At 69.8% G+C, this 57,671-nt stretch carries 54 protein-coding genes and 1 pseudogene (1 of these 55 only partly in view); 43 read left to right on the top strand and 12 right to left on the bottom strand.

What is annotated here, in order from left to right:
- Both ACWCPI_RS30795 and ACWCPI_RS30790 read left to right on the top strand, forming a co-directional pair.
- On the top strand, positions 1-2,290 hold the 3' portion of the coding sequence (locus ACWCPI_RS30795; RefSeq protein ID WP_451041224.1) for an SNF2-related protein. 563 nt of this gene lie to the left of the window's left edge; the window shows 2,290 of its 2,853 coding nt (coding positions 564-2,853); its start codon lies off the left edge, out of view; it ends in the stop codon at positions 2,288-2,290.
- On the top strand, positions 2,287-3,573 hold the full coding sequence (locus ACWCPI_RS30790) for an SWIM zinc finger family protein (RefSeq protein WP_451041223.1): 1,287 nt from the start codon (positions 2,287-2,289) through the stop codon (positions 3,571-3,573). The genes ACWCPI_RS30795 and ACWCPI_RS30790 overlap by 4 nt, the downstream gene beginning before the upstream one ends.
- Before the next feature lie 66 nt (positions 3,574-3,639).
- Here the strand turns inward: ACWCPI_RS30790 and ACWCPI_RS30785 are convergent, their stop codons facing one another.
- A complete protein-coding gene (locus ACWCPI_RS30785) occupies positions 3,640-3,909 on the bottom strand; it encodes a hypothetical protein (RefSeq protein WP_451041222.1) in 270 nt (89 codons plus the stop codon).
- 411 nt (positions 3,910-4,320) lie between these two features.
- On the bottom strand, positions 4,321-5,487 hold the full coding sequence (gene xylA / locus ACWCPI_RS30780; protein ID WP_451041221.1) for a xylose isomerase: 1,167 nt from the start codon (positions 5,485-5,487) through the stop codon (positions 4,321-4,323).
- Between the two features lie 191 nt (positions 5,488-5,678).
- On the opposite strand from xylA, the gene xylB reads away from it, so the two are divergent.
- The 5 genes from xylB (at position 5,679) to exaC (ending at position 12,334) form a co-directional block, all read left to right on the top strand.
- A complete protein-coding gene (xylB, locus tag ACWCPI_RS30775; protein WP_451041220.1) occupies positions 5,679-7,124 on the top strand; it encodes a xylulokinase in 1,446 nt (481 codons plus the stop codon).
- 25 nt (positions 7,125-7,149) lie between these two features.
- Positions 7,150-8,355, top strand: coding sequence for an ROK family protein (locus ACWCPI_RS30770; protein ID WP_451041219.1), 1,206 nt, complete (start codon positions 7,150-7,152; stop codon positions 8,353-8,355).
- Between the two features lie 304 nt (positions 8,356-8,659).
- Positions 8,660-9,259, top strand: a complete 600-nt coding sequence (locus tag ACWCPI_RS30765; RefSeq protein ID WP_451041218.1) for an N-acetylmuramoyl-L-alanine amidase — start codon at positions 8,660-8,662, stop codon at positions 9,257-9,259.
- An 83-nt stretch (positions 9,260-9,342) separates the two neighbouring features.
- Positions 9,343-10,656, top strand: a complete 1,314-nt coding sequence (locus ACWCPI_RS30760) for a GAF domain-containing protein (protein ID WP_451041217.1) — start codon at positions 9,343-9,345, stop codon at positions 10,654-10,656.
- Positions 10,657-10,810: 154 nt separating this feature from the next.
- Complete coding sequence (gene exaC, locus ACWCPI_RS30755; RefSeq protein WP_451041216.1) at positions 10,811-12,334, top strand: acetaldehyde dehydrogenase ExaC; 1,524 nt, start codon at positions 10,811-10,813, stop codon at positions 12,332-12,334.
- Between the two features lie 162 nt (positions 12,335-12,496).
- Here the strand turns inward: exaC and ACWCPI_RS30750 are convergent, their stop codons facing one another.
- Complete coding sequence (locus ACWCPI_RS30750) at positions 12,497-13,891, bottom strand: tyrosine-type recombinase/integrase (protein WP_424874379.1); 1,395 nt, start codon at positions 13,889-13,891, stop codon at positions 12,497-12,499.
- The gene (locus ACWCPI_RS30745) at positions 13,882-14,079 is read right to left on the bottom strand and encodes a helix-turn-helix transcriptional regulator (protein ID WP_073946053.1); all 198 of its coding nucleotides are present in this window, start codon (positions 14,077-14,079) and stop codon (positions 13,882-13,884) included. Before ACWCPI_RS30745 ends, ACWCPI_RS30750 begins: the two co-directional genes overlap by 10 nt.
- A 1,551-nt stretch (positions 14,080-15,630) precedes the next feature.
- On the opposite strand from ACWCPI_RS30745, the gene cutA reads away from it, so the two are divergent.
- Positions 15,631-15,951, top strand: coding sequence for a divalent-cation tolerance protein CutA (gene cutA / locus ACWCPI_RS30740; protein WP_073948164.1), 321 nt, complete (start codon positions 15,631-15,633; stop codon positions 15,949-15,951).
- Positions 15,952-16,025: 74 nt separating this feature from the next.
- Here cutA and ACWCPI_RS30735 read toward each other — a convergent pair whose 3' ends face one another.
- Positions 16,026-17,267, bottom strand: coding sequence for a helix-turn-helix transcriptional regulator (locus ACWCPI_RS30735; protein ID WP_451041215.1), 1,242 nt, complete (start codon positions 17,265-17,267; stop codon positions 16,026-16,028).
- Positions 17,268-17,398: 131 nt separating this feature from the next.
- On the opposite strand from ACWCPI_RS30735, the gene ACWCPI_RS30730 reads away from it, so the two are divergent.
- Positions 17,399-17,905: an ATP-binding protein gene (locus ACWCPI_RS30730; RefSeq protein ID WP_451041214.1), complete on the top strand. Its 507-nt coding sequence runs from the start codon at positions 17,399-17,401 to the stop codon at positions 17,903-17,905.
- Between the two features lie 62 nt (positions 17,906-17,967).
- On the opposite strand, the gene ACWCPI_RS30725 is transcribed toward ACWCPI_RS30730, so the two are convergent.
- Together ACWCPI_RS30725 and ACWCPI_RS30720 are read right to left on the bottom strand one after the other, a co-directional pair.
- Complete coding sequence (locus ACWCPI_RS30725; RefSeq protein WP_073948162.1) at positions 17,968-18,468, bottom strand: SAM-dependent methyltransferase; 501 nt, start codon at positions 18,466-18,468, stop codon at positions 17,968-17,970.
- Positions 18,469-18,540: 72 nt separating this feature from the next.
- Positions 18,541-19,929, bottom strand: a complete 1,389-nt coding sequence (locus ACWCPI_RS30720) for a Tat pathway signal protein (RefSeq protein WP_451041298.1) — start codon at positions 19,927-19,929, stop codon at positions 18,541-18,543.
- 189 nt (positions 19,930-20,118) lie between these two features.
- Between ACWCPI_RS30720 and ACWCPI_RS30715 the strand changes: the two genes are divergently transcribed.
- The 20 genes from ACWCPI_RS30715 (at position 20,119) to ACWCPI_RS30620 (ending at position 36,874) form a co-directional block, all read left to right on the top strand.
- Complete coding sequence (locus ACWCPI_RS30715; RefSeq protein ID WP_234377044.1) at positions 20,119-20,610, top strand: DUF6415 family natural product biosynthesis protein; 492 nt, start codon at positions 20,119-20,121, stop codon at positions 20,608-20,610.
- A 232-nt stretch (positions 20,611-20,842) separates the two neighbouring features.
- Positions 20,843-22,738 (top strand): glycoside hydrolase family 15 protein, encoded by a 1,896-nt coding sequence (locus tag ACWCPI_RS30710; RefSeq protein WP_451041213.1) that lies wholly within the window; start codon positions 20,843-20,845, stop codon positions 22,736-22,738.
- Between the two features lie 26 nt (positions 22,739-22,764).
- A complete protein-coding gene (locus tag ACWCPI_RS30705) occupies positions 22,765-24,279 on the top strand; it encodes an ATP-binding protein (RefSeq protein WP_451041212.1) in 1,515 nt (504 codons plus the stop codon).
- Between the two features lie 69 nt (positions 24,280-24,348).
- Positions 24,349-24,864: a roadblock/LC7 domain-containing protein gene (locus ACWCPI_RS30700; protein ID WP_345141008.1), complete on the top strand. Its 516-nt coding sequence runs from the start codon at positions 24,349-24,351 to the stop codon at positions 24,862-24,864.
- Positions 24,861-25,265 (top strand): DUF742 domain-containing protein, encoded by a 405-nt coding sequence (locus ACWCPI_RS30695; protein ID WP_451041211.1) that lies wholly within the window; start codon positions 24,861-24,863, stop codon positions 25,263-25,265. Before ACWCPI_RS30700 ends, ACWCPI_RS30695 begins: the two co-directional genes overlap by 4 nt.
- 7 nt (positions 25,266-25,272) lie before the next feature.
- Positions 25,273-25,905, top strand: a complete 633-nt coding sequence (locus ACWCPI_RS30690; RefSeq protein ID WP_006143018.1) for a GTP-binding protein — start codon at positions 25,273-25,275, stop codon at positions 25,903-25,905.
- Positions 25,905-26,546 (top strand): GAF domain-containing protein, encoded by a 642-nt coding sequence (locus ACWCPI_RS30685; protein ID WP_451041210.1) that lies wholly within the window; start codon positions 25,905-25,907, stop codon positions 26,544-26,546. Before ACWCPI_RS30690 ends, ACWCPI_RS30685 begins: the two co-directional genes overlap by 1 nt.
- Positions 26,547-26,633: 87 nt before the next feature.
- Entirely contained in the window at positions 26,634-27,887 is a 1,254-nt protein-coding gene (locus ACWCPI_RS30680; RefSeq protein ID WP_451041209.1) for an acyl-CoA dehydrogenase family protein, read from the top strand.
- 128 nt (positions 27,888-28,015) lie between these two features.
- Positions 28,016-28,507: a LuxR C-terminal-related transcriptional regulator gene (locus tag ACWCPI_RS30675; RefSeq protein WP_451041208.1), complete on the top strand. Its 492-nt coding sequence runs from the start codon at positions 28,016-28,018 to the stop codon at positions 28,505-28,507.
- A gap of 74 nt (positions 28,508-28,581) precedes the next feature.
- Entirely contained in the window at positions 28,582-29,154 is a 573-nt protein-coding gene (locus tag ACWCPI_RS30670; protein ID WP_073948156.1) for a carbohydrate kinase family protein, read from the top strand.
- Entirely contained in the window at positions 29,151-29,726 is a 576-nt protein-coding gene (locus tag ACWCPI_RS30665; protein ID WP_451041207.1) for a DUF6624 domain-containing protein, read from the top strand. The genes ACWCPI_RS30670 and ACWCPI_RS30665 overlap by 4 nt, the downstream gene beginning before the upstream one ends.
- Positions 29,727-30,035: 309 nt before the next feature.
- Complete coding sequence (locus ACWCPI_RS30660) at positions 30,036-30,446, top strand: 6-pyruvoyl trahydropterin synthase family protein (RefSeq protein ID WP_176119290.1); 411 nt, start codon at positions 30,036-30,038, stop codon at positions 30,444-30,446.
- Positions 30,443-31,186, top strand: a complete 744-nt coding sequence (locus ACWCPI_RS30655) for a 7-carboxy-7-deazaguanine synthase QueE (RefSeq protein ID WP_367547398.1) — start codon at positions 30,443-30,445, stop codon at positions 31,184-31,186. The genes ACWCPI_RS30660 and ACWCPI_RS30655 overlap by 4 nt, the downstream gene beginning before the upstream one ends.
- 56 nt (positions 31,187-31,242) lie before the next feature.
- Positions 31,243-31,872, top strand: coding sequence for a GTP cyclohydrolase I (folE, locus tag ACWCPI_RS30650; protein WP_367547400.1), 630 nt, complete (start codon positions 31,243-31,245; stop codon positions 31,870-31,872).
- On the top strand, positions 31,869-32,696 hold the full coding sequence (locus ACWCPI_RS30645; RefSeq protein WP_176119287.1) for a hypothetical protein: 828 nt from the start codon (positions 31,869-31,871) through the stop codon (positions 32,694-32,696). Before folE ends, ACWCPI_RS30645 begins: the two co-directional genes overlap by 4 nt.
- Positions 32,693-33,772: a hypothetical protein gene (locus ACWCPI_RS30640; RefSeq protein ID WP_450214496.1), complete on the top strand. Its 1,080-nt coding sequence runs from the start codon at positions 32,693-32,695 to the stop codon at positions 33,770-33,772. Before ACWCPI_RS30645 ends, ACWCPI_RS30640 begins: the two co-directional genes overlap by 4 nt.
- Positions 33,769-34,461 (top strand): dTMP kinase, encoded by a 693-nt coding sequence (locus ACWCPI_RS30635; protein WP_451041206.1) that lies wholly within the window; start codon positions 33,769-33,771, stop codon positions 34,459-34,461. The genes ACWCPI_RS30640 and ACWCPI_RS30635 overlap by 4 nt, the downstream gene beginning before the upstream one ends.
- 36 nt (positions 34,462-34,497) lie before the next feature.
- A complete protein-coding gene (locus ACWCPI_RS30630; RefSeq protein WP_260824209.1) occupies positions 34,498-35,427 on the top strand; it encodes a DUF2797 domain-containing protein in 930 nt (309 codons plus the stop codon).
- A gap of 59 nt (positions 35,428-35,486) precedes the next feature.
- Complete coding sequence (locus tag ACWCPI_RS30625) at positions 35,487-36,332, top strand: class I SAM-dependent methyltransferase (protein WP_451041205.1); 846 nt, start codon at positions 35,487-35,489, stop codon at positions 36,330-36,332.
- A complete protein-coding gene (locus tag ACWCPI_RS30620; RefSeq protein ID WP_451041204.1) occupies positions 36,329-36,874 on the top strand; it encodes an NUDIX hydrolase in 546 nt (181 codons plus the stop codon). The genes ACWCPI_RS30625 and ACWCPI_RS30620 overlap by 4 nt, the downstream gene beginning before the upstream one ends.
- A gap of 20 nt (positions 36,875-36,894) precedes the next feature.
- Here ACWCPI_RS30620 and ACWCPI_RS30615 read toward each other — a convergent pair whose 3' ends face one another.
- Positions 36,895-37,425, bottom strand: coding sequence for an NUDIX domain-containing protein (locus ACWCPI_RS30615; RefSeq protein ID WP_352224300.1), 531 nt, complete (start codon positions 37,423-37,425; stop codon positions 36,895-36,897).
- Positions 37,426-37,567: 142 nt separating this feature from the next.
- Between ACWCPI_RS30615 and ACWCPI_RS30610 the strand changes: the two genes are divergently transcribed.
- From ACWCPI_RS30610 to ACWCPI_RS30565, 10 genes and pseudogenes are all read left to right on the top strand, one after another.
- Positions 37,568-38,776, top strand: a complete 1,209-nt coding sequence (locus ACWCPI_RS30610; RefSeq protein WP_451041203.1) for a hypothetical protein — start codon at positions 37,568-37,570, stop codon at positions 38,774-38,776.
- A 470-nt stretch (positions 38,777-39,246) separates the two neighbouring features.
- Entirely contained in the window at positions 39,247-39,714 is a 468-nt protein-coding gene (locus tag ACWCPI_RS30605; protein ID WP_451041202.1) for an NUDIX domain-containing protein, read from the top strand.
- On the top strand, positions 39,711-41,702 hold the full coding sequence (locus ACWCPI_RS30600; protein WP_382104161.1) for an ABC transporter ATP-binding protein: 1,992 nt from the start codon (positions 39,711-39,713) through the stop codon (positions 41,700-41,702). Before ACWCPI_RS30605 ends, ACWCPI_RS30600 begins: the two co-directional genes overlap by 4 nt.
- 23 nt (positions 41,703-41,725) lie before the next feature.
- Positions 41,726-43,021, top strand: a complete 1,296-nt coding sequence (gene fxlM / locus ACWCPI_RS30595) for a methyltransferase, FxLD system (protein ID WP_451041201.1) — start codon at positions 41,726-41,728, stop codon at positions 43,019-43,021.
- Positions 43,022-43,100: 79 nt separating this feature from the next.
- A complete protein-coding gene (locus ACWCPI_RS30590; protein ID WP_382104158.1) occupies positions 43,101-44,240 on the top strand; it encodes an NUDIX hydrolase in 1,140 nt (379 codons plus the stop codon).
- A 57-nt stretch (positions 44,241-44,297) separates the two neighbouring features.
- Positions 44,298-45,788 (top strand): NUDIX domain-containing protein, encoded by a 1,491-nt coding sequence (locus ACWCPI_RS30585; protein ID WP_382104155.1) that lies wholly within the window; start codon positions 44,298-44,300, stop codon positions 45,786-45,788.
- Positions 45,789-46,112: 324 nt separating this feature from the next.
- Positions 46,113-46,940 carry an NUDIX domain-containing protein gene (locus ACWCPI_RS30580; protein WP_382104168.1) on the top strand — a complete coding sequence of 276 codons (828 nt, stop codon included), beginning with the start codon at positions 46,113-46,115 and terminating at the stop codon, positions 46,938-46,940.
- A gap of 29 nt (positions 46,941-46,969) precedes the next feature.
- The gene (locus ACWCPI_RS30575) at positions 46,970-48,169 is read left to right on the top strand and encodes a bifunctional class I SAM-dependent methyltransferase/NUDIX hydrolase (protein WP_451041200.1); all 1,200 of its coding nucleotides are present in this window, start codon (positions 46,970-46,972) and stop codon (positions 48,167-48,169) included.
- Positions 48,170-48,244: 75 nt separating this feature from the next.
- On the top strand, positions 48,245-48,880 hold the full coding sequence (locus tag ACWCPI_RS30570; RefSeq protein ID WP_451041297.1) for a M15 family metallopeptidase: 636 nt from the start codon (positions 48,245-48,247) through the stop codon (positions 48,878-48,880).
- A gap of 39 nt (positions 48,881-48,919) precedes the next feature.
- A pseudogene (locus tag ACWCPI_RS30565) lies at positions 48,920-49,438 on the top strand (AAA family ATPase).
- Here ACWCPI_RS30565 and ACWCPI_RS30560 read toward each other — a convergent pair.
- Genes ACWCPI_RS30560 through ACWCPI_RS30545 form a run of 4 tightly spaced genes read right to left on the bottom strand, consistent with a single transcriptional unit; the run spans position 49,416 to position 53,084 of the window.
- Complete coding sequence (locus ACWCPI_RS30560) at positions 49,416-50,864, bottom strand: amidase family protein (RefSeq protein ID WP_382104153.1); 1,449 nt, start codon at positions 50,862-50,864, stop codon at positions 49,416-49,418. The pseudogene ACWCPI_RS30565 and the gene ACWCPI_RS30560 overlap by 23 nt on opposite strands.
- Positions 50,861-52,069: an MAB_1171c family putative transporter gene (locus ACWCPI_RS30555; RefSeq protein WP_451041199.1), complete on the bottom strand. Its 1,209-nt coding sequence runs from the start codon at positions 52,067-52,069 to the stop codon at positions 50,861-50,863. The genes ACWCPI_RS30560 and ACWCPI_RS30555 overlap by 4 nt, the downstream gene beginning before the upstream one ends.
- Entirely contained in the window at positions 52,066-52,578 is a 513-nt protein-coding gene (locus ACWCPI_RS30550; RefSeq protein ID WP_451041198.1) for a hypothetical protein, read from the bottom strand. The genes ACWCPI_RS30555 and ACWCPI_RS30550 overlap by 4 nt, the downstream gene beginning before the upstream one ends.
- Before the next feature lie 35 nt (positions 52,579-52,613).
- The gene (locus ACWCPI_RS30545; RefSeq protein ID WP_451041197.1) at positions 52,614-53,084 is read right to left on the bottom strand and encodes a helix-turn-helix domain-containing protein; all 471 of its coding nucleotides are present in this window, start codon (positions 53,082-53,084) and stop codon (positions 52,614-52,616) included.
- An 849-nt stretch (positions 53,085-53,933) separates the two neighbouring features.
- On the opposite strand from ACWCPI_RS30545, the gene ACWCPI_RS30540 reads away from it, so the two are divergent.
- From ACWCPI_RS30540 to ACWCPI_RS30525, 4 genes are all read left to right on the top strand, one after another.
- Positions 53,934-54,821, top strand: coding sequence for a helix-turn-helix domain-containing protein (locus ACWCPI_RS30540; RefSeq protein WP_451041196.1), 888 nt, complete (start codon positions 53,934-53,936; stop codon positions 54,819-54,821).
- 2 nt (positions 54,822-54,823) lie between these two features.
- Positions 54,824-55,537: a zinc finger domain-containing protein gene (locus tag ACWCPI_RS30535; RefSeq protein ID WP_451041195.1), complete on the top strand. Its 714-nt coding sequence runs from the start codon at positions 54,824-54,826 to the stop codon at positions 55,535-55,537.
- 158 nt (positions 55,538-55,695) lie between these two features.
- Positions 55,696-56,340 (top strand): WhiB family transcriptional regulator, encoded by a 645-nt coding sequence (locus tag ACWCPI_RS30530; RefSeq protein ID WP_382104145.1) that lies wholly within the window; start codon positions 55,696-55,698, stop codon positions 56,338-56,340.
- Positions 56,337-57,671 (top strand): hypothetical protein (locus tag ACWCPI_RS30525; RefSeq protein WP_451041194.1); only part of this gene is annotated, 1,335 nt, incomplete at its 3' end. The genes ACWCPI_RS30530 and ACWCPI_RS30525, both read left to right, overlap by 4 nt.

Raw genomic sequence — 57,671 nt, 5'->3', positions numbered from 1 at the left:
CGAGCTCGTGACGGGCGGGCCCGCCTATGCGGCCCGGGAGCCGCAGCATGTGCCGGAGCAGCGCGCCTGGGCGGCCGATGTCGCCGCGGGCCACGACGCGGGCGTACGGCTCTCGCTGCGGCTGGAGGTGCCGGGGCTCACCGGGGCGACGCGGGACGATGCGGCGCTGCGGTTCCGGGCGGTGCTGCAGGTGCACAGCGTGAGTGATCCGACGCGGGTCGCGGACGCGGGCGACGTATGGGCGGGATCCGCCGCCCTGGACCCGCGCGCGCGGATGGACGCGCTGCTGGCGCTCCGCCGGGCGGCGCGCGCGTGGGCTCCCCTGACGCCGTTGCTGTCGGCGGCTGTGCCGGACGCCGTGGAACTCGCCGACGAGGAGGTCACCGACCTGCTCGGGGAGGGCGCCCGCGCGCTCGCCGGGGCCGGCGTCGACGTGCACTGGCCCAAGGAGCTGGCCCGCAAGCTGACCGCCCGCGCGGTGATCGGCCCACCGGACGACGAGCCGGCTTCCGCCAGGATGACCTCGGACACACCTTCGTTCCTCTCGTCCGACGCGCTGCTGGCCTTCAACTGGTGCTTCGCGGTGGGCGACCAGCGGCTCACGCGCGAGGAACTGGACCGTCTCGCCGAGGCGAACCGCCCCGTGGTGCGGCTGCGCGACCAGTGGGTCCTGGTCGACCCTCACGAGGTGCGACGCGCCCGCACGCAGCAGGACCGCAAGGTCACGCCCATCGACGCCCTGAGTGCCGCCCTGACCGGGTCCACCGAGGTGGACGGCCGTCAGGTGGAGGTCCGGCCCACGGGGTGGCTGGCGGAGCTGCGTGAGCGGCTCGCGGATCCGGAGGGGCAGGAGCCGGTCGGCCAGCCCGCCGCCCTGGCGGCCACGCTGCGGGACTACCAGCGCCGGGGCCTTGGTTGGCTGTCCCGGATGACGTCCCTGGGCCTCGGGTGCTGCCTGGCCGACGACATGGGTCTCGGGAAGACCATCACGCTCATCGCGCTGCATCTGCACCGCCAGTGCGACGCCGCGTCCGCCGGACCGACGCTGGTGGTGTGTCCGACGTCCCTGATGGGCAACTGGCAGCGTGAGATCGAGAAGTTCGCGCCCGGCACAGGCGTGCGTCGCTTCCACGGGCCGCGACGCGACCTGGACGGTGTGGCGGACGGGGAGTTCGTGCTGACGACGTACGGCACCATGCGCCTGGACGCGCGCAGGCTCGGCGAGGTGCCGTGGGGCATGGTCGTGGCGGACGAGGCGCAGCACGTGAAGAACCCGTACTCGGCGACCGCACGGGAACTGCGCTCCATCGGCGCACGCGCGCGGGTGGCGCTCACCGGCACTCCGGTGGAGAACAACCTGTCGGAACTGTGGGCGATCCTGGACTGGACGACCCCTGGCCTGCTGGGGCGGCTCGGCACTTTCCGCACGCGCTACGCGCAGGCCGTCGAGGGCGGCCAGGACCCGGCCGCCGCCGAGCGGCTGGCCCGGCTCGTACGGCCGTTCCTGCTGCGTCGGCGCAAGTCCGACCCGGGAATCGCGCCCGAGTTGCCGCCGAAGACCGAGACCGATCGTGCCGTGTCACTGACCACGGAACAGGCCGGTCTGTACGAGGCCGTGGTCCGCGAGACTCTCGCGGAGATCGCCGGCGCCGACAGCATGGCGCGGCGCGGCCTGATCGTGAAGCTCCTGACGGGCCTGAAGCAGATCTGCAACCACCCGGCGCAGTTCCTCAAGGAGGAGCGGCCGAGGATCGCCGGACGTTCGGGAAAGCTGGAACTGCTGGACGAGTTGCTCGACACGATCGTCTCCGAGGGGGCGAGCGCGCTGGTCTTCACCCAGTACGTGCGCATGGGAAGCCTCATCGAGCGTCACCTTGCGGCGCGCGGCGTGCCCTCGCAGTTCCTGCACGGCGGAACGCCGGTGGCCGAGCGCGAGGCCCTGGTGCGGCGCTTCCAGGACGGCGAGGTGCCCGTCTTCCTGCTGTCGTTGAAGGCGGCGGGCACCGGCCTGAACCTCACCCGCGCCGAGCACGTCGTGCACTACGACCGGTGGTGGAACCCGGCCGTCGAGGCCCAGGCCACCGATCGCGCCTACCGCATCGGCCAGACCCGGCCCGTGCAGGTGCACCGGCTGATCGCGGAGGGAACCATCGAGGACCGTATCGCCGACATGCTGAGCCGCAAGCGGGAGCTGGCCGACGCGGTGCTCGGCGCCGGCGAGGCAGCGCTGACCGAGCTGACGGACGCGGAGCTGGCCGATCTGGTGGAACTGCGAGGAGGCGACCGATGACTCCACACGGCGGTGACATGGAGCGCACCTTCGAGGCACTGCCGCCCGCACACGGGCGGGGGTTCGCACAGACGTGGTGGGGGCAGGCCTGGCTGAAGGCGCTGGAGGAGACGGCTCTGGACTCGAAGCAGCTCAAGGCCGGCCGCAGGCTGGCACGCGCCGGAGCGGTGGGTGCGGTGTCGGTGCGGCCCGGGCGCATCACGGCCGTGGTGCAGGGCCGCGACCGTACGGCGCACCGGGCCGACGTGCTGCTGGAGGAGCTGTCCGCGGGGCAGTGGGACCGCTTCCTGGACATGACCGTCGAGCGGGCGGGGCATGTCGCGGCGCTGCTGGACCGTGAGATGCCACCGCACCTGGTGGAGGACGCGGCCACCACGGGTATCGAACTGCTCCCGGGCATGGGCGACCTGGAACCGGAGTGCGGCTGCGGCGCCTGGGACCACTGCGGGCACACGGCGGCCCTCTGCTATCAGCTGGCACGGCTCCTGGACCAGGACCCCTTCGTGCTGTTTCTGATGCGTGGCCGCGGTGAACGCGAACTCCTGGAGGACCTGCAGACCCGCAGCGCCGCACCCTCCGCCGGCCCGAGCACGCAGCCCGTGGCGTACGAGCCGGAGGGCGTGGACGCCGCGGAGGCGTATGCGATGGGTGACATCCTGCCGCCGCTGCCCGACCTGCCCGAGCTTTCCGCCGGGCCGGGGATGCCACCGTCCCTGGACACGGAGTCGCCGCCCGCACCCGGCGTCTACACGGCCGCGCTGGAGTTCCTGGCCGCCAGGACCGCCGTGGAGGCACACCGCCTCCTTGCCGAAGCGCTGCAGAGCGGTCCCGAACCACACGCTCCGCGCGAGGAGTTGACGCCGGCGCAGGATGCCGTTCGCCTCGCCGCCGGTTCGCCGCCCGCTGAGGTGACCGAGCGCCTGGCTGACGGCTCCGGGCGTGGCGCTCAGGGGCTGGCGACGGCCGTGCGTGCCTGGAAGCTCGGGGGCCTCGCCGCGCTCGCCGTACTCGACGAGGAGTGGACCGTCGAGGGCGAAACGCTCGCACGCGCGCGTGGCGCTCTGGAGTCGGCCTGGGACGAGGACGAACGACCGGTGCTGCGGGCCGAGCACAACCGGTGGACGGTCGTGGGTGTGCCGTGCCAGCTGCGCCTGGGACGCGACGGACGCTGGTGGCCGTATCGCGAGGAAGCCGGCCGCTGGGTGCCGGCGGCAGGCCCTGCGCAGGATCCGGCGACGGCTCTGGCGTCGGCGCGCTTCACGTCGGAGGAGGCACAGCGGTAGGACCTGCCTGACGGCGGGCAGGCGGTACGGGGCACGAGCGTGGCTGTCATGCGGGCCGGGGTGCGACTACGGCAGTTCGCCCTCCGGCGCGGGGAGCAGCGAGTCGAGCCCGCTCGGAAAGCCGCTGGGCAGCTCCGTGGGGAACCCTGACGGCAGGGAGGTCGGCAGGTCGCTCGGCAGACTGCTGGGGAGCTCGGTCGGGATGCTGAAGGACGGCCTCGGCGATCCGCTCGTGCCGCTCTCGGCGGGCGGCGCCTCGTCAGGGGAGCCGCCGCTTCCCGAGGCCATCAGGGCCGCGGCCGCGATGGCCCCCACCGCCCCGATCACGACAAGCACGACGAGCAGCGGATTCCACCGCCGCCCCGGCCCGCCGCCGTCCGGTGGCTCCGGCTGCCAAGCACCGTACGAGGGTGGGCCGCTGCCGCCCGGAGGGGGGCCGTAGGCCCCCTGTCCGCTGCCGAAGGCTCCGGGAGGCGGTCCGTAGCCGCCGCCCGGCGGTGGAGTGTCACCCGGCTGTCCTGGCGGCTGAGGCGGTACGGGAGGCGTGGCCATACCCCCAAGAGTCACGTCGTACCGGCCGGCATGTGAGCCCTTCCCGGGACCTGATACGGACCCGTGTCAGGGACCGCATGATTCCGGAACAACTCGCGCGGCGACCGGCCATGGACCCGTACCACGTGCGGCCGGTGTGTCGACGGGCGCCTCGCACGCGGCAGGCCGGCGGCAGCGGGGCACGCGCGCGTGGCCTCAGCCGCGGGCGCCCAGCAGGTGGTCCATCGCCAGCTGGTCGAGGCGCTCGAAGGCCATCCCGCGCGCGGCGGCCGCCTCGACATCGAACTCCTCGAAGGCGGTACGGTCCGCGAGCAGCGCCTTGAGGCCGTCCGCCGCGGTCGGCTGCGCCAGCTCGTCCAGGCGCGAGGCACGCAGGGCTTCCTGGACCTCCGGGTCGGCGCGGAAGGCGGCCGAACGCTCCTTGAGGATGAGGTAGTTGCGCATGCAGCCCGCGGCCGACGCCCACACACCGTCGAGGTCCTCGGTGCGCGGCGGCTTGAAGTCGAAGTGGCGGGGCCCGGTGTAACCGGCGCTCTCCAGGAGGTCGACCAGCCAGAAGGCGGAGCGCAGGTCGCCCGCGCCGAAGCGCAGGTCCTGGTCGTACTTGATGCCGGACTGGCCGTTGAGGTCGATGTGGAAGAGCTTGCCCGCCCACAGCGCCTGCGCGATGCCGTGCGGGAAGTTGAGCCCGGCCATCTGCTCATGGCCGACCTCGGGGTTGACGCCGTACAGCTCGGGGCGCTCCAGGCGCTCGATGAAGGCCAGGGCGTGGCCGACGGTGGGCAGCAGGATGTCGCCGCGCGGCTCGTTCGGCTTGGGCTCGATCGCGAACCTCAGGTCGTAGCCCTGGGTGGTGACGTACTCACCGAGGAGGTCGAAGGCCTCCTTCATGCGGTCGAGGGCCACGCGCACGTCCTTGGCGGCGCCGGACTCGGCGCCCTCGCGACCGCCCCAGGCGACGTACGTCCGGGCGCCCAGCTCGGCCGCCAGGTCGATGTTGCGGATCGTCTTGCGCAGGGCGTAGCGGCGTACGTCGCGGTCGTTGGCGGTGAACGCGCCGTCCTTGAAGACGGGGTGGGTGAAGAGGTTGGTCGTGGCCATCGGCACCTTCATGCCGGTCGCGTCGAGGGCCTCGCGGAAACGCTTGATGTGGGCCTCGCGCTCGCTGTCCGAGGACCCGAAGGGGATCAGGTCGTCGTCGTGGAAGGTGACGCCGTGGGCCCCGAGCTCGGCCAGGCGCCGCACCGTCTCGACCGGGTCGAGGGCACGGCGGGTGGCGTCGCCGAAGGGGTCCCGTCCCTGCCAACCGACGGTCCACAGGCCGAAGGTGAACCTGTCCTCGGGGGTGGGCTGGTAGCTCATGCCGCGACTCCTTGCTCGCTGACGACTGCTTCCACGACCATTTCGTCATGGCGCTTTACAAATTAGTATGCCGACGCGTCCCTGGGAAGGGACAAGATGTCCCGAAGGGGTGAGGTCCGGGTCGCGACACCCCGGGCACCCTCGAAAACAGCAGGTCAGATCCCGCCAAGCCGCGGAAAAGGGAGAGCGCGATGTCAGCAGCCGAGGGTCCGCTCGTCGTCGGCGTGGACACGTCCACCCAGTCCACCAAGGCCCTGGTCGTCGACGCGTCGACCGGACGGGTCGTCGCGAGCGGCCAGGCACCGCACACCGTGTCCTCGGGGGCCGGCCGCGAGAGCGACCCGCGTCAGTGGTGGGACGCCCTGTGCGAGGCGCTGCGCCAGTGCGGCGAGGCCGCGCACGAGGCCGCCGCGGTCTCGATCGGCGGGCAGCAGCACGGTCTGGTCACGCTGGACGAGCGGGGCGAGCCGGTGCGCCCGGCCCTGCTGTGGAACGACGTGCGCTCGGCACCGCAGGCGAGCCGACTGACGCAGGAGTTGGGCGGCGCGAAGTTCTGGGCCGAGCGCACGGGCTCCGTCCCCGCCGCGTCCTTCACGATCACGAAGTGGGCGTGGCTCGCCGAGAACGAACCGGAGGCCGTCCGGGCCACCAAGGCCGTACGCCTCCCCCACGACTACCTGACCGAACGCCTCACGGGGCTGGGCACCACCGACCGCGGGGACGCCTCCGGTACGGGCTGGTGGGCGTCGGGGACGGAGTCGTACGACACCGAGATCCTGGCGCATGTGGGGCTCGACCCGGCGCTGCTGCCCCGTGTGGTCCGGCCCGGCGAGGTCGCGGGAACCGTACGCGACGGCCACGACCTGCCGTTCTCCAGAGGCACCCTGGTGGCGCCCGGCACCGGCGACAACGCGGCCGCCGCACTGGGCCTCGGACTGCGCCCGGGAACCCCGGTGCTCTCGCTCGGCACCTCGGGCACGGTGTACGCCGTCTCCGAGCACCGCCCCGCCGACCCGACCGGCACGGTGGCGGGTTTCGCCGACGCGCACGGCGACTGGCTGCCGCTGGCCTGCACCCTGAACTGCACTCTCGCGGTCGACCGCCTGGCGACGCTGCTGGGCCTGGACCGCGAGGCCGTGGAGCCCGCCGTCGGCCTCACGCTCCTGCCCTATCTGGACGGCGAACGCACCCCCAACCTGCCGAACGCCTCCGGCCTTTTGCACGGCCTGCGGCACGACACGACCGCCGGCCAGCTCCTGCAGGCCGCCTACGACGGCGCCGTCCACGCGCTCCTCGGCGCACTGGACCTGGTCCTCGACGAGGACGCGGACCGCTCGGCCCCGCTGCTGCTGATCGGCGGCGGCGCCCGGGGCACGGCCTGGCAGCAGACCGTACGCCGGCTGTCGGGACGTCCGGTGCAGGTCCCCGAGGCCAGGGAGCTCGTCGCGCTGGGCGCCGCGGCCCAGGCGGCCGGCCTGCTGACCGGCGAGGACCCCGCGGCGGTCGCCCGGCGCTGGAACACCACCCGAGGACCGGTGCTGGACGCCGTCGAGCGGGACGAGGAGACGCTGGCCAGGATCAGCGGGGTACTCTCCGACGCGGCCCCGCTGCTGGAGCGGAGCCCCGAGGCGCACTAGGTACGGACGAGGACTGACTCCACGCATGACCGCACCCCTGCACGAGGCCCAGCCGGGCGCCGGGCGCGCGCTGCCCGACACCCAGCAGGGCATGCGCCGCCGCAACCTCGCCCGGGTGATGCACACCGTCAGCGCCGAGGGGCCGCTCTCCCGCGCCGCCGTCGCCTCCCGCATCGGCCTGACGCGTGCCGCGGTGTCCACGCTCGTCGACGAGCTGATCCGCTCGGGACTCCTTGAGGAGCTCGGTCCCGAGCGGCCCGGCCGGGTGGGCCGTCCCGGATCGGCGCTTGCCGTCAGCGGGCACGGTCCGGCCGGGATCGGCGCGGAGGTCGGCGTCGACCATCTCGCCGTCTGTGCGGTCGACCTGCGCGGCGACGTACGGTCCAGGGCGGTGCGGCACGGCGACAACCGGGGCCGCGCCCCGGAACCCGTGGTCGAGGAACTCACGGAGTTGGTGCGCCGGGTCGTCGCAGAGGCCGGGCACGAGGGGCTGTGGCCCGCAGGGCTCGCGGTCGCCGTGCCGGGCCTGGTGGCGCGGGACGCCCGTACCGTCGTACGCGCCCCCAACCTCGACTGGCGCGACACGGACCTCGGCGCACTGCTGGCCGTGGATCTTCCCCTGGCGGTGGGCAACGAGGCCAACTTCGGCGCGCTCGCCGAGCTCTGGCTGGGCGAGGGGACTCCGCGTGACTTCCTGCATGTCTCGGCCGAGATCGGCATCGGCGCGGCCGTCGTGGTGGACGGGGGGCTGCTGCGAGGAACGCGCGGTTTCGCGGGCGAGTTGGGCCATGTGCCCGTCCAGCCGGACGGCCCCGAATGCCCGTGCGGCGGGCGGGGGTGCCTGGAGCAGTACGCGGGTGAGGAAGCGGTCCTGCGGGCGGCCGGGCTGGAGCCGGGCGAGGACCGTGTCGGGCTGCTCGCCGAGCGGGCCGCCGAGGGCGACGAGCACGTACGGCGGGCCCTGCGCGACGCGGGAACGGCGCTCGGTGTCGCGCTGACCGGTGCGGTCAATCTGCTGGACCCCGAAAGTGTGGTGCTGGGCGGCGCGCTCGCGGGGCTGGCCCCCTGGCTGCTGCCTGCGCTGGAGGCCGAACTCGACCGGCGCACCGCGGGGCCCGCCTGCCCCGTCTCCGTGTCACGGTTGGGGCCCGAAGGGCCGTTGCTGGGGGCCGCGCACTCGGTGGTACGGGCGGTGCTCGACGATCCTGCGGCGGTGGCGGAACGGGCGTGAGCCCAGGACGAGTCCACTCGTGTGAGTGAGGACGTTGTCCACAATCACGTGGCTGTCCACGGAAGACCTGCGCTCCCCTCTGGCCCGACCCTCCTCCCCGTAACGTGATCCACGCAGGGCGCAGCCGTCGGGTCGCGGCGACGGCGGCGCTTCGGCGTACACCGGGGGTCTCACATGTCGCGTCGCCGAGCCGGCAGTTCTCGACGAAAGCTCCCCCACCTGTCCTGCGCGGAACAGGCTGCCGCGCCGGCACCCCCGACTCATGATCACCACGCCACGTCGCCCCGGAAAGGCCATGACCCCTATGGAACGCACGAGCCCACGTCCCAGCCGGCGGCGGATCCTCCAGGGCACCGCCCTCGCCGCCGTCCCGTACGCCCTGCTCCCCGAACGACCGGCCGGTGCGCATGTCCCCGCACCGGACCATCCGCTCGCCGAGTGGCGTCCGGCGAGCAGCGCCAACTACACGCCGGCGCACCGCCCTTCGACCCACCCCGTCGACCGGGTGATCATCCATGTGACACAGACCCTCTACACCAAGACGCTGTTCGTCTTCGAGAACCCCGAGAAGAAGGTGTCCGCGCACTACGTCGTCCGGTCGGGCGACGGGCACACGACCCAGTGCGTCCGTGAGGCGGACATCGCCTGGCACGCAGGGGACTGGGAGCACAACACGCGCAGCATCGGCATCGAGCACGAGGGCTGGGTGGACCAGCCCGCCTATTTCACCGACGTCATGTACAGGACCTCCGCGCGACTGACGGCGGCGATCTGCACCAGATACGGCATACCGAAGGACCGCGAACACATCATCGGTCACCACCAGGTGCCCGGTACGGACCACACCGATCCCGGCCCCCACTGGAACTGGACGCGCTACATACGGCTGGTCAACGCCCTCTGAGGGGGCAGCACGGCCGGGCTGGTGCGAGCGTCGTTCGGTGAGGGCCGTCGAAGAGGTTGTCCGTGCGCGTACGCGGAGTGACGATGTCCCCAGCCGCATCGCCTTCCGGGGAGGACGAGTTGACGGATCCGTGGGTGGCGCTGAAGCCGGGGGCCGACCCTGCCGAGCGTGTTCGGGTGCTGCGCCGTGCGCATGAGACGTTCACCGAGGCGGGTACCGTGCCGAAGCCGGTGCGTGCCGTGGTGGCGGACTCGTGGCGGCGTTCCGCGCGTGCCGGTGTCGGTCCGGACGGGACGGCGAGTGTGGAGCTGGCGGACGGTGATCTCGGCGCCTATCGCGCGGAACATCCGCTGGCTCGGGTGATGCCGCTCTTCAGGGAGCTGCTGGGTACGTTCGCGGCCGACGGCGAGCATCTGCTCGCGGTGTGCGACGCGCACGGCAGGCTGCTGTGGGTGGAGGGGCATCCCACGACCCGGCGGCGCGCGGGGCGGATGAACTTCGTGCCGGGCGCCCGGTGGGCGGAGACCGCCGTCGGCACGAACGCGCCGGGCACGGCGGTCGTCGTGGACCGGCCGGTGCAGGTGTTCGCAGCCGAGCACTTCATACGCCGGGTGCAGCCCTGGACCTGTGCGGCGGCGCCGGTGCACGATCCGCGCACCGGGCGGGTGCTCGGGGCGGTGGACATCACCGGCGGGGACGGGCTCGCGCATCCTCACAGCCTGGGGTTCGTGCAGGCGGTGGCGCGTGCCGCGGAGTCCCATCTGGCGCTGCTCGCGCCATCGGCGCCCACGTCCGACGCGCCCGAGCTGATCGCGCTGGGCCGGGACGAGGCGCAGTTGCGCATGGGCGGCCGACGGATCAGGCTCAGCCGCCGGCACAGCGAGATCCTGGTGTTGCTGTCCCGTCACCCGGAGGGGCTGACCGGGGACGAGCTGCTGTGCGCGCTGTACGAGGACGAGTCGGTGACACCGGTGACGCTGCGCGCCGAACTCGCCCGGCTGCGCCGCGCACTGAGCCCCGGACTGCTCGCCTCGCGGCCCTACCGGCTCACGGCGCCCGTCGAGTCGGACGTGGCGGTCGTCGAGCGTCGCCTGGAGACCGGTGCGGTCACGGCCGCGGCCACGGCGTACACCGGCCCGCTGCTGCCCGGCTCCCAGGCACCGGCGGTGGTGCGGCTCAGGCGCCTTCTCGCCGACGGCCTGCGTACGGCGCTGATCGCCCGCCGCGACCCCGATCTGCTGGCCGACTGGGCGCACGCGCCGTGGGGCGAGGGCGACCTCGACGTATGGCAGGCGCTCGCCGCGGTGCGACCGACCGCGGCGGTTCGGTCACGGCTGGCCGCGCTGGAGTCCGAGCTCACCGCACCGGTCACCTGGGGGCGCCGTCCGGCGCGCTGACGCAGACATGGGCCGCGACGGCTGCGGCCGGCGACGGGGTGACCCGCTCCGAGGGATCACCGGCTCGCGCAACGTACTTGCAACCTCGCCGTTCCTAGCCTCGCGCCGAGAGCTGCCCGACGGCGGGCAGCGCTTCTTCGGGAGGCAGAGCAGCATGACCCGTTACGCGGCACCCGGCACCGAGGGTGCGATCGTCTCCTACCGGACACGCTACGACCACTTCATCGGCGGTGAGTACGTGCCGCCGATCCGGGGGCAGTACTTCGAGAACCCGTCGCCGGTGAACGGGCAGCCGTTCACCGAGATCGCGCGGGGCACGGCGGAGGACGTGGAGCGGGCGCTCGACGCGGCGCACGCCGCCGCTCCGGCGTGGGGCCGGTCCTCGGTGACCGAGCGCTCCGACATGCTGCTGAAGATCGCCGACCGGATGGAGGCGAACCTGGAGGGGCTGGCGGTCGCCGAGAGCTGGGAGAACGGCAAGCCGGTGCGGGAGACGCTGGCCGCCGACATTCCGTTGGCCATCGACCATTTCCGGTACTTCGCGGGCGCCATCAGGGCGCAGGAGGGCTCGCTCGGGGAGGTCGACGAGGACACGGTGGCGTACCACTTCCACGAACCGCTGGGTGTGGTCGCGCAGATCATCCCGTGGAACTTCCCGATCCTCATGGCGACCTGGAAACTCGCCCCGGCGCTGGCCGCGGGCAACGCTGTCGTGCTCAAGCCGGCGGAACAGACTCCGGCGTCGATCCACTACTGGCTCGGCCTGGTCGCCGACCTGATCCCGCCCGGCGTGGTCAACGTCGTCAACGGATTCGGCGTGGAGGCCGGCAAGCCGCTGGCGTCCAGTCCGCGAGTCGCCAAAGTGGCGTTCACCGGTGAGACCACGACCGGTCGGCTGATCATGCAGTACGCCTCGGAGAACATCACTCCGGTCACTCTCGAACTCGGTGGCAAGTCGCCGAACATCTTCTTCGACGACGTCTGGTCGGCCGACGACGACTTTCGGGAGAAGGCGCTCGAAGGCTTCACGATGTTCGCGCTCAACCAGGGCGAGGTGTGCACGTGCCCGTCCCGGGCGCTGGTGCAGCGGGGCCAGTACGCCGAGTTCATGGAGGCGGCCGTCGCCCGCACCGAGCGGATCAAGACCGGTCACCCGCTCGACACGGACACGATGATCGGCGCCCAGGCCTCCAACGACCAGCTGGAGAAGATCCTTTCCTACCTGGACATCGGCCGCCAGGAAGGCGCGAGGGTGCTCACGGGCGGCGAACGTATCGAGCACGACGGCGAGTTGAAGGGGGGCTACTACGTCCAGCCGACCGTCTTCGAGGGCGACAACCGCATGCGGATCTTCCAGGAGGAGATCTTCGGGCCGGTGGTCTCCGTGACGTCCTTCGACGACTTCGACGACGCCATCAAGATCGCCAACGACACGCTGTACGGCCTGGGCGCGGGCGTGTGGACGCGGGACGTCAACACCGCGTACCGCGCGGGCCGCGCGATCCAGGCGGGCCGCGTGTGGACCAACTGCTACCACGCGTACCCCGCACACGCGGCGTTCGGCGGCTACAAGGGTTCGGGTATCGGCCGGGAGACCCACAAGATGATGCTGGAGCACTACCAGCAGACGAAGAATCTTCTGGTGTCGTACTCGCCGAAGAGGCTGGGCTTCTTCTAGACACATGCGAAAAGGCGCCTGACCTGGGTTTTCACCCGTCAGGCGCCCTTCGTGCAACCCGTTCTCGACCGGGCCCGGCTTGCGTGCTAACTCCCAGTTCCTCCCACGACTGCACCCCTCCTGACCAGTGCTTCCGGACCAGTCACGGACCAAACCCCCGGTTCAGCCCTCGGGTACGTCACCCTGACTGACGCGCTGCCACTCGTTCATGGACTGCTCGATGAGACGGTTCGCCTGCTCTCGAAGGCCGTCAAGGAACTTGGCGTAGTGGCGAAAGAGAACCTCGATGCTCTGGCCGGCGCGGCGGGCGCACTCGGCCGGGTCCACTCCGGAGTAGAGCCAGAACGAGATCCCGGCGTGACGGAGATCGTAAGGCCGCTTGGCCAGGCGAGAAGTGCGCTCAGTACGGGTCAGGGCGTATTCCCGGGCCCGCGCCCATGTGATGCCGTAGGCGGCAGCGTCCACGTAGTTGCCAGCCTGGTTCCGGAAAAGTCGACCGTCAGGTGCCACGTCGAACCGATTCACATGGGCACGCAGCATGCGTACGAACTGCGGCGGGATGGGAACAGGCCGCGTCGCGCTTGCCGCGCGACGCTTGAGCGAGTGCACCTCGTGCACCTCACCGTCGTCGGTCCACCCCTTGCCAGACGTGACGACCCCGCCCGAGAGGTTCAGCATGCCCCATCCCGTCTTTGGCAAGTGGCATTGCTCGATCCGAAGGTGGATGACCTCTGCTGGCCGCATAGCCGCGAAGTACATGCAACCGAAGAATGCTTCAAGATGAGGACCCCGCCCCCGCTGGCAAGCAACGGCCTCGAGCAGCCGAAGCACCTGGGCCGGATTGGGAACGGCGGCCGGATCCACCTCCTCACTGACTGCTGGCGCTTGCCACCGGAGCCCTTTGAGGGGGTTCTCTGCGAAGTACCCCTTCTCCACCGCAGTGTTGAGAGCTTCGTTGAACGCAGCCCTCTTGCGTCGGGCTGTTTTAGCCGCAGCCGCCTTGCCGTCCAGCTTGCGGCACATCGCATCGAGGGCCCGCCTCAGAACGTCGGCTTCCGCGAGGGCGCTGACCGGCAGCGAGTTGCGCTTCATCCAGTCCAGCGCATGGAGCCACTCCTCGGTGGGCTCGCACTCCCAAGCTTTCTTGTTGAATGCCCACGAGTACAGGGCACGCCGCAGTACCCGCGGATCGGAATACGCTGCGCCGGGGCGTACCAGGGCGGGCGTGACCGTAGCGAAGGCATCAGCCAGGGTGCGGCGGGTGTTCCCTGGCGTGCGCTCCCATCTTTGCTCGATGTATTCGTGCACCAGGTCGTACCACGTAGTGCGCTGCTTGATGGACCGCAACTCGGATGCTGGCAGACCTGTGTGCTCGTCAAACGGCTCACCCTCGCGCGCGGCTGTCATCAGCTTCGCACGCCGGCTGTCAGCAAGCGCGAACGCGATGAAGGACTCAGACTTCTCTCGCCCGTTAACCGTCCACCGAATCTGGAAAGGCTTGCGCCGGTCGGGGCGCTCACGTATCTCCCAGAAGCGGATGTTATAACTCATCGCCATCCAGGCGTATCCCTTTCACACGCATCCCACCACGCATCCAGATCGGCGCGCCGGCAGCGCAGTTCACCATTGGGCAGCTTGATCATTCGGGGTGCCTGACCGCGAGCGCGCAGGCGATAGAAAGCCGACGGGCTCATCCTGATTTCCGCTAGGACTTCGGCGAGCTTGAGCGCAGGTGGACGAGCCATTGATGTTTCCTCGGATGTTCCAGATATGTCGGCGGCCCAAGCAGCAGTGCTCGACTTGCACCCACTCCGCCGCAACTGATGGGCAAACTCTGTCAGTTACGGGGACTACTGGTCGTCGACATGAAGGGCCACGGTGTCCGAACGGCTCCACCGCCAAGCACAGCCGCTGAGAACACCTCAATGGTCGTCACGATCGCCGGTTTGGCCAACCGGCGATCTTGGTCTATGTTGCGCCCCGCAGGGCAACTCACGGACGATTGCAACGGACGAAACACAGGGGGCCAGTCGGCGCGATCGGAGAACGAGGCCACGCCGTCCGTCACGAACACCCCGAGTCCGTTGTCAACGCGGTCGCACAAACACATAGGCACAGCGCCGGGGAGGAGCGGCGCAATCCTCTCGCTCCGATGTGGTCCATACGTTCAGGGCACCAAGTGTCGAGCAGATGGGGGCGTTGAATCGGACCGATCGGAGAGCGGCATTCGACAGGGGTGCTCCTTGGGTCGGGGCCTCCGCGATGAGGCCGAGCAGCGCGAGGTGTCGGACGTCGTCATGGCCGACGTGCAGGTCGGCCTGGAATCCTGAATCCCGCCACTGACCTGGTATTTTCCGGGACGTTGTACGTTGACATATTCCCAGAGGAGGTTCCAGTCCTTCGGGGCTATTTCTCGTCTGCCGTGGGCGAATGCCGAGCCGCGGGAAGGCCAACCGAAAGACGCAGGGGGCGTTCCGTCGGAGAAGAGGGGCAAGGCGTGCTCCTCCATCACCTGACTCGGTCGCACCGTGATGTCGATGTGCACGATGCCAGGGACCAGCCCGGACGAGCGGTCGACAGCCTCCGAAAAGAAGGCGGCGGAGGTCGCCGGCTACGCTGCAGACATACCAGTGGAGGGCGCAGGCAATTGGGGAGCGAAGTGAAACTGAAGAGCTACACCACCTGAGTGTCGGAGTGTTCGTGAGGGTTACATGGATCCCTCTCCAGTTCCAGGGTCACGGCGCTGCACGGCCATGCAGGCAGTCGACACGGTACTGAGCCTCTGCTTGCCACTCGGTCGCGTGGCCTCATACGGGGCTTTGTAGGTTGCCATGCGCAACTCGCGAGGAGGAACTCGTATCCTTCGCACCTCGGTGACGTCCGTGCCGTACGTCTCGCGACACTGCGCGTACTCGGTCTCGGTGGCCGCGTCGGCCGTCGTCATCTCCGCGGCCATAGAGTCAAGATCCCACTCCGGCGGCACGACGGGGACCCGCTTGAAGTCCATCAGTAGCGGACGGGCCGTCGTGCGGTCGACGTTCACAGGTCACGCACTCGGGTGTGCCCGCGGCTCTGTGCCCCCCCCTAATTGCGGGGTTCCGCTTTCGATGCCGCAACTACCCGTGACCGTCCTCGGACAGGGGCGTCGCCGCCTCGATGGCTCGGTGACCCGCATGATCACGCCGCTCTGTTTAGCGGATGGTCCGGCACGGGCCGGGATGATGCTGTTTCAGCAGCGTGACGTGTGCCCTTGACGGCTCGGTAGAGTCGCGGTAACTGAACTGAGAGGCAATTGCATGGCCAACGAGATTGTGATCGCGCAGACGACCAGCGACAACGAGGATCAGGCGAAGGCGTTGGCCCGTGGCGCGGTCGAGAGCAAGCTGGCAGCGGGCGTTCACATTGATGCGCCGATCACAGCCTTCTACTGGTGGAAGGGGAAGGTCGAGACGGCGCAGGAGTGGCGGATCTCGTACATGACTACGACGGACCGTCTCCCGGCACTGGAGGCGTGGCTGCACGAGAAGCACCCCTACGACGTTCCCCAGTGGATCACGCTGCCCGTGACCGGCGGGTCGGAGGCGTACCTGTCCTGGGTTATCGAGGAGACGGCATAGGTTCTGCGGAGCGCCGGGCCGCCCGTACGACGGCGCTCGCGTCCTGGGCTTACCCGCCTACTGCGTGTGGGGTCTCAGGATGCGAACTTCCGTAGATGGCGGCCGAGTTCCTGCTCACTGTCAGGGAGCGACGAGGCGATAGTCGATGCGCGCTCCTTGCCCATCGTGTTGGGCTTGGCCTCTGCAGCTGCGACGAACTGATGTGACACGTACACCCCTTGATCGACGTCACCCCCACGCAGTAGGGCCGAAGCGAGATCACCGAGGACCACGACGCCCCCGTCCGGTAGACCGTCTCCGAGGCGGTCGACCGCGGTATCAGCTGTGGACGTGAGCTCGGGACGCCTCAGCTGGCCGTACACGGACAGGGCCAACGAGTCCATGCGGTATGGGGTCACGAACCTGACCCATGCCTGCTCGCTGGCGTGGTCCGCGAAATCGTAAGCGAAGCGCGCTCGGTCTAACGCCCGGAGCGCCCCCACCTCGTCGCCGGCCGCCGCAGCTTCTTCCGCATGCCTACCGAGAACCCAAGCGGCAGCAGTAGCGTTACCGTGGCCTCGCACGTCGTTGGCGGCTTGGGAGAGGAACTCCATCTTCGCCTTTGGCGTCAAAGCGCTGTAGCTGCTGTAGGTCAGGGCCAGGGCTCGGAGTGGAGGATGCCCGGCAGCCGCCGCGCACTGCGACGTGACTTTGTAGTAGGCGTTGGCTTTGTCGTGCTCCCCCAGGTCCCAGGCCACCCAACCGGCCAGAGCGGCGGTTTCTCCGGCGGCGATGGTGAGAGCGCCTTCGTGATCGCCTGCACGAGGCAGGGCCGCAGTGATCGCGTCAAGATGCGACTCGACCGTTTTTTGTAGCCGCCGCGCGCTGAGGTTGAGTTCCTGGACGTGCAGTTCAGCGGCTCGGTCGATGAGCGCGGCGGCAGCGGGCGAATCGATCTTGGCCCCCTTACTGAGGGCGAAGGCGAGGCGCCCCCAGGGCTCGGCGGCCACGCTCACGCCGATGGTGGCGCTACCCAGGAGCGTGCGACGCTTCACGGCGTCTTGCTCCTCCCCTGCATCGGCATGCACCTTTCTTTTCCGAGCTCGGGCGGACTTGGCCTCTCGCTGTAGTTCCTCGAAGGGGACACCACACGCCGCCGCGATGTGGCCGATCGTGTGGTTGGTAGGAATGTTCTCGAAGTTCTCATAACGGCTGATCTCTCGGCGGGTCATGGTGTCCCGGCCGGAGACAGCGTTGATCGCCTCCGCCTGCTCCTCCTGAGTCCGGCCCGCCTCCTGCCGAAGCCGGAGGAGCAGGTCGGCGAACGGGTCTGGCATGAGTGTGACCTCTGTTGGTGGGCGGAATCCAATCATGGCCTCAATTCCCCCCTGCAGTTTCCCTCTTGACATATTTTTCCCCCTCTGGATTCCCCTGGTAGACGGCGTCGCCGCGCGGTGCCATAGCCCACATGACCAGGCTCCAAGAGGCGACCCCGCCCGGCGGGGGCATCCGTAGCTGTGCGGCTACAGCAGGCGCGTCATGCGTCAGGCCGGTTCAGGAAGACGAGCCCGCATGGGCGAGGGCAGAGGTACCGGCGGCATCCCATGCCTGTCAGGCGGCCCTTCTCCCCGACCTCGCGAAGGTCGGGGAGATGCGGCGCATAGCCAGGGCGTTCCTGCGGCGGTGCCGTGTTTCGGAGCCGGTGGCGGGGTTCGTCGTACTGGCCGTTTCGGAGCTGGTCACCAACGCCGTGATCCACGGTGAGGGCGAAGTCGCGCTCCGCATCACGGTGGGCGTCGACGTGGTGCGTGTCTCGGTAACCGACCACAACCCGGCGCCCGCTGTGCTCAAGGAAGCCGGACCCGACGGTGAATCGGGGCGCGGGATCCGGCTGGTCGATGCGATCTCAGACGCATGGGAGAGCAGCGGCGAGGAGACGTGGTGTGAGTTCCGAGGCGCGAGGGCTGCAGCTTGAGCCAGACCTCCAGTTGGTTGCCGACGATGCAAATGGCAAGCCGGGCAGCTCAATCGCTTCTGTCATACAGGGCGCTCCGAGGGCCGTTCGCTTGCCTTCGCCCAGTAATTCGGTTCGAGCATCTCGCCGGGCCAGGCGGGCTGACGGATCGGGCCACGAGGCCCCATCTGTTCGAAGTACGGCGCCAAGTCGATCACGGGCGTTCCGTCTACAGCGTCGAGATCGGTGACCAACAGGTCCCGCCCCTCGACCTTGAGCAGCCGCGGGTAGCTGATCGCCAGTTGATTGGGACGCCGATGGTTGCGGTGGACGAAGGTACCGGTCGACGGCCAGTCCGGATTCCCGCGGGGGCTGCGTGCGTGGAGCTGGACGTCTTCCGGTCGCGCCAGGTGGAAGAGCCAGGTCACCGTCAGGTGGGAAAACTCTTCGATTCCCTGCAGCGTCTCAAGGGGGTACGCCTCGTTGAGTCGGATGACCGACTCGACTCCGCCCTGGTAATCGTCCTGAACGCGGGTGTGGCCCCCGACCACCGTTGCGATCGATTCGACCTCGTACGTTGCCATCGGCGCTCGTTCCTCTCTAACGGGGTCGCGTGTTCAGCAGCTGCCGTCAATAGCTGCGGACCTGCCCTGTGGTCAGCCTATGGCGCGCAGCATTTCCCGCGCCCGGCGGTCCAGTTCGGCGACGTGGCGGCCACCACGTTGCCGCACAGGCGAGAGGTCGCTCTGCATGCGGACGATGACGTCGCGGGCGCGGCCGGACTGGACGCCAGCCATGGCGTCCAGTGCTTGTCCCCAGGTACCACATGCCTCATCGAGGCGTCCCTGCTGGACCTGGACAGCACCGAGGTAGCCGAGGGTCACACTGTGGGTACGGGCATACTGCTGCCGCCGGCGGGTGGCGACGCTGCGCTGGAAATGCAACTCCGCGTCGAGAGGATTTCCCAGGTCCCGCAAGGCACACGCAGTCTCGTGGGCGAGGGAGGCTTCCTGGAAGAAGCTGACGCGGTCGGGGGCACCTTCGTTATCGGCACGTGCGAGGTCCCTCTCCGCGCGACTGATGGCCGCGAGAGTGCCGCGGCGGTCGCCGCCGGCGGCCAAGGCGCGGGCATGGACTACCGCGAGCAGGGCCTTCTCCCGCGAGCTGGCCTGGCCGTAGTGGGTGCGGGACATGGAGGCATCGGCCAGGTCGAGCGCTCTGCGTGGGTGCCCGAGGTCGACTGCTTGATGGGCGAGGGCACGCAGGATGTGGCCGCCCAGCGGTCCGTCTGCGGCTTCGGCCGCAATGCGTGCGGCGAGGGTGAGGTAGCGCTGGGCGGTCCGATGCTCGGAGGCGTCGAAGGCCATCCAGCCTGCGAGGTAGGTCATCTCTGCCACGGCCGAGTACGTATCCCAGCGGTGCTGTTCCGTTCGGAACCTGCTGCCCAGGAGCGGCACCGCTTCGTCGCGAAGATGGCCGGCCAGGGCCGAGCGCCCCGAGGCTCCACCGCGCTGCTGGTCCCTCGCGGAGTAGAAGGTGGTCAGTTTGCGGACATCGTCGATGTCAGCCTGAGTCACCAGCCGGGAGGAGACAGCAGGGCGCGAGGCCGCCGCGGCCGGGGCGGCTGCCCACCATGGAGCGGCAGGCAGGACGAGGCCGGCGGCCGAGTACGCGGTGGTAGCCAACAGCTTGCGTCGGTGCATGTCCAGATCGTCGCTTCCCAGCTCGGCCAGCACGGTCAGAGGGTCGACGCTCCAGTCAGAACTACTGTCAGTGGATCCTGTCGGCCCATCTTCCAGTCCGAGGTCAGCGAGGGTGAGGCGTCGGCCGAGCCTGCGGGACAGCGTCTCACGCAGGATATGAGGCGCTCGTCCACTGGGCTTCGTGCCCTGGACCCACATGGCGATGTGGGAGCGGGAAATAGCCTCCAGTTCGCGTACACCGCTCTCCGCGGCAACGCGAGCGACCGCGGCGGCTGCTTGGGGCTGGGACCAGCCCGCTTCGCGCAGGAGCGCGGCAAGGGCGACGTTTCTCTCACGGGCCATGTACTGCCCCTCGGTTCCGAAATGATCTTTGACGCCTTTGACGGCCTTGAGGGCCGCGTAGGCATACCCCCTGACAGGAATTCGCGGTTCGCTCAACGTAGCCGCAGGATCACTCACCTTGCACGTCAGTTGCCTGCGGTGCACAGCGTTCCTCGCTCAAGTTGGCTTGATTCACCTAGGAGTTGCGTCATGCGTCCCTCGCTGGCCCTTCGCCGGGCGTGCCAACTCAGTGATCAGGGAAGGAGAAGCCACGCCCTTGGTGAGCCCATCCTGCGACGTGACCCGGCGGCCTCGGCGACGGAAACGGTGGCGCTCGTGCTGGGCGAGGACTCGCCGTTACCCGATACTGCCGCCGATGTGGAAGACCTCGCACTGCGGCTGCGAGGACACGTCAGCCAGCTCGGAGCTCTGACGCCTTCGCAAGAGCCGGCCCTGCTCCGTGCGCAGCAGCTCTGTTCGGGCGGCCTCCCCGATGGCTACATGCCCAGCAGGGTTCATCTGGTCAGGCTGGCCGAGGCGACCCAAGACCTTATCGCTGCCGTGCAGGCCCACGACGTGGCCCCTGCGAAGTCGGTCCAGAGACGGCGCTGGTGGAAGCCGCCGATCAACGTGCTGCGCGGCGCGGTCTTCGCTCTCGCCCTCGCGTGCGTGGTTCTGGCCGCGTCGGTGCCCCGGACATGACCGCCGCCGGGGCAGTTCTGATCGCGCTGATTCTCGGTCCCATGGCGTGGCTGGCTCTTCGTGCTGAGCGAGTAACCGGCCCCATTGCTCCACGGAACGTGGATCCCCGGCCGGGGCAGAACAGACCTCCCCCGGACCGGTAACCACCGTGCCTCTCTCACCGACACTTCCCGGCCGCCCCGGCGGCCCCGAAGCCACCCCCGGGTCCACGGGGACTACGGAGACCCACACGATGAAACGCCTCCCGCGCATCGAGCAGTACGGCCTGATCGGCGACATGCAGACCAGTGCCCACGTCTGCGACGACGGTTCGATCGACTGGCTGTGCCTGCCCCGGTTCGACTCGTCGGCCGTCTTCGCCGGCCTGCTCGGCACGCACAAGCACGGCACCTGGCAGATCGCCCCGGCCGCGCCTGGCCCCTCCGGGCCCGGAGCGGTCACCGAGCGCCGGTACCGCGGTGACACGCTCGTCCTCGAATCGATCTGGCGCACACCGGCCGGGTCGGTCCGCGTCCTGGACTTCATGCCGCCTCGCGACGGGGCACCGCAGGTGATCCGGATCGTCGAGGGTCTGGCCGGTGAGGTGGCAATGGTTTCGGCCATGCGTCCGCGGCCGGGATACGGCAGCGTCAGCCCGTGGATCCACGAGGCCGATGGGCGCATGGTCGCGGAGGCCGGCGCGGACGCACTGTGGCTCGACACCTGCGTCCCGCAGGCGGAGAAGGACGGGGTCGTCGTCAGTGCCTTTGCCATCCGCGCCGGGCAGAGCGTGGCGTTCGTGCTCAGCTGGTGCCCGTCCCACGCACCGGCTCCGGAGATCCCCGACCCGCACGCGGCGCTCACCGAGACGCTCGCCTTCTGGCAGGACTGGACGCAGCAGTGCACCTACGACGGCCCCTACCGTGAGGCCGTGGTCCGTTCCTTGATCGCACTGAAGGCACTGACCTACCACCCGAGCGGCGGGATCGTCGCCGCGCCGACCACCTCGCTGCCCGAGGAGATCGGCGGCCGACGCAATTGGGACTACCGCTTCACCTGGCTGCGCGACGCCGCTACGACCCTGGCCGCGTTACTGGAGACCGGCTACCGGCAGGAGGCGCAGGCATGGCGGCGCTGGCTTCTGCGTTCCGTGGCCGGCGACCCAGAGAACCTGCAGATCATGTACGCGATCACCGGAGAGCGTGATCTTCGGGAACGGGACTTGCCCTGGCTGCCCGGGTATGAGGGCTCGACGCCGGTGCGGGTCGGGAACGGGGCGGCGGACCAGCTCCAGCTCGACGTGTACGGCGAGGTGATCGAGACCCTGTACCTCGCGCACGAGAGCGGTGTGGCCCACTGTGCCGACACCGCGGTCCTGCACCAGCGGCTCGTCGAGCACCTGGCACAGCGCTGGCGGGAGCCCGACGAGGGGATCTGGGAGATCCGCGGGGCACGCCAGCACTTCGTCCACTCCAAGGTGATGGCCTGGGTGGCGATCGACCGCACCATCCGCCTGGCCGAAGCCGGCGCGCTCGACATCGACCTGGCCCGCCTGACCGAGCTGCGGGCAACCATCCACCACGAGGTCTGCACCAGGGGCTTCGATCCGGTGCGCAACACCTTTACCCAGTCCTACGGTTCCAAGGAACTCGACGCCGCCACGCTGCTGATCCCCCGCGTCGGCTTCCTACCGTCGAACGACCCGCGCGTCATCGGCACCGTGGACGCAGTACGCCGTGAACTCTCCACGTCTGACGGGCTCGTGCGCCGTTACCCGACCATCGGCGACCACACCGGGGTGGACGGCCTGAGCGGAGACGAGGGCGCATTCGTCCTCTGCTCCTTCTGGCTCGTAGACGCCCTGGCCCTGACCGGCCGCCTCGACGAGGCCCACGCCCTGTTCGAACGCCTCCTCGCACTGCGCAACGACCTCGGCCTCCTGGCCGAGGAGTACGACCCCGTCCAGCAGCGCCAGCTCGGCAACTTCCCGCAGGCATTCAGCCACATGGGCCTGATCCAGAGCGCCCGGCTGCTTCAACTCCTGGCGACGCAGTCCTCCCACCGCGGTGCGGTCGCGCTTCCGTCACCCCGCTCGACCCCACGCAGCACACACAAGACCTGCGCAGACCTGACGCCGCAGCACGCCTAGCCACCCCCACCCTGACGAGGATTCCCATGCCTGACAGCGCCTTTTCGGCACGGCCGGCCGCCACCGGCCACCGCCGACGGCGGCCTCCGATCAACGCGTTCACCCTGCACCGTGTCTACCGCGCCGTCGCACTGCCCCTAGTGCTCCTTGCCGCCCTGCTGGGTACCGCCTTCACCCTCTGGTCGGTGTCCGCGGTGGGACCCGGCTGGCTCCTGGTCGGCCTGATCTGCGGACTCGCGGGCGTCGCCACGATGGCGGATCGCGGAGCGCGAACGGCCGCAGGAGCCATACAGACAGCGGCGGAGGAGGCCCAGGCAACGGCACTGGCAGCGATCGCAGGGGCAGCGGCGGCCATCGAGAAGTCGGTGCAGTGGTCGGCGGACGAGCTGTGCCGCGGGGGACGCCCGCCGCTAGCGGACCTGCAGGCGCCAACTGGCAGCCCTGACGCCGAGATTGCCAAGGCGCTGAGTGCTCTCCAAGTGCGGGCCGTCGCGTCGCTGATACGGGTGCACGACGAGTCCCAGTCCGTCGTCCTCCTGGAAGTGCTGCGCCGCCTGGCCATGCGCGAGCACGCCTTGGTCGGCAAGGCGCTTGAAGCACTGAGCCAGCTGGAGATGCTGACCGACGATCCGGAGCTGCTCGCCAAGATCTTCGAGATCGATCACCTCGTGACGCGGATGCGTCGCCAGGTCGAGAGCATTGCGGTGCTGGGCGGGCAGTCCCTGCGCAGCGTGCGTCGGCCCGTTCCCGTCAAGAGCGTGCTGCGCGGCGCAGTCTCCGAGGTCGTGCAGTATCCGCGGGTGGCGGTTGCGGCCGGGTCCGTGGGCGCGGAGCTGGGCCTTCCCGGCCATGTGGGTCCGGACCTGACGCACCTGCTGGCTGAGCTGATCGAGAACGCCTGTGAGTGTTCCGATCCGGCGACGAAGGTGATGGTGCGTGCGCAGCGGGTGGCGAACGGGCTGGCGGTCGAGGTCGAGGACCGGGCCATCCCCATGCATCCGCAGACCCGGGCGCAGATGAACCACCTGCTCCAGGCCCCCGACGAAGTCGACGTCAGCGGCCAGGTGCGAGCGGGGCAGCTCGGCTTGCTGGTCGCCGCGAAGATCGCCCAGTCGCACGGGCTGTCCGTTCTCCTGCAGGAGAACGTGACGGGAGGCACCACCGCCCTGGTGGTCATCCCGGCACGGCTCCTAGTAGCGATTCCCTCCGTCGACGATGCGAGCGCGCTGCCCCAGGACGCCCGCCCCTTGGCGCCGCAACCGCAGCAGGTTGCCGCGACTCCAGCCACCCCGAGACCGGGGCAGGTCCCACGCCCCGGTACCGCAGGGGCGTCGGAAGCCGCACAGGCAGGTCACTCTGCTGATGCGCCCGCCCTTCCCACGCGTAGACGCCAGGCCGGCACGTTCCGTCCGCCACACGGGCGGGAGCAAGCCTCCGTGACCGCGGCGACGCCAGGGCTCGCAGCCGCCTTCCGCACCGGCATCCAGGCCGGCGGGCAAGCCGGTTCTCCCACCGCTTCGACAGAGCACCCCAGTCCCTGAACCTCGTCCCTCCACGTTCCCGGTGGCCGTTACATCCGCTGGCCCTTCCCCCTTTCTGGAGCGATCCCTATGAGCACCCACCCCGCGATGAACAACGTGACCGGCGACGCACCCGCAACCGAGACAACGGCAAGCGGACAGCGGGACAACATGGCGTGGCTGCTGCGGCAGTTCGCCTCCGACACGACGGGCGTCACGCACGCCGTCCTGCTCTCGCGGGACGGACTGCGGCTGCTGGACAGCGACGTCGACAAGGACTGGGCGGACGAACTGTCGGCCGCCATCAGCGGAGTGGCCTCACTCGCGGCGAACATCACCGGTCCCACCCACAAGAAGAGGCCGGCGAGGCAGGTCGTCATTGAGCGAGACGACTGTCTGATCTTCGTCCAGAGCTCCGGTCGCAGCGCGGCCTTCGAGGGCCATCCCGGCAACGAACGGGGCGTGGTGGACACGGTCCTCGCGGTGATCGCGACCATGGACGCCGATGCCGGCACCGTTGGGTTCGAGATGGGGCGCCTGGTGCAGAAGTTCGCCCCCTACATGCAGATCCCCGTCCGCATCGGCACGGGTGATGAGGTCCGGTGACCGCACACGGCAGCGCGGCCGAGGATTCGACGTTCGTGCGGACCTACACCCTGACGCGCGGTCGCACCCGGCCACGGCATCTGCTCGGCCTGGACACGGTGCTGGATGCCGGACCCGGGCGGCCCGGCCCGGGCCAGGCCGAGGAATGCGCAGAGATCCTCGGCCTGTGCCGGGAGCACCGGCGTTCGGTGACCGAGCTGGCGGGCCGACTCGGCCGTCCCGTAACCGTCGTCAAGATCCTCATCTCCGACCTCCTGGACGCCGACGCCCTGGTCGTCCCCGTCACCGCCTATGCCGCGTCCGACGCGCATGCACGTCCCTCTGCACAACTGCTGGCGGCCCTGTCTGCGGGCCTGAAGAGGAAGTGGCCCGATGCCATCGCCTACCCCCAGGCCGGGTGACCCGGCCGTGGTGCTGCGGCCGTCGTCGCGCCCGCGTGCCGGTGCACCGACCGTGCTGAAGGTCGTGATCGCCGGCGGTTTCGGCGCGGGCAAGACCACCGCCGTGGGTGCCGTCAGTGAGATCACGCCGCTGAGCACGGAGGAGTACCTGACCGAAGCGAGCGCGGACGTGGACAGCCTGGCGGGCGTCGAGGCCAAGCAGACCACCACGGTCGCCTTCGACTTCGGTCGCCTCAACCTGCCCGACGCGCCCGTGCCCCTGGAATTGTTCCTGTTCGGCACGCCCGGCCAGGACCGGTTCGTCGACCTCTGGTACGACCTTTGTCGCGGAGCCGTCGGCGCGGTCGTCCTGGTCGACACCCGCCGCCTGGAAAGCAGCTTCACCCCCGTCGGTTTCTTCGAGGACATCGGCCTGCCCTTCGTCGTCGCGGTGAACCAGTTCGACGGAGCACATCGCTACCACCCCGAAGAGGTCCGCACCGCCCTCGAACTGCCCGCCTCTGTGCCGGTGATCACCTGCGACGCTCGCGATCCGAACCACGTCGCTGGCGTCCTGCTGACCCTCGTTGGCCACGCCTTGAAGAGCGCATCGGCAAGCCCCGCTCGCCCCGCATCCACTACCACCTTTCAGGACGCCTGATGTCGTATCAGCCCAACGATCCCTACCGCGCGCGGCAGATCGCCCCCCTCCCGCAGTCGCTGCCGCGACGCACCATGCGGGACGTCACCCATGGGCCATCCCTCCCCGCCAGCGCCGCCGTCCCCGTCCCGCAGGCCCAGCAGGCGACCGAGCTGGCGCAGCGATATGAGCTGCTGGATCGCCTAGGCGTGCCCACCGCTGCCAGCGAGGACTTCGACGAACTGGCCCGCGACATGGCCACACGAGCCGGGTTCCTGTACGGCTTCGTCAACCTCTTCCTGGAGGAGCAGACCTTCGTCGGGCTGCACCAGCCGCCCGCGGACAGCGGGTACGTCATCGTCGGCCGCACCATGAGCCGCGACCACGGCTGGTGCCCGGAGGTCATAGCCCGCAAGAAGGCGCTTCCGCTGCACGACGTGCACGCCAGCCCGCGCTTCAGCGGCAACCCCGTGGTCGACGCAGTCGGGATCCGCTCCTACTTCGGTGCCCCGCTCATCCACGACAGCGGCACCGTGCTGGGCACGGTGTGCGTCATCGACCCCGAGAAGCGGCCCCTGAGCGAGGCCCGACGGCTGAGAGACGTCGTCATCAACGCCGGCGTCCGGGTGATGGACCACATCGCCCGCGCGCCCGTCCGCTAGTCCGTTCCACGACCCCCCGCCCGGGAGCCGCAGGCGATCCCCGGCCGCTCCACCGTGCGACCTTCATCCAGGGAGAGGGAGACGACCATGCCCGCCACACCCACCACGCCGCCGCCGACGCTGCGCCCCTATCTCACCGCCCGCCACGAACTGCTGTGGGACGCGGCGGACGCCTTCGCGGCCGAGCACATCGCGCCGCGCGCCGCACGCATGGAGGCCGCCCCCGGCAGGGTGGAGCGCAAGGTCGCCGACCTGATGGCCGCACGACGCTGGTTCGCCGTCACCGTCCCGTCCTCCTTCGGCGGGCTGGGCGCCGGACACGTGGCCAAGACCATCCTCGTCCACCGCATTGCCCGCGTCTCGGCGGCTGCGGCGGCCATCCTCCAGGCCACGCTGATCCCCGTCGGCGCCCTGCTGCACTTCGCCACCTACGAGCAGAAGGGCCGCTGGCTGCCCCGCGTAGCGGACGGTTCACTGCTCTTGTCGATCGCCGTGACCGAACCGCGAGTCGGCGGGCGCATCGGCGGCATCGAGACCATCGCCGAGCACGTCGGCAACCAATGGGTGATCACCGGCAGCAAGATCCACATCGGGAATAGCCACCTCGCGGGAGCCCACCTCGTGGTCGCCCGGACCGCCAAGGCAGGCGTGAGCACCTCCCAGGCGCTGACCGCGTTCATGGTCGAATCCAAGCGCCGAGGACTATCAGTCGCCGACCACCGTCCCGGCCTCGGCCTGCACGGCTTCTCCGCCGGCCGCCTCGACCTCGATCACGTCCGCGTCCCCGAGGAAAACGTGGTCGGAGAGATCGGTCAGGGGCTGGGCGTAGCGCAGAGCAGCAGCATCCTGTACGGCCGTCCCAACCTGGCCGCAGTCAGCCTGGGAATACACGAGGCAGTCGTGGCCGCCTCGACCGCTTACCTCAAGGCGCGCTCCCGCTACCGGGGCGCCCTCTCCGATCTGCCGGTTCTGCGGGACCGCATCGGTGACATGGAGGCCCGCCTGCGCGCCGGGCGAATCCTGGCCTATCAGTCCGTGCACCTCCTCGACCAGGGCCTGCCCTGCGACACCGACCTGATCAACGCCAAGTACCTCGGCCACCAGTGGGCGATGCAGTCAACCCAGGACGCCATGGAGCTGCACGGCGCCCACGCCCTCAACGGCGACTACATCCTCCAGCGCCTGTGGCGCGACATCCAGTTCACCTACCCACCGGCCGGAACCGGCGAAGTCCAGCGCATACGCCTCGCCGACGCCGCCTTCGACGAGGCCCACATCCAGTGGTCAGAACGTCTCGCCGCCGAAGCGGCGTGGGTCCGCCCCGACCCGACAGCCGCATGAGCCCCCGTGTGCGGCGCCCCGTGAATCCAGACCGCCGCGCACGGGCCCGTGTCGCCGGCCCCCGTCCCCCGCGGGGTCCGGCGACACCCCACCCGACATCCCTCAACCCAGCCGCGAAAGAGACACCCGTGACCCCCCGCATGACGACCAGCGCACCGATCACCCCCCTGACCCCGACCCAGCAGCGCGTCGCCCAGCACCTCGTGGACGGCCTCGGCCCTCAAGAGATCGCCACGAGGACCGGGCTGTCGGTCACGACCGTCCGCCAGTACGTACGCGACATCCGGGAGAGCCTCCACTGCCCGCCCCGCTGCAAGCCCCCGGTGATCGTGCACTTCCTGTGCAACGCCCGGCAGGTCGCTCCGCCCACAACGGACAGGCCAATGCCGGAACTCAGTCCAGAGCAGCAACTGTTGCTGCGGGCGGTCGCTGAGCACAGCAATCCCAGCGACATTGCTGCCGTAGCCAAGATCGCGCCCGCCGACGTGCGAGCCGCACATGACGAACTGCTCGACAAGACCGGGGCGGCCAACACCACCCAACTTGTCGTCTGGGCCCACGCGTGGGGCCTGCTGGGCGCCAGGCGGGCCACCACGATGGAGAGCGGAGCGAGCCAGTGAATGCCCCACCCGCTTCCGCGGCCATCGAGTCCTCCCCCGCGCCTCGACGCCAGTGCGCGACAGGGTTACCGGCCGTGTACGAGATGCGGTCGTTGCGCACCGACGCCGAACGGGACGAGGCCGCGGCCCTCGTCCAGGACCGTCAGCGCTGGCTCGCCATGCGCGGCGTGCCTACACCCGCCCGGTCCGATATCCCGGCCCTGTTCCGCGCCCCGCAGGTGAAGCCAGCTGGACTGTTCGAGGACGGGCTGCTGCTGGCCTGCATGATCCCGCAACGCGGGCCCGACCTCGGATGGGGCGAAGGCCCGTGCCTCTTCCTGGACTGCGTCCACACCCTGCCCGGTCACTCCGATGACACTGTCCGGCTGATCACTCTGTGGGCCTCCGACTTCGCCGCCCGGCTCGAGGTACCGCTTGTGCGGGCCGAGGCCATGGCCCGCCATCCTCTCGACGTCGATCCGATCGCCACATTCCTTCGTCGGCTCACCGACATGGGCTGGGACGTCCGTGGATCGGGCACCGGACAGCACCATGAGCGAGTCGCGCGCCTCGAACTCACCGCCGAACTTCGGCCTGGGCTGAGCGCGCTCATCGGCTGCCAGGTCCACGAGCCGCAGTCCGCCGCCGACCAGCGGAGTATCGCGTGAGGACCGCGGAACCGCTGCGGCCGGACCTCGCCCGCGAACTCATCGCCCGCGCCGCACAGTCGGCAGCACGCCGGGCCAGACGCGTACGCAACCAGCTCGACGCCGTCCACCTCGGCCAGGACCGTCACGCTGAGCACGCCGACACCAAAGTGCTGCGCCGCATCCTGGCCGAACATGACTGGCCCGGCCACCGTCTCGTGGGCCCCGACGCAGCACGTGCCGCCTGGAGCATCGCTCTTCACGCCGACGACGAACCCGACTTCCAGCGGGCGGCCACCACCCTTTTGAAACGTGCGGTCCAGGACGGCGATGCGCGCATCCAGCACTGGGCCCACCTTCACGACCGCGCCCTGGTCAACAGCGGGCGACCCCAAGAGTTCGGGACGCAACTCGTCCTCAGCGCAGCAGGAGTGGAGCTATGCCCACTGCGTGCGCCGCAGTTGCTGGACCAGCGAAGGGCTGCCGTCGGACTGCCGCCGATCGCCGTCGCTTTGGACACTGTGCGCCGCCGGTACGGCCTGGATCACATTGACGGCGGCTCACCGAGCGTCGTGCTCGCGGGGGTCGCATGACGCAGCGAGCCCCGCAGGCTTCCAGAGACCCGCCCCTCGCCCCAGACCACTTTGCGTGGAAGGACCGCTAAAGCATGAAGCTCACCACCGCCGTCCTCGCTGCCGGCGCCGGTTCCCTCGCCACCGGCGTGGTCGGAGCCGCCCACGCCGCGCTCAGGAGGCCGAGGGCGACGAGCGCGCCGAGCACTTCACCAAGGTGCTGGACAAGGCCGCGAAGAACCACCTGGGGGCACAGCCCGTAGCCGCCTGAAGAGGCGGCTGCCCCACCCTGCCCGAATCAGCCACACCCTCACCTCTCGGAGAAATCGAATGGGCTTCACTGCTGTTCCACTACCGCCCGGCAATTTCACCATCGGTAAGAAGTTCGCCTTCGAGGCTGGCCATCGGCTTCCCCGGCTGCCGCATGGGCACAAGTGCTCCCGCCAGCACGGGCACAGCTACGAGGTTGAGGTCATCCTCACTGCATCCGCGCTGGAGGATCCCGGCTTTGTCACGGACTTCGGTGCGCTCGCCCCGTTCAAATCGTTCCTGGACACCGAGCTCGACCACCACAACCTGCACGAGATTTTGCCCTTCGAGCCCACCTCGGAGCGCCTGGCCCAGTTCCTGGCCGGCTGGTTCGTTCAGAACCTCCAATCGGAGATCCCCGGCCGCCTTGTCGCCGTCCTAGTCCGCGAGACCGCAAGCAGCTGGGCCCGCTTCGATGTGGTGGGCCAATGACCACAACCAAGCCGCTCAACCTCGAACCGGAAGCTGCCGAAGGCGAATCCCTGATCGTCGCGGAGTGCTTCGGTACCGAGGTGCCGACGTTTCAGGGCGAGGGCCCAAGCTGCGGACACCCAGCCCTGTTCATCCGCCTGTCCCGGTGCAACCTCACTTGCACGAGATGCGACACGAAGTACACCTGGGACTGGTCTCGGTTCGACCCGCACGAGGAGTCGACGAGGCAATCCGTCGCGGGCCTGGTGGCCTGGGCCACGTCTTCACCGGTCGAGCTGGTCGTGATCACCGGCGGCGAGCCGTTGATCCAGCAGGCGCGACTGGTGCCTCTCGTCCGGGGACTGATAGCAGCCGGCAAGCGGATCGAGTTCGAGACGAACGGCACCATCGCGCCCACACCCGAGCTGGTGGCCGACGGGGTCCGGTTCAACGTCTCGCCCAAACTTGCCAGCTTCGGCGTGAAGGAGACCAAGAGCATCGTGCCAGCCGCGCTGGAGGCGTTTGTGGCCTCCGGGCGGGCGGCGTTCAAGTTCGTCGCTTCCACGGTGGACGACCTCGACCGGATCGCCGAGCTGGCCAACGCCCACCGGCTCGCGCCGGTGTGGGTGATGCCGGAGGGCACCACCCCCGAGGTGATCACCGCGACTACCCGGGCCCTGGCGGACGGGGTCGCGACCCGGCACTGGCACTTCACCACCCGCCTTCACGTGTTGGCCTTCGCGGACGCCCGAGGCCGCTGACCGCACGCGACTCCACGCCCCATCCGTTCCCCAGTTCCCGGAAACGAGAGACGCCCATGACGACCTCTATCGCCAGCCCTGCGGCGGCGCCGACGGCTGCCGTCGCCGGGCCCACTGCGGTCATCGACACCGGCCGGGTCGCCGGCCTGATCCACCAGCTCTTGGTCGAGCTGGGCGAGGACCCCGCCCGCGAGGGGCTGACCGGCACCCCGGACCGCGTCGCGGCCTGGTGGAGAGCCTTCCTGTCCCCGGACGGCGCCGAAACGGCCACCTGCTTCACCGAGTCCCAGCTGGGTGGTCAGCTGGTCATCGTGGGCGGCATGAGCGTGTGGTCGCTCTGCGAGCACCACATGCTGCCCATGAACTTGCAGGTCACGGCTGGATACGTGCCGGATGGCGAGGTGGTGGGCCTGTCGAAGTTCGGGCGGATCGCCCAGCACTTCGCCGGCCGACTGCAGGTCCAGGAACGCTTCACCCGCCAGGTCGCCGAATACCTCAACGGCGTGATCGGACACGAGAACATCGCCGTCGCCGTGCGCGGCGTGCACCTGTGCATGAGCATGCGGGGCGTACGGATGGAGGAGGCTCGCACCACCACGGTGCACTCGGGCGGGCGCTTCGGCACCGACCCCGTCCTTTCCCAGCAGTTCCTCACCCTCACCACCGGCCTGTGGGGGGCGTCGTGATTCCCACCGCGGGCATCGACTTCTCCGTCATCGCTCCGCCTGCCTACCTGAAGAACTTCGTCGCCCAGGAGCCGGCCCGCGTCCACCACGTGGCCGCCCAGCACGTGCTGTCCGACGAAAGCTACCGGGCCTTCTTCGCTCACGAGGCCGAGCGCGGCGCCGAGATCATCATCGACAACGGGCTCTTCGACCTCGGCTACGCCCTGCCGGCGGAAAGCCTCGTCGAAGCCGCGCTGGCGGTGTCCGCGAGGGAGATCATCCTGCCGGACGTCATGCGGGACGGGACCGCGACCTTGAAGGCGAGCGAGAAGGCCGCGCGAGAGATCCGGAAGCTCTCCGGCGACGCATTCCGGCTGTGCGCGGTCCTGCACGCCGCGGACGACGACGAGTGGCTGCGCACCTACGACGCCTTCGTGACCAGCGGCTGGGCCGGGGCCATCGCCCTGCCGGCCTCGCGTCGACCGGATCCCGACGAGCAACTGTGCCGCACCCGCTGGTTGGCGACCGCCTACCTGCAGGATCGCGGCCTGGTCGACGATCTGCTCATCTACCGGCTGCTCGGTCTGGGCCGGACCGGGCACCTGGAGCTGATCGAGCAGCGCGAGCACGAGTGGATCTCCTCCGTGGACGGCGCAGCCCCGGTCATCCTCGGCGCGATGGGCGTCGCCCTGCTGCCCGAAGGGCCGTACGAGAAGCCCTCCACGCCCCGCATCGAGAAGCTCGGCCCGATCCCCGAAGACCGGTTCGACCTCATCCGGAAGAACATCTCCGTCGTTCGCGCGGCGGCCGGCAGCACCGTGACGATCGCCGAGGAGCACCGATGACGCCCTTACTCGCCGACCCGACCCCCGGACTCCTGCGCGCCGCCCCGATCGAGCCGGCCGGGCACACTATGACCCACGCGAGGCTGCTGCGCTACCTGGAGATCAAGGTCCACCACCTCATCCAGGACCAGGACTGGGACAGCATCCGCGTCATCGGCGGCTACGACCGCACGGCGGTGATCTCCCGGTACGAGAAGACCGGGAAGCTGTTCAACATCGAACGGCCCACCGCAGAGATCCACGGCCGTGACCTCATCGTCAAGGCGTTCCCCGGAGCCGACTACGTCCAGCACTACACCCTGATCATCGCCACGTACCTGGCCATGACCGGCCGCCCCGCCGATACCGTCACCTATCAGCCGCCCGAGCAGGAGGAGTGCCGAACGGCGCTCGACGCGCTCGACCTGGAACTGGACGGCGACCTGGTGATCGTCGGCTGGGGCCTTCAGTACCTCGCTCCCGAGAACGGAGTGTGGACCCGCGGACCCGGCTACGCCTGGCAGCGCCTCGACGTCGCCGGCCGTCGCGTGGTCTACCTCGGGTTCCTCCACAGCATCTGGGGAGACGTGGCCGGACGGGTCGTCACGCGCCTTGCCGAACTCGGCGCAGGCGACGTCGTCTACGTCGGCAAGGTCGGCTCACTGACCCCCGGCGTCGAACCGAACGCCTGGCTGGCGACCGGCAACACCAGCCTGGTACGCGGGGCGATGGTGAGCTGGGACGACTTCTTCGGCGACTACGCCGCCGCCCACGATGGGGTGCGCAGCGGCCTGCACGTGTCCTCCCCGTCGATCCTGCTGGAGAACCGCGACTGGCTGGCCCAGCACACCGCCTCGTACGCCTTCGTCGACCCGGAGATCGGCCCCATGGGGGCGGCGGCGCGCCAGGCGGGGATCAGATTCGGTTACCTCCACGTCATTTCCAACAACCTCGCCACGCACTATCCCGCCGACCTGTCCAATGAGCGTCACAGCGACGTCCTGCGCCAGCGCGCCGTCCTGGTGGACCGCATCCGCACCATCATCACCGGCCGCCTGACCGCCAGCCCGACCCACCCCCTGGGAGAATCCCAATGACGGCGAACGCGCCGACCACCACCGCAGCCGGGAAGCTGATCACCTTCGTCGGTGGTGACGGGGCCGGCAAGTCCACCCTCGCCGCCCGCCTGCACCAGGCCCTCAACGACGCCGGCCACACGGCAGTCCTCATCGGCAAGCACAGCACCGACGTCCGCCGGGACCCGGAGCTGTCCGCCTACCTCGACCGCCTCAACGAGCTGGTCTACCGGCGCGACGCCGGCGTCGCCCAGGCATGCGGCGACCACTACTGGCTGCTTGCCCTGGCCTCCTGGTACACCCTGCAGGACCGGCTAGTCATCCAGCCGGCCCTCGCCGCGGGAACCCACGTGATCCTCGACAACGCGCACCACAAGATCCTCGCTCGGTACGCGGTCAACCCCGAGGTCTCCTCCCGCCTGTGCGAGCAGGTCTTCGCGCATCTCACAAAGCCGGACCTGGTGTTCTTCCTGAACATCGGTGCCCGCGAGGCTCTCGTCCGCAAAGGCTCGTTCACTTCCCTGGAGGCCGGCCACGCCGGCGGCGGTGACGAGGACTTCATCCGCTACCAGGACACCGTCCTGGACCAGATGCGCGAACAGGCGGAGCGCGGCGCCTGGCTGACGCTGGACGTCGCCCAGTTGGACCGCGACCAGGTCTTCAAGGCCGCCGCCGCTGCCCTGGCCGACCGTCTGCGCCTGACCGTCTAAACCGGCCCTCCCTCCCCGATCGACAAGGAACGCACCATGGACCAGGCCCTGCCCGCCAGCGGGACATACGTCTGTCACGGCATCACCTGGGCGAGCGCAGACCCCCGTCTTCTGCTCGCCCCCGTGACCGGCGGACCACTCGTCTACGCCCCGGTCATGGGCAGGCGCCTGAGTTACCAGGTGAGCGGTACCGGCCGGTGGTGCACCGGCCGCTACCGGTTCGCCGACCGCGTCCGCGTCGAGGCGGTCGCCTGCCCTGACCGGGCCCCGGCCGAGGCCGGCGGACAGTGCCCGGCCTGCGCCGGGCGGGACGACTTCCGCTTCGCCCACCGGTTCCACTCCGGCGGGCATGTTCCCGACGCCCTGGCGGCGTACATGGCCCAGCCGCACTGGCTGTACCTGGCGACGTTCGCCGACGGCACCACCAAGATCGGCACCGCGGCCGAACCCCGTAAGCGCTCCCGCCTCGACGAACAGGGTGCCCTGATCGCTACCTACCTCGCCCGGAGTGCTGACGGCCGCGCCGTGCGGTTCCTGGAGGATGCCCTTACCCGCCACCTCGGCCTGACGCAGACCGTGCGAGCCGCGGCCAAGCTGACGGCCCTGGCCGAGCTGCGCGACCTCGCCCCGGCCGGTGCCGCGCACCAGCGGCACCTCGACCGCGCCACCGAGGCCCTGAGCGGCCTGAACGTCCCGGCCACACCGGAGCCGTGGACGCCGCCCAGCGAAGGCGACCTGCTGCGGACGCCGGAGACCGGGCGCGCCTTGTACCCGCACGACCCACGCTCCGGTGAGCACGGGCTGACGGTGCTCTCCTGCCTCGGCTCCCAGGTCCTCGCCACCCTCGACGGCGACGGTGAACAACTGCCCTACCTGCTCGACCTCGGCACCCTCAAGGGTCGGCGCATCGTCCTCGGCGCACAGTTCTCCTCACCGCCCGCCGCCGTACAGTCCGCGCTCTTTTGACCCTGCCCGAACGCCCGGCCTGCACTGCCGGGCCGCCCTGAGAAGCGAGGCCACACAACATGGCACCCCAGGACGCCATCCTCGGCTGGGACGAGGACAGCAACGCCGAGGCGTACGACGCCTTCACCCGCGCCCACCCCATGTACGACGCGACCAGCCGCGACCTTGCCCGCCGAGGTCATCTGGCCAACGCCAGCCTGGTGGTCGACCTGTGCGGCGGCGCTGGCGCGACCGCCCGCGCGATCCTCGACCTGATCCCGGCCCGCGCCCGGGTCGTCTCCGTCGACAACGCCGCCGCGATGCAGCGCGTCGGCCGCCGCACCCTGACAGACGCCCGCCTGACCTGGATCACTGCCCCGGCCGAACGGCTCGCCGACCACCTGCACGCCAGCAGCGCCGACGCCGTGGTGTGCAACTCCGCGATCTGGAAGACCGACACCGCCGCAGTGTTCGCGGCCGTCGCCCACATCCTGCGCCCAGGCGGGCGCTTCGTCTTCAACATCGGCGGTGGCTTCGCCGGCGTCCGGCACCCCGACGAACTGTCCACCCGCACCGGACCTACCCTGAACGCCCTCATCCGCCAAGTCGCCGCTGAGACCCACGGATACACCCCACCGCCGCGCGACGCGGACAGGCCGCCGAAGCTTCCGATGAAAACAGTCACCGAGCAGCTGACTTCAGCCGGACTGAAGGTCGTCGGCACAGAGGTCACCGCCCAGCACAGCACCATGGCCGAGAAGAAGGCGTGGCTGTCCATCCCCGTCTTCGCGCGGCCCGAGGGCGACTTCACCCACGCCCAGCGGATGCATATCCTCGACGCCGCCTACGCCATGACAACGCCCGACGCCCCGGCCGTGACGAGCTGGCTCGTCGTCGTCGCCCAACGGCCGGAGGCCACCGCATGACCCCGGCCGCCCCGGCTCCCGACGGCGGGGCCCGCCTCTGTGACCACGCAAGCGTCGGGGTACTGATCTCCTCTCCGAGCGGCCTGCTGGTCTTCGAGCGGGCGATTCCTCCGGCCGGAATCGCCCCGGTCGCCGGCCACGTCGACGAGCATGGCGGCCCCGAGCAGGCCGCCCGCGACGAAGTCACCGAAGAGGTCGGTCTTACCGTCACCAACCTGCACCTGCTGCTGGACCAGTGGCGGCCCAACCACTGCCACCGCACGCCCAGCGGTCCGGTCGGCCACCACTGGTGGATCTTCCAGGCCGAGGTTTCCGGGTCTCTGTGCCCCTCGCCCCGGGAGGTCCGCACCCCTCGGTGGATCCACCCGGCCCAGCTGCAGCAGCACGCGCTGCGGACCGCCGCGCACGCCAACGGATGCCTGGGCCGTGAGGAGTTCGAGCGCGAACCCGGCCTGGAACCAGTGTGGTGCCGCTTCCTGCACGACCTTGAGCTCGTCACCATGCCCTTGGCCGACCTCGACCGGATCGAGGCCCTCCTGTGAACGGCGGCCAGGGACCTACCTCAGCGGGAGCCGACCGCCCAGCCGGCTGCCAGACGGCGAGCGTGCGCACAGATCCGCTCGCGGTCCTCGGGGAAGACACTGTCCCAGCCTGTGTCCAGACGGAACCATGCCGCCGGCTGGTTCTGCTCCCCGGCGAGGGGCACGTCGCGTCCCACGATCGCGGCGTAGGACAGGCCCAGCGTCGGAGACCAGTCGGCCCGGTAGGAACGCACCGCCACGGCCGCGGGCTCGGGCAGCAACTCGGTGCGCAGGCCGGTCTCCTCCAGCAGCTCTCGTGCCGCCGCCGCACGCGGCGCCTCGCCCGGCTCCACCTTGCCGCCCGGCGGCACCCATCCGCGCACGCGGTGCTTGACCAGCAGGACGTGCTCGAAAGCAGGGTCGGTGACCCACACCTCGGCCGCCAGCGGCTCCATGGGATGCCGGCGGGCTTCCTCCAACCAGGCCCGTGCACCGTCGAACTCCCATGCGGCGAGGCGGGCATCCGCAACAGCCTCGTCCAAGATCACCTGACCGACTTCACCATGACTCACCCGCCCCACCCTAGGCCGACAAACCGGCCGGACGTCGCAGCGACGAGCAGGCAGCCATCCGGGGATGTCCGGCCGACCCGGTGGCCCCTTCGGGCTGCAGGGCGATCACCCGTGGCACCCGCTTCACACGAAGGAGACCAGCGTGCCCGATGAGCAGCCCTCGGACCGGGGAGCCTGGGTCGTCCTCGGCGGCGTCCACCTGCTCAACCGCACCGCGCCACGGCGACCAGACGAGCCGATCGTGCTCGTACGGGTGCCACCGCAGGAGGTATGCCGGCCGGCCACCACCGTGATCGTCCGCTGGAACGCGCTGGGGCCCTGCCCGGTCGAAGCGCTGTACCCCGGCGGCACCCGGCTCGGGGCGGCCAGGATCGACGGCGGCGAACTGTTCCCCGACGCCATCGCCGGCCCCGCCCTGCGCGGCCTGGTCGGCACCGAGGCCGTCCCCGGCCTGGTGCCGCTGTGCTACCTAGCCGAACACCCCGGCGGCGGCTACCACGCGTACGCGCAGATCCGCTTCCACCCCGAGGACGCCTGCTTCGTCCGCACCACCCGGGACCCAGTAGGCCACGGCCCGGTCGAGGAACTGCGCTGGTTCGACCCCGTGCTGACGGCGCATGCAGAGTCGAGCACGGCGCTCAACAATCATCTGCGGTACTTCCGCAAGCACTTCTCCGGCACCGAGCTGGAGTTCAAGTACACCCTCGACCCGGCACCGGACATCTGGTCCGCGTCCATGGAACTGCTCAAGGCACTGCGCGACGGCAAGCTGGAAGGCTGCCGTCCGGAGTACCGGGAAGAGTTCCAGATCCACCACACCGAGAACCATCTGTTCGACGTCACCGGCCCCGAGCCCGAGATCGGCTACGCCTCCTTCATCCCCACAGTCACCGCCGGGCACGTGCTGAAGCGAAAGTGGTTCACCGAGGACGCCTTCGCCCGCCGCGAGGAACTCACCCCTGGCCTCGACATCACCCCCGACCGCTTCGAGACGTTCCTGCGCGAAGACCTGAACCTCCAGGTCCGGGCCATGCCGCCCTTCCAGCGCGTCCGCTACGACATCCAGTGCGAGTCGCTGCGCACCGGACACGTCTACGGCATCTTCCTCGACCGCTGCGCCCTCCTGGCGGCCCCCGACGTGGTGCTCTCCCAGTGCGAGCTGGAGTACCTCCGCTCACGCAGCATCCTCGACCACGACCAGGACGAGATCCTCATCGAGATGAAGCGGATCGACAGCTGGCTCTGCGAGTACCTCGCCAGTCACGGTTGGGCCGCCGGGCACACCTTCTACTCCAAGCGCAGCTTCCTTCGCGACGCCATCGCCCTCCGCCCGGACCTCGCCACGCCATGACTGACCAAGCGCCCCCCGGCAATCCCCCGCAGGAGGTACCGCAACCCACATGAGTGATCGAACACTGCATCACAGCCCGCCCCAACCGACGGCACAAGGAGAGAGCCCGATATTCGAAATCATGTTCTAGATTTCGCCCCCCTCCACCCGTTACGGCTACAGCAGGGCCGCCGTTACCCGATCACCTGTCCGCATCTCGCCCCGAGGAGTCCCCATGCATCCCGTACGCCGCCCTGGACTCGTTCATCCTGCGTTCGAAAATGCCGCTACCTCCTCGGGCGCCACTCTTCGCCTCACCTCCGGTCGCGCAGCTCTGCTCGACGACGGGTCACGACCGGATACGAGGTACCTGGCATGACGCAGCCCACACCTCTCCCGTCCTCCGTCCTCACCTATAGCTTTCGGCACGGCGGTGCCCTCGTGACCAATGGTCGGCACACCCTAGAACGCCTGGTGCAGGAGGGCCGCCCGTGAGCGACTCGCCTCACCAGCTGATCGCCGACGTGGCACAGGTCCTGCTCCGTACGAACGGCGCCGCCCTGTGCGTACGCCGCGCGCTGGACGCCGCCCTCGCACCGGGACAGCTCACTGTCGTGGGCGGCCACCTGGAAGTCGGTGAACCACTCGACCATGCTGCGCGACGCGAGGCCATGGAGGAGGTGGGGGTCCTTATCACTGCTGAGCATCAGGAGTTCTGCGGGCTAATCCACCACCACGACTCCGACGGTGGCCAAAACCGGATCACCGCCGTGTTCGTGGCGCAGTCGTGGACGGGTGAGCCGTACAACGCCGAGCCACACAAGCACGAAGGGCTCTTCTGGGTGCCGTTGGAACGACCGTCGCCGGACTGTCACCCCTACACCGCCACCATCTTTCACATGCTCACCCACGGCCCGTCCTACCGGGCCATCAACTGGCCTGCGGGAGGCGCCCGGTGAAGAGATTCTTCGGCCCGGTCACGATGGCCGATCCGCAGGTCTCCGACGCCGAACACGAGCTGTTCGGCGGCCCCCTGCGTTACGACATGGGCTGGTCCCAGCACGAGCACGCGACCTTGGACCTGACCATGATGTCCGCGCTGCGCTCCATGCCCACACTCGTCGGCGCAACCCTGCGCATGGCGTGGCAGGCCGACCGGCGGGCTCTGCTCTCGGTCGGGGTCAGCGAGATCGGCCAAGGCATCGCCGCAGCCGCCGGCCTGCTCGCCGTCAACGCCGTCATGCACGCTCTGCTCGCCGGCAACGGCAGCGCTGCCGAGCGGCTGCACGCCCTGTTACCCGGCCTGTTGGCCGCCGCCGCTATCGGCGTCATCAACTCCGCCCTGTCCGCCTGGTCCACCTCCCGCGCAGGGCGGCTGGAGCCGAAGGTCGAGCGGATCGCGACCACGCAGTACCTGGCCGCCGCAGCCAGCGTCGAACTGGAAGCCATCGACGATCCCGACTTCCGGCGGCTCGTGGACATCGCCCAGCATGGCCCGGGTTCGGCCCGCCGCATGATCAGCGCCTGCGTAGCCGCGCTGAACGGCCTCATCTCGCTGATCACCACCGCCGGCGTCCTCGCCGTACTCCACCCCGTACTGCTGCCCATGCTGATCCTCATCGCCGCCCCTCGCGGCTGGGGCGCCATGCGCGTGGCCCAGGAACGATACGTGTCGGTGATGAGCTGGATCGAGCACGTGCGGGCCAGCCGCCTGATCGGCAACCTACTCACCGAACGCACCGCCGCCCAGGAAGTGCGCCTCCACGCCGTCGGCGACTTCCTCCTGAGCCGCTACGAGCAGATGGCCGAGAGCGCCGAGGCCGAACAGGAACGCCTCGCCTCCAACAAGGCCCTGACCGAGTGGGTCGCCTCCGCGCTGTCCGGTCTGGCGATGGCGGCGACCTACGGGGCCATGTTCTGGCTGATCATGGCCGGGCACATGAGCCTCGCCGTCGCCGGGACCGCCGTCATCGCGGTACGCACCGGCTCGGCGAGCCTGGGAGCGCTGGTCATGAACATCAACCAACTCCACGAGGAGAGCCTCTACGTCCGCGACCACGGCCGCTTCCTCGCCCAGGCCGCCCAGCGGACGCTGCCCACCGGCGGTGCGCCCGTACCGGAACGCGTCAGGGAAATCGTTCTGGACCAGGTCACATACCGCTACCCTGACCGGGACACCGCCGCCCTGGACAGCGTGTCACTGACCCTGCCTATGGGATCGGTCACCGCCGTGGTGGGTGAGAACGGCTCCGGCAAGAGCACCCTGATGAAGATCCTCTCGGGCATGCTGCTTCCCGAGGCCGGCACCCTGCGCTGGGGCGACGCGGACCTCACCGGTCTCGACCGCGCCCAGGTCTTCGAGCGCGTCTCCCTGCTCACCCAAGACTTCCAGCGCTGGCCCGTGACCGCCGCGATGAACATCCGCCTCGGCCGCCCCGACCACCCCGCTACAGACCAGGACCTCAAGCCCTCGGTCGACTACGCCGTTGCCGGCCCCGTCATCGCCAAACTCCCCGACGGCCTGCGCAGTCTGCTGGCCCGCATGTTCCGCGGCGCCATCGAACTGTCCGGCGGCGAATGGCAGAAAGTCGGCCTGGCCCGCACGCACTGGCGCAGTTCAACATCACAGGCAGACGGCGTCCTCATCGTCGACGAACCGACCTCCGCCCTCGACCCCGAAGCCGAAATCGAAGCCTTCGACCGCATCCGCCGCCTCGCCGCACCGAACCGAGCCGTCGTCCTGGTCACCCACCGCATGTCCGGCGTCCGCCACGCCGACCACATCTACGTCCTCAACAACGGACACCTCGCCGAGCACGGCACCCACGACGAACTCATCGCCGCCCGCGGTCGGTACGCCGCCATGTTCGACGCCCAGGCCGCCCAGTACGCCCCGACCGCGACCATCCCGAACCCTGCAACGCCCACCGTCTCGGACCAGGTATGACCCGCACGACCGAAAGGCCCGCCGTGACCACGCCCCCCACCACGGACCTCGACGAAGCCACCGCTCTGCGCCACCAACTGGCCGACGAACTCGCCGCCGCCGGACACATCCGCACCCCCGCGGTCGACCGCGCCCTGCGCACCGTGCCCCGGCACGCCTTCGCCCCCGAAACGCCCCTCCATGCTGCGTACGCCAACGAGATCATCGCCACCCGCCACAGCGACGACGGCACCGTCATCAGCTCCATCTCCGCACCCTGGCTGCAGGCCGACATGCTCGAAGCCGCCCGCATCCAGCCCGGCCACCACGCTCTGGAGATCGGCTCCGGCGGCTACAACGCTGCTCTCATCGCCGAACTCGTCGGCCCGACCGGCCACGTCACCACCCTCGACATCGACCCAGCCGTCACCGACCGGGCCACCCGCTTCCTGACCCAGACCGGATACGGCCGCATCCGCGTGGTCACCGCGGACGCCGAGCACCTGCCTGCCGAGGTGGTGCCGGACGGCGGATTCGACGCCATCGTGGTCACCGTCGACACCTGGGATCTGCCCTGGATCGACGCCCTGGCCGAGGGCGGCCGTCTCGTCGCACCGGTGCGTCTGCACGGGTACCACTGGGCCATCAGCTTCACCAAGCACGACGGGGCCTTGCACAGCGACGAGCCGCTCATCGTCTGCGGCTTTGTCGCCATGCAGGGCGACGGCGCCTGGCACAGGAATCGCCGCACCGTCCCAGGCACCGGCGTCCACCTGTCCTGGGAAGACGGCAACCCGTTGCCCGTCGACGAACTCGCCCCAGCCCTCACCTGCGAGCCGACCGTGACGCACACCCACGTCACCGTAGGCGGCCAGGAACCCTTCGACACCCTCACCCTCTACCTCGCCGGGGCCCTGCCGGGCTTTTGCCGCCTCTCGGCCGACTCCGACGGCGACAACGGGGTCCTGAACCCGCCGCCCAAGCACTGGCCCGGCGCCGCGATCGTCCGCGGCAACTCCCTCGCGCGACTGGCCACCGAGCGCATCGGCGACGGAGACGACGGCAAGGGCCTGTACGAGTTCGTTGTCCACGGCCACGGCACCCGAGGACACCTTGCTGCACAGGAGATGGCCGAGCAGGTCCGGCACTGGCAGCACAACCACCGCGGCGCCCTCTGCCCCCGCATCACCGCCCGACCGGCCGCCAGTTGCGCCCCGCCGACCAAAGACCACGAACCGCACGTATTTGCCAAGAAGCACACCCGCATCACCGTGGACTGGCCGATCGTTCCCGGCCCCGCTGCACTGCTCACCGGCCGAGGGAGCTGCAGCGCCAGATGAACGGCCGTACCTCCTGATCACCGCTCCCGGCCCGTGCCGAACCCATGCCCGCCCCATCCGATAAGGAAGGCACCGCCAAGTGACCACTCCCGTCTCAGGTTCGGATGACGTCGCACCGCGTGCCGCCCTGTCCGCAGGGCAGCACGCCGTCCCCCGGCACACGGTTTGGGTCGGCGCCGCCGCGCTCGTCACTGACCAAGTCGGCCGCGTCCTGCTCGTTCACCCCACCTACCGCGAGGACGACCGGTGGCTGCTGCCCGGAGGAGTCGTCGAACCCGGCGAACACCCGCACGTCGCCTGCCGGCGCGAGATCACCGAGGAACTCGGCCTGACAAGCCTGCCCCTGTCGGGCGTGCTCGCCGTCCACTCCCTCTCCCCGCACCACCCGGACAGCCAGCACAGCACGCGTTTCCCCGGAGAGATCCGGTTCGTTTTCGATGGCGGAACGCTCACTCCTCACCAGGCGGAGGCCATCCGCCTCCCGCGCGAGGAGCTGTCCGAGTACGCCTTCCTGGAGACCCGGGACGCGGTGCAGCGGCTGCGCCCCGTGGACGGGCAGATCATGCTCGCCGCCTACCGTGCACGGCTCGGGAACACAGCCACCGCTCACCTCGCGGACGGCCGGCACATCCTCGACGTCCCGGTACTGGACCGCCATGACGTGCACGTTCGCTACCGGCCTCTGTGGGAGAGCCCCTTCAACCGCGACCCCGTCCCCGAACGGCTCCCCGTGCAGCAAGCCTGGGCGTGGTGCTTCGTCCCCGACGGCCGGGTCGTCCTCTTGGCCGACCCCGGCCCGCAAGGCGCGCTGCCGATGCTGCCGGGCGGCACGGTGGAGAAGACCGACGCGACTCCCGAGGACACCCTCCACCGGGAAGCCGCCGAGGAAGCGCAACTCGCTCTGACTGACCCGGTGCGACTGAGCTGGGTGCTGGACGAAACCGGTGAGGTCTACGGCGGGGTGGGGCCCAACGCCCGGCTCCGCTTGGCCGCCCGGGTCACCGCCGTCGGACCGGCGGCCGTCGACCCTGCCACCGGCCACCCCTTCGCACGCCTGCTCGCCTCCCCCGCCCAAGCAGCCGCCCTGCTCGGATGGGGGCCGCCCGGAGCGCGGCAAGCCCTGCTTGCCGCTGAGACGGCCCGGGAGCGGTGGGGTCTGCCTGCCGCTCGGCCCGCTGCCATCGAGGAGATCCCTGCTGAGGGGATGCGGCTGAGCTGACACGAACGACTACCCCGCCTCCATCTGTCCCGCTTCACGCTCCTCTGAGGTAGCCGAATGCCGCTGTCACCCGACCACATCCGCACCACCGTCGAGACCTACCTCGCTCGCCACCCTCACGAGCGCGCGCAGCTTGCCTGCCTCCTGGGCGCCCTCGACCGTCCCACCGATATCGCCAGCCGCTCCACCTTCACCGGACACGTCACCTGCGGCGCGATCGTCATCGATCCGCTCGGCCGCGTCCTGCACGTGCTGCACCTGGCGAGCGGCAAAGTCCTCGCTCCCGGCGGACACACCGAGCCCGAGGACGAGTCCCTGGCAGGGGCGGCTCTTCGGGAGCTGCACGAGGAGACCGGGATCCCGCCCCAGGCCGTGGCACCGTGGCCCGGCTACGAGACTGTCCCGTTCGACATCGACATACACGACATCGACGCCCACCCGGGCAAGGGGGAACCCGGCCACCGGCACTTCGACCTCCGGTTCCTCTTCCGCCTGCAGACCGCGGCAGAGGTGCCGCTGGTACTGCAGGAAGAAGAGGTCGGCGGCATCGAATGGCGTCCCGCGCACAGGGTGGCCTCCCCCTCCCTGCGCCAAAAGCTGCTCAAGCTCCCGCCCGGAACCGGACCGGCGACCGCCAACGCCTCGGCCCTGATCTACAACGACCGTGGCGAGTACCTGCTCCACCTGCGCGACTACTTCCCCGGCCGGATCTGGGAGCCGGGGATGTGGTCACTGCTGGGTGGCGGCCGAGAGCCCCAGGACGCCACCCTGGAGCACACTGTGCGGCGCGAACTGGCCGAGGAAGCCGACCTCCACATCGCCGACCTGACCCCGTTCGGCATCGAGGAAGCAACCGACGACGCCGGCGTGACCGTACCCATCGCCATCTACGCCGGCCGCTGGAACGGTGACCCCCGCGAACTCCACCTGACGGAAGGGGTGATGCTGGCCTGGTTCGCCCCCGACGACCTCCACCGCCTCCGCATCGCAGACACCACCAGCGCCCTCGTACGGCGCCACGCCGCCAGCCGCCCGGCCGGCGCATCCCGCACCACGTCGCAGAGCGGGCCCGCATCGCACGAGGGGCGCCGCCCGGCCGCTCCGCACGGCACGGTTCCCAACATCATCGGCGTTCACCTCTACCTGGAACGGCCTGACGGGACGGTGCTGCTCGGGCTGCGCCACCCCGACTCCAGCTTCGCGCCTTCCACCTGGCACGTCCTGGCCGGCCACTGCGAGCAGGAGAGCGCCATTACCTGCCTGATCAGAGAGGCATGGGAGGAGGCCGGTCTGCGCATCGAACGACAGGACGTCGAACTCGTCCACGTCGTCCACCACATCGACCGGGCCGGGGGCCGGCCCCGCATGGGCCTGTTCTTCCGCGCTCGGACCTGGGGCGGCGAGCCGGAACTACGCGAGCCGGACAAGTGCACCCAGTGGAAGTTCTGGGATCCGGCCGCCCTCCCCGAGGACCTCGTCCCCTATACCAGGGTCGCCATCGAGGGCATCCGGGCCGACCGCTCCTACTCCGAAACGGGCTGGGTGTGAACATGGCCGCTTCCATGCACCCGGACCTCCCGCCCGAAGAAGTGCGGCAGCTCGCCGAAACAAGCAGTGGGCTACATCGCCAGCTGGTCGGACACCTCCGCGGCCCGCGAGAGCAGCCGGGTGTGACGGGCCGACGGAGCAGGGGGCGGGACATGGTCCACCCTGAAGATTCCGTCACGGAGCAACCCCCGTTCACCTTCCATGGGCCGCTGAACGCAACGAACCACACCGCATCTATCGGAGGCATGTGTGCCTGACGACACCCAACAGGCGATCCCAGCCGTACCGAGTCCGGCGGCCAGAGAGGAACGGCAAGAGCACCACATGCGCCTGCTCCCTCGGTACTACCGCCTAGTGGAAGCAGGCCGCAAGACGATCGAAGTGAGGGTGGCCACCCCGCGGAAGCGCGCCGTTGCCGTCGGCGACACGGTCGTCTTCCACGACCGCGACACCGGCCGCGAGCTCGACGTCATCGTGCAGCGGATCACCCCGTACCCCTCCTTCGAGGATCTGCTCAGTTCAGAGGACCCCGCGCGCATCGACCCGAACGGGCCGCCCGGAGAACTGCTCGCCAACCTGCGAAGCATCTACCCGCCAGCCAAGGAGGGCCTCGGCGTCCTCGCCTTCGCATTCGACCACCGCCCTGCACGGCCAGGCCGACCGATGCCGATGACGCCCGCGCAGTACGCGCACACCGTCCCCCACCACACGGTGTACGGCTGCCTGTACATCCGCGACGAACACGACCGGCCGGTTCAACTGCGCTCGGTCTACGGCTCGCGCCTCTGGCAGTTCCCGGGCGGCAACCTGGACGCCCAAGGAGAGGACCCGCTGCAAACCGCTCGCCGCGAAGCAGTCGAAGAGACCGGCCTCGAACTGGGCCTGGATACGCCGAAGCTTCTCCTCACGCACTTCCTGCACGCCGGGCTCCGCCTGCCGCTGAACAAGGTAGGGCTCATCTTCGACGGAGGGCGGCTGACCGCAGAGCAGCTCGGTCGGATCCGACTCGATCCCGCCGAGCACGACATGTGGGCCGTGCACGACCTCGCCACCTGGCAGGGACTGATGGCGCCGCGCGCCTTCGCCCGCCTCGACGCCATCGAACAGGCCCGTCGTGGCGAAGGCCCCGCCTACCTCACCACGCACACCTGATCCCCAGCGCACCCACCCAGGAGGCAATCGTGGCCGCCGAGGACACCAACACACGGGCCTGGCATATGTATGGGCAGCGACAACTGGCTCGCGCCTACACCCCGCCCGTCCCCGACCAGCTCACCTGGACGCCTTGGGAAGGGGTCGGACCGGGAGCAGAAGTCCTCGGTGACGTCACCGGCCGCCGCGTCCTGGACATCGGTTCGGGAGCTGGCCACCACGCCGTCCATCTCGCCCAGGCGCACGGAGCCCGCGTCACCGGAATCGAGCTGTCCCCGACCCAGCACGAACGCGCCATCTCCGCCCACACGAACGTGGAGGGCGTGGAGTTCGTCCAAGGAGACGTGGCCGAGTACCTGGCTGGCACCGCGCCGTTCGACGCCGCATACGCGATCGGGACGCTCGGGTTCATCGATCCGCACCGCTCCCTGCCCGCGCTGCGCGACGGACTGCGCCCCGGTGCCCCTCTGATCCTCTCGCTCCTCCACACCGACTTGCACGGCCGCGGCCCGTCCACGGAGGTGGCGCCGCGCGAGCAGATGATCCTGCTGCGCGACGATCCGCCCCTGCCGACGCAGATGTGGGTCCTGTCACCGCAGCTTTGGGAGGACCTGCTCACCGAGTACGGCTTCCGCGTCGAGGCCATCGACCTGCTGCCTCACCCCGACGAGGGCGCCACGGTTATCCAGCAGCTCATCCACGCCCGGCGCCTTCCCGACCGGCCGGCGCGAGTCTCCAGCCGGCCCCGCAGCACCCGAGCGCCAGCAGCCCACGCAGCCGTCGGCGTCGGAGCGATCCTGCTGAGCGAACAGGGCATTCTGCTGGGCCGACACCGACGCGGCACCCTCGAACTGCCCGGTGGGAGTGTGGAGGCCGGGGAATCCTTCCAGGACGCGGTGATCCGAGAACTCGGCGAGGAAACCGGTCTGGTCGCTCGGACCGGCGACGTCCAGCTCCTGGGCACGCTGGTCGACCACGTCGAAGGTGTCCTGCGGGTCACCGTCGGCGCACTCGTCCACGCCTGGCAGGGGCAGCCGACCACGCAGCCGGACGAAAGCGTCGGCGACTGGGCTTGGCACCCGCTCGATCAGCTGCCCGACGGCCTGTTCGTGTGCAGCGCCCAGATCCTCACCGCATGGCGGCCCGACCTGGCCATCGACCACTCGCCAGCGCACTTCACGCATTTCGCATCCGGACCAGCGGCCACGCCTGGCGACGGCCTGGCCTGACCGCCGACACCGACGTACACCTGTCGCGCCGCTCCTCTTTTAGCGTCGAAGGAGACGTAGTTGAAGATCGTGCTGATGTCCGACCCTCGGGTCGCCGCCATCCCTGTCCAGGAATGCGGCGAGGAACTCATCGACACACGGGCGTCCGGCCTGTTTCTCGTCGATCAACGCAAGCAGGACCCCGGCGGCCACTTCGCGCACCTGCGGCACGGGCTCATCGAGCGCCTGGAACACGCCCAGCGACTGCTCCCCACTGAGTTCCACCTGCTCGTCGTCGAGGGGTACCGGCCTCCGGCGCTCCAGCGGGCGTACTTCGAGGAGTACGCGACCAAGCTGCGTCGCGGAAACCCCGACTGGAGCGACAGCCGCGTCCACGAGGCCGCAAGCCGTTACGTCTCCCCACCGGAGATCGCGCCGCACAGCGCCGGCGCGGCCGTCGACCTGACCCTCGCCGCCCCGGACGGCCAGGAGGTGGACATGGGGACGAGGATGAGCGCCTCCCCAGAGGAAAGCGACGGCGCCTGTTACACCCACGCGAACTCGATCAGCGGCGCCGCCCGGGCCCATCGCGACACGCTCTGCCGCGTCATGTCAGCCGCCGGTTTTGTGAACTATCCAACGGAGTGGTGGCATTTCAGCTACGGAGACCGATACTGGGCCCTCCACGCCGGCCAGGCAGCCGCCGTCTACGGACCATGCGACCGCACGTAAGCAGCAGCTACCAGCAGTACCGCGAGGGAGCGCGACATCGTGAGCAAGCCGACCGCCGTCCTGCTCATCGGAATCACCGGCTCCGGCAAGACGCACCTTGCACAGGCCCTCGCCGCGATGGGCCTTGTTCGCCTCAGCGTTGACGAGGAGGTCCACCGCCTCCACGGCCGGTATCGGGTCGACTACCCCGAGCACGGGTATTTCTAGCGCGAGGCTCCTGCGGTCGAGACCGTACGTGCGCAGCTCACGGAGCACCTGCGCGCGGGCCGTGCCGTCGTCCTCGATCACGGCCTGTGGCGTCGTTCCGATCGCGAGGAATGGAAGAAGACAGTCCAGGCCGCGGGCGGATTCCCGCTGCTCGTCTACCTGCCAGCCTCCAGGGAGGAGCTCCTGCGGCGCCTCGCCGCGCGCAATCAGCGCAAGGACGCCAATGCCTTGAACGTGACTCCCGAAGCCTTGGACGACTTCTTCGCTCGGTTCGAACCGCCTACCGACGATGAAGGTGCCGTCATCGCCTACAACGGCGACGCAGAGGTCATCCGCTCCATGATCCGATGACGCCCCCGGCCGTCCCGCTGAGCAGAGGCGCCAGGTGCTCGGCCATCACGAGCAAGGACCGCTCCGAATAGGCCGGTCCTACCAACTGCACACCAATCGGGAGGCCATCGGCGCTACGCGCAGCAGGCATGACCAGGCTGGGCAGACCGACGTGGCTGGTCAGGTTGGCCCAGCCGGTCTGGTCGAAGAAGCTCCGTTCGACGCCGTCGACCATGAGAGAGCGGCTCCCGGCTGGGATCGCCGCAGTAGGAGCGGCGGGCGTAATGAGGACATCGTGCTGGGCGTCGGCGAAGAACCGGTGCCACGTCTGCCGGAGCCGGAGGCGCTCCTCGTTGGCGCGGAGCCAGACACGGTGTGTCTGCGTTCGGTGGCGGAGGAAGGCGGCTCGAGGGCTCGCATCGTCCGTGTGCAGGTCACGGGCAGCGGCGAGTTCGGCGGCGCCGGCGTCGTCGTCGGTGGCTGCGGTCGTGGTGGCGTAAAGGAGTTGCTCGAAGAGGCGCAGAGAGTCAGCGAAGCCGACCGGCCCCGTGGTGTGGCGGACACTCGCGCCGGCGGAGGTCAGCGTCCGTTCGACGGTGGCGAGAGCATCAGCGGTGTTGCGGTCGACTGGGCAGCTCGCGTCGTCGGCCCACACTGCCACGCGGAGCTGGCCGATTGGGCGTTGCACTGTGGGCAGCGTGACGCTCCAGGGGTTGTTCTCGTCGGGTGACGGTGTCGTCAGTGCGGCGAGGAGCAGGTCGAGGTCTCGGGGGTGGCGGGCCAGGGGGCCGGGGGTGACCATGTCGCTGCTGGTGATCCACCCCGGCGGGCGAGGGACGTGGCCGCGGGCTGGGATGAGTCCCTGCGTGGGGCGCAGGCCGTAGACACCGCAGTAGTGGGCGGGGAGCCGCAGGGAGCCGGCGAGGTCGCTGCCGAGGTCTGCGGGGGTCAGACGGGCGGCGACTGCTGCGGCGGGGCCGCCGGAGGAGCCGCCGGTAGTGCGCTTGGGGTCATGCGGGTTAAGCGTGGGACCGAACAGGACGTTGTCGGTGTGCAGGTCTTGGCAGTACGCCGGGGTATTGGTCTTGCCCATGATGACGGCGCCTTGGTGGCGGAGCCGGGCGACGGCGTCGGCGTCGCGTGCGGGAACGTGATCGGCGAGGTCTTCGGCACCGCTGGTGGTGCGCAGGCCGACCGTCTCGAAGCTGTCCTTGATCGTGAGGGGAAGGCCGTCGAGGATGCCGGTGCTCTCGTTGCGGGCGCGGCGTTCGTCGGCTGCGTGTGCGACGGCTCGGGCAGCGCTGTCGTCGCGGGTGACGACGGCGTTGATCTGGCTGGCGTCGATCTGGGCCAGGTGGAGGTCGAGCAGTTCGCGGCTGGAGATCTCGCGGCGATCCAGGGCCTGGAGCTGGACGTGGGCGGGCTGGTGGGTGAGGTCGGTCGTCATGCGGAGACCTGCTCAAGGTGGGGGGCTCGGGCGGGCTGGCGGGGCAGGTGGCGCGCGACGTCGAGGAGAGCGTCGATGTCGTCCATGGGCCTGCTGGTCTGGCGTTCGGAGTCGGCGAACTCGGTGAGCTGGTCGGTCTCCGGGCGGGTACCGGCTGCCCGGGCGGCGATTCCGGCGAGGATCTGGTCGGCGGTGACGGCCGCGGACAGCTCTTCTCCGTGAAGCCCTCGGGCCCGGTGGCGGGCTTCGCTGGCTTCGCGGACTGCGGCATCAAGGTACTGACGGATCACGAACCGTCCGTCTCTGATCTCGACTGCTCGGCGGTAGAGCCGGATCGAGATGCTGCGGAAACGGCGCCTCTGGGCCGGGTCGACTCGGTCGATCGGCAGTGCGATCTCGGGCGCCTCGCTGTAGAACGCCAGCCACAGAGGGCGTAGGCCGTAGTAGCTGCGGTATTGCTTGATCCGGTACTGGAGGCTCTGAGCCTGATCGTTGATGGTGGGCACTAGCCAGCCGATGAGCGTGAGCATGGCGCCGACATCGCCGCAGGTCCACGCGAAGCCCTCCCACTCTGCGAGCGACGCGTTGAAGGCACCGGCGATCACGTTCCCGATGCGCACGGCGCTGTATCCGAGAGTGACGATCGCGCCGAGGGCGACGATGCGCAGGCCGATACGGACGGACCCGCGGGTGCTGCGGCGGGCCAGGCGCCAGCAGGCACGGGCGAGGGACATTTCACCGATGGTGTAGGCCGTGACGTACAGGGTGAGATACGCGGCGTACCAGCCATCATGCGCGTAGTACAGCGTGAAGTTGATCGGTCGCGGCGCGTTCGGCGTCAGCAGGGCGAACAGCACCAGCAGCCCTGCGATCACAGCGAAGCCTGCGGCTAGCCACTCCCGTGCCCTCCTGCGGGCAACTTCGGGGGGTGATCCCCAGTAGGTGAGGACGATCTGCTGGCAGGCGAGCAGCGCGACCACGCATCCCATCGCCAGGGGTACGGAGAGGTTCACCACGCCCAGGACATGGTCGAGGTACTGCCACATCAGTGTGATGGAGAACAGGAACGACAGCCCTGACAGCAGGAAGACGGCGGCCAGCGCGGTGAAGGCGGGGTCTCGGCGGCGGGTCGGCACGTCCCGCAGCAAGCAGAGGAAGCCGAGCGTGGCGACGACGAGGCTGATCGGATGGAGCAGGTCCTTCACGGCCGGGCCTCCCGTCGGCGCAGCAGCGTGTGCGTGACCCTGTCCTGCACTTCGTCTCCGGAGGACTCGTCGCTGCGCAGCCATCGGTCGATGATCCGGCGCTGGATCAACGAGGCGAGGAGCTCGGTGTCCCGCTCCTCGTCCTCGTCGTACTTGGTACGGCCCAACATCATCTCGACGGTGGCCGAGCCCACGCTGGTGAAGATCGCTGAGGAGAGCGCGGACGCCGGGCGGTTCTTGTGGTGGCCGAGCAGCAGGTGGCTGAACTCGTGGGCAATGATGTGGTCCTGGTGCAGGGAGCTGGTCCGCGGGTCGTAGTACACGTGGAAGGCACTCTCCGTGACGGCGCATGCCCCGCATACGGAGGGCGCTTGCTCACGGGCCTCCAGGACCACCTTCCGTCCCGTGCGGCGTGAGACCTCGTCGCTGAGGTCGCGGATATTGGTGACGTGCGGGAGCTGCAGCTCGGCCAAGAGGTCAGGCCGGCGCAGCCTACGTGCGGACCACATTGCTTTTCCTTGATCACTTACTGAACGCGGCCGTTTTACGCGCCAGTTGAGGGTGGCAACCCCTCGGATTTTCGTACGCTCTCGACGATTCCCAGGACGGCATCCTTTCCGTCTGCGGAAACGTCGGACAGGCGAAGGAGCACGTTTTTGATCTTCGTGTCGCGAAGCAGTGCGAGCAACTCAAGTTCCTGCACGGTCTTTTCGGCGACGGCGTCGTCGAACCAGTATGCGGGGTCCACGCCGAAAAACCCTGCTAGCGCTTCGAGGTGACGCTTCGTCGGGTTATCGCGCTGCCCGGTCCGCAGGAGCCAGAGGTACTGGGCCGACAGTTTGCCCAGCCCGCGCTTCTCCATGAGTTCGGCCACCTCGGCGTTGCTGAAGGGGCCGCGGTCGGGCGGGTGCACTGTGTCGAACAGGCGGTTTAGGCGGTCCATGAGCCCCTTGGGGCTCACCTGGCCTTCGGTCGAGTCTTTCATGATCCTTTCCTGGGTGGACTTCGTCGTCACTTCAAGCACCCTACCCCGCGATAAACGTGAGTTGACGAGCTGATCCACTGTATGGAAAGTTCTTCCTCACCAGCACGTTTCCGTGTGACGCGTACCGCCTGTTTCAGGTCGGCCTGTCCGTTTCTACCGGCAGGAGTATGCCGGGTGAGTGGCACAAGCCACATTCAGCCAGCGACATAGGTCACGTCTGGCACGCAGGATTTTATCTTCGACCGGAAAGCGCGGAGGCGGCAGTGGAAACACCCCATCCGCCTCGCATTTCCGCTGCAGGGAATAACAGACACCCGTTCCAATTCGGACACAGTGACACGCTCTCGGCGTTCGAGGCAACCGCGGCAACGGTGCGCTTCGACGCGGGGGTGCGCCCCAGGTCGCGCCGTACGGACACTTGCGGCACACGATCATCCGATGACTCTCTGCAACCAGTACAGAGTTTAAGAACCAAGTCTGGATCTTGATACGGGTCCGTGCGTATGTTCGTCGTCCCCGGGCAGCCCGCCCGCAGCGACGGACATGAGGAGAGCACGAGGACGGACCGGACCGCGAAGGTCCACAAACAGCGACGGCGCCCGGGAGCGGTAACTCACGGACGCCGAACGCTAAGCGGCATACCCGCCCCGGCAAGGGCGGAGATTGCCCACCATCACCACGCTGAGTCCTTCCAAGGGGCGCGTCAGCGTGGCAACACTGCAAAGGGGAGTATCGCATGTCTCCTGCCCTGCGCAAAAGGCCCTTTCGCCTGGTCTGCGCGGCAGCCATCTCCGCCTCGGCGCCTCAGCGCCCCGAGCCGGACCGCACGTTCATGGCCCCGCCGAGCTGCGGGACCCGCCCGCTCGTCGGGAGCTGCCGATGAGCAGCGAAGCCCGCGACTGGGTGTGGGAGCACAGTTGCAGCCGGGGGACGGCGCGTCTGGTCCTGCTGTCGATCGCCGACCGGGTGGGCGACGAGCAGTGCGTCTCCTGGGCCTCCCTGTCGAGCCTGGCCAAGCGCACCCGCGCCTCCGTCTCCACGGTCCGCGAAGCCATCGACCGTCTGGTCGACGCCGGTGAGCTGGAGCAGCTCGAAGACCTCACCGGCCCGCAGCGCAGCACCGTCTACCGCCTCCCCCTCGCCGCCAAGGTCCTGGCGGAGACCGTGGACTACAAGGACCCCGACCAGGCGCCGGCGGAGGGGACCGAAGCCACCCCGGCACTCCGGATCTCGGCCCTGCGGCGCTACAACATCCGCCCGCGTGAGGTGCCGGAATCCCCTGCGAGGGCCCGGAAACCGGCAGTACCGGAATCCGGCAGGTCCGGACGGAAAACGGCACCTCGACGTGCCGGGAACCGGCACAGCGATGTACCGGAAACCGGCACACAGAACCGTAGTGAACCGGATTTGAACCGGAGGTACAGCAGTGGTGGTGCTGCCGTCCTCTCAGCTGCCGAGTGGCAGGTCGACCCAGCCACCCACACCTGGGCCCGCGAGCAGGGGCACCTCGACCGTCTGGGCGAGCAGGGCCTGCAGGCAGCCGACGCGAAGTGGCGTGCCCACCGCTCCGGCTTCAAGCCGAGGCCGGCGGCTGCGTGGGCTGCCGACTGGCGTTCCTGGGTCGCCCGGGAGCACCCCCCTGGCCGCCCGAACCTCTACGCCGTGCCCGGCACGGGTCCCGGCCAGCCCGGCGGCATGACGCGGGCAGAGGCCCACACCGCCGCACTTCTCGCCGCCCTGAACGAGCCGACCGGAACGGAGCAGTAGTCGTGGACCGCCGTGAAATCGCAGCCCTGCTGGCCTACATCGGCCGACTCGACCCCCGCACCATCCGCACCGACCAGGGCGAGGCACGCGACCAGCTCGCACAGTGGCACGAGCTGCTTGGCGACGTGCCGATGGCCACTCCGCACGGCTGGGACGCCCGCGTCGCCGCCCGCCAGCACATCAGAGTCTCGCCGTACCAGATCCTGCCCGCGGACGTCGCCCGCCCCTGGGAGAGCTACCGGCGCGACCGCCTGGCCCGGCACTCCGATCCCACGCCGTCCGCCGACCCGGACGACCAGGCCGCCTGGACCGCCGAGCTGGTCGGCACCCGCCGCGCCGTCGCCGCCGGCACCGCGCAGCCCGCCCAGGCCAGAGCCATCAGCGGTCGCGACCGCATCGACCCAAGGTTGGAGGCGAGGCTGCGGCAGATCGGCTCCTGCATACCGCCCGCCGCCCGCGCAGCCCTCGCCCCCTATCGGCCCGCTCGCGCAGCCCGCGAGGTCGCCGTCGCTCAGGGGCTGCCCGACGCCCTGAGCGTCAAGTGCGAGTGGTGCCTGGCCCAGCCCGGTGAGCCGTGTCGTCGCCGCCGGATCGGTCCCGACGACGGGGTACGCACGACCGCCCCGCGCGCCACCCCGCACCCCGGCCGCGTCGACCTCGCCGCCGCCAGGCAGGCCCAGCCGAGCGAGCAGGTCCAGCAGCCCGCCTTGGCCTGACCGGCGCATCGGGCGCGTGCATCCCGCCCGATGCACCGCTACCCCCTATCACCGTCCCGCCCCGGCTGCGGCGCACGCCCGCGCGCTGCGGCCGGCACCCGACGCCGCGCCCAGCACCGCCCCAGCCGGCCGACGCGGCAGCACATCGGAGACCACCCTTGCGTCACATCACCACCCACGACGCGCCGGCCACCGGCCTGCGCAGTATCGGAGACACCAACTGGCACACCCAGGGAGCGTGCCACGGCATGGACGTCGAGGACGCTGACGCCGTCTTCTTCCCGCTCCCGCGGGACCACGAAGCCATCGCCGAGGCGAAGGAGCTGTGCGGCTGGTGCCCGGTACGCAGCGACTGCCTCAACTTCGCCCTGGAGAACGTCCTCAAGGAGGGCATCTGGGGCGGCCTCACCGAGGCCGAGCGGCGTCCCTGGCACGACGGACTGCAGCAGCGCCTCGACTACCGACGCGTAACCTCCTTTTTCCTGGGACGCGACGTGCATCTGACCGAGGCCGAGCGGCAGGTCGTCATCGACCACGCCTACGTACGCGGCTGGCGGCCCGACCGGCTCGCCACCGCCCTTCAGATCAGCCACAAGCACGCACGCGACCTGCTGCGGCAGGCGGCCAACAAGGTGTTCGATCGCGACCGCACCTACGGCGTGCCGCGGCCCAAGAAGAAGCGGAAGAAGACCGCCCCAGCAGCAGGCGGCCCCCCGCCCGCCTCAGCACCCGGCACACAGCAGCCAGCAGCCCGCCCGGCAGCGTCGACTCCGGCGCACGCCTCTCTCGGAAAGGCCGCATGACCCACCCCTTCCTGTCCCTCGGCGCCGCTCCGGACCTCTCTCTCCTCCTCGCCGCCGTGGTGCCCGCCGCCGTCGTGCTGGTGCTGACCGCCTGGACGATCCGGCGCCGGGGCACGCGCCCGCAGAAACGTCTCAGCGGTCCGGCGGTCAAGGTCGCTGCCCTTGCCGCCCTCGGCTGTACTTGCTACTCCGCGGACACGAGCTGGCGGTTCGCCGCCGACTACCTCGACATGGCCGGCACCGCCGAGCGGGCTGGCATGTTCGCCGCAGCCGAGCTGGCGCTCTTCGCGACGGCGCTAATGGCACGACAGAACCTGGCCACCGAGGGCGCCCCCGGCCTTCCGGGCACGTTGGTCTGGGTGATCACCGGAGTGCAGGTGATCCCCGCCTATGCCGAGAGCGGTCCTATCGGCGGCACGGTAAGGGCCTTCGTCGGGCCGGTCATGGCGGCGATGCTGTGGCACCTCGCCATGGGGATCGAGCTGCGCCTGCGCACCCCGGGTGCCGCCTCCCACGGACTGATCGCCGTCCTGGGGCGGGAAGCACGCGAGCGGCTGCTGTCCCGCCTCGGGATCGCCGCACGCGACCGCGACGCCGCACAGATCACCCGGGACCGGGCCACCGCCCGCGCAGTCGCCCTCGCCGTCCGCCTCGCCGAACGCACACCCGAGCAGCAGCAGAGCCGACGCGGCCGGCGGCTGACGCGGCGCCTGTCGAAGGCGGTCGGCAGGGCCTCGGTCGGGACCGACGCCCGCCAGCGCGCACAGCTGCTCGACCAGCTCGCCGCGCGCCGCCACGCACTCGCGCTCGCCACGATCCCGCTTTCCTCGCCCTGGTCCCCGCCGCACACCACCTCGACGGCAGCCACGGTCCCCTCACAGCCGGCCTCGAAAGCGCCGGTCCCCGTAGACGGTTCCGACGAGTCGGTCGGGGATCGGGGACCGAGCGCTCCGAGGGGACCGGTCCCCGAAGTCGCGGTCCCGAAGGCGTCGGCTAGCGCGGGGACCGAGGGCGAGAACGCGGGGACCAGGGTGGGGACCGGGGCCCCAGAAGCAGGTGCGGTCCCGGGAACCGGTCGCGCCAATCCGGAAGCCTTGCAGGGGGACCCGGGAGGCGCGCGGACCGACCGAACTACGCGAGAAGTCCCTGCTCAGGGCCCGGATCCGCATCGGGGACCGAACGCCGCCGAGTCGGGGACCGAGCCCACCGGGGACCGGGGACCGAACGACACCGACACGGGGACCGAGCCCACCGGGGACCGGGGACCGAACGACACCGACACGGGGACCGAGCCCACCGGGGACCGGGGACCGAACGACACCGACACGGGG

This window comes from Streptomyces sp. NPDC001920 (assembly GCF_053594495.1).
Note: the sequence above shows the minus strand (reverse complement) of the source record. Positions and strands in the feature narration are given on the sequence as shown.

Excerpts from the sequence above, each read along its gene's own strand:
- ACWCPI_RS30790 (WP_451041223.1), top strand. The coding sequence starts at position 2,287 with ATGACTCCACACGGCGGTGACATGGAGCGCACCTTCGAGGCACTGCCG.
- xylA (WP_451041221.1), bottom strand. The coding sequence starts at position 5,487 with ATGAGCTACCAGCCCACCCCCGAGGACAGGTTCACCTTCGGCCTGTGG.
- xylB (WP_451041220.1), top strand. The coding sequence starts at position 5,679 with ATGTCAGCAGCCGAGGGTCCGCTCGTCGTCGGCGTGGACACGTCCACC.
- ACWCPI_RS30770 (WP_451041219.1), top strand. The coding sequence starts at position 7,150 with ATGACCGCACCCCTGCACGAGGCCCAGCCGGGCGCCGGGCGCGCGCTG.
- ACWCPI_RS30765 (WP_451041218.1), top strand. The coding sequence starts at position 8,660 with ATGGAACGCACGAGCCCACGTCCCAGCCGGCGGCGGATCCTCCAGGGC.
- ACWCPI_RS30760 (WP_451041217.1), top strand. The coding sequence starts at position 9,343 with ATGTCCCCAGCCGCATCGCCTTCCGGGGAGGACGAGTTGACGGATCCG.
- exaC (WP_451041216.1), top strand. The coding sequence starts at position 10,811 with ATGACCCGTTACGCGGCACCCGGCACCGAGGGTGCGATCGTCTCCTAC.
- ACWCPI_RS30750 (WP_424874379.1), bottom strand. The coding sequence starts at position 13,891 with ATGGCGATGAGTTATAACATCCGCTTCTGGGAGATACGTGAGCGCCCC.
- ACWCPI_RS30745 (WP_073946053.1), bottom strand. The coding sequence starts at position 14,079 with ATGGCTCGTCCACCTGCGCTCAAGCTCGCCGAAGTCCTAGCGGAAATC.
- cutA (WP_073948164.1), top strand. The coding sequence starts at position 15,631 with ATGGCCAACGAGATTGTGATCGCGCAGACGACCAGCGACAACGAGGAT.
- ACWCPI_RS30735 (WP_451041215.1), bottom strand. The coding sequence starts at position 17,267 with ATGCCAGACCCGTTCGCCGACCTGCTCCTCCGGCTTCGGCAGGAGGCG.
- ACWCPI_RS30730 (WP_451041214.1), top strand. The coding sequence starts at position 17,399 with ATGACCAGGCTCCAAGAGGCGACCCCGCCCGGCGGGGGCATCCGTAGC.
- ACWCPI_RS30725 (WP_073948162.1), bottom strand. The coding sequence starts at position 18,468 with ATGGCAACGTACGAGGTCGAATCGATCGCAACGGTGGTCGGGGGCCAC.
- ACWCPI_RS30720 (WP_451041298.1), bottom strand. The coding sequence starts at position 19,929 with ATGGCCCGTGAGAGAAACGTCGCCCTTGCCGCGCTCCTGCGCGAAGCG.
- ACWCPI_RS30715 (WP_234377044.1), top strand. The coding sequence starts at position 20,119 with ATGCGTCCCTCGCTGGCCCTTCGCCGGGCGTGCCAACTCAGTGATCAG.
- ACWCPI_RS30710 (WP_451041213.1), top strand. The coding sequence starts at position 20,843 with ATGAAACGCCTCCCGCGCATCGAGCAGTACGGCCTGATCGGCGACATG.
- ACWCPI_RS30705 (WP_451041212.1), top strand. The coding sequence starts at position 22,765 with ATGCCTGACAGCGCCTTTTCGGCACGGCCGGCCGCCACCGGCCACCGC.
- ACWCPI_RS30700 (WP_345141008.1), top strand. The coding sequence starts at position 24,349 with ATGAGCACCCACCCCGCGATGAACAACGTGACCGGCGACGCACCCGCA.
- ACWCPI_RS30685 (WP_451041210.1), top strand. The coding sequence starts at position 25,905 with ATGTCGTATCAGCCCAACGATCCCTACCGCGCGCGGCAGATCGCCCCC.
- ACWCPI_RS30680 (WP_451041209.1), top strand. The coding sequence starts at position 26,634 with ATGCCCGCCACACCCACCACGCCGCCGCCGACGCTGCGCCCCTATCTC.
- ACWCPI_RS30660 (WP_176119290.1), top strand. The coding sequence starts at position 30,036 with ATGGGCTTCACTGCTGTTCCACTACCGCCCGGCAATTTCACCATCGGT.
- ACWCPI_RS30655 (WP_367547398.1), top strand. The coding sequence starts at position 30,443 with ATGACCACAACCAAGCCGCTCAACCTCGAACCGGAAGCTGCCGAAGGC.
- folE (WP_367547400.1), top strand. The coding sequence starts at position 31,243 with ATGACGACCTCTATCGCCAGCCCTGCGGCGGCGCCGACGGCTGCCGTC.
- ACWCPI_RS30640 (WP_450214496.1), top strand. The coding sequence starts at position 32,693 with ATGACGCCCTTACTCGCCGACCCGACCCCCGGACTCCTGCGCGCCGCC.
- ACWCPI_RS30635 (WP_451041206.1), top strand. The coding sequence starts at position 33,769 with ATGACGGCGAACGCGCCGACCACCACCGCAGCCGGGAAGCTGATCACC.
- ACWCPI_RS30630 (WP_260824209.1), top strand. The coding sequence starts at position 34,498 with ATGGACCAGGCCCTGCCCGCCAGCGGGACATACGTCTGTCACGGCATC.
- ACWCPI_RS30625 (WP_451041205.1), top strand. The coding sequence starts at position 35,487 with ATGGCACCCCAGGACGCCATCCTCGGCTGGGACGAGGACAGCAACGCC.
- ACWCPI_RS30620 (WP_451041204.1), top strand. The coding sequence starts at position 36,329 with ATGACCCCGGCCGCCCCGGCTCCCGACGGCGGGGCCCGCCTCTGTGAC.
- ACWCPI_RS30585 (WP_382104155.1), top strand. The coding sequence starts at position 44,298 with ATGCCGCTGTCACCCGACCACATCCGCACCACCGTCGAGACCTACCTC.
- ACWCPI_RS30580 (WP_382104168.1), top strand. The coding sequence starts at position 46,113 with ATGCGCCTGCTCCCTCGGTACTACCGCCTAGTGGAAGCAGGCCGCAAG.
- ACWCPI_RS30570 (WP_451041297.1), top strand. The coding sequence starts at position 48,245 with ATGTCCGACCCTCGGGTCGCCGCCATCCCTGTCCAGGAATGCGGCGAG.
- ACWCPI_RS30560 (WP_382104153.1), bottom strand. The coding sequence starts at position 50,864 with ATGACGACCGACCTCACCCACCAGCCCGCCCACGTCCAGCTCCAGGCC.
- ACWCPI_RS30550 (WP_451041198.1), bottom strand. The coding sequence starts at position 52,578 with ATGTGGTCCGCACGTAGGCTGCGCCGGCCTGACCTCTTGGCCGAGCTG.
- ACWCPI_RS30540 (WP_451041196.1), top strand. The coding sequence starts at position 53,934 with ATGAGCAGCGAAGCCCGCGACTGGGTGTGGGAGCACAGTTGCAGCCGG.